General features: G+C 28.7%; 56 protein-coding genes and 2 riboswitches (1 of these 58 running past the window's edge). Of the genes, 14 read left to right on the top strand and 42 right to left on the bottom strand.

What is annotated here, in order from left to right:
* The 9 genes from GOQ29_RS13765 to GOQ29_RS13730 form a co-directional block, all read right to left on the bottom strand.
* On the bottom strand, window positions 1–1,028 hold the start of the coding sequence (locus GOQ29_RS13765) for a cyclic peptide export ABC transporter (RefSeq protein WP_203373246.1). Its footprint begins 2,077 nt before the window's first position; only the first 1,028 of its 3,105 coding nucleotides appear in the window; the start codon lies at window positions 1,026–1,028; the stop codon falls past the left edge of the window.
* 76 nt (window positions 1,029–1,104) lie between these two features.
* A complete protein-coding gene (locus GOQ29_RS14745; protein WP_252187639.1) occupies window positions 1,105–2,061 on the bottom strand; it encodes a condensation domain-containing protein in 957 nt (318 codons plus the stop codon).
* Entirely contained in the window at window positions 2,040–5,600 is a 3,561-nt protein-coding gene (locus GOQ29_RS13760) for an amino acid adenylation domain-containing protein (RefSeq protein WP_252187638.1), read from the bottom strand. Before GOQ29_RS13760 ends, GOQ29_RS14745 begins: the two co-directional genes overlap by 22 nt.
* Entirely contained in the window at window positions 5,590–6,318 is a 729-nt protein-coding gene (locus GOQ29_RS13755) for a thioesterase II family protein (protein ID WP_203373245.1), read from the bottom strand. The genes GOQ29_RS13760 and GOQ29_RS13755 overlap by 11 nt, the downstream gene beginning before the upstream one ends.
* A gap of 14 nt (window positions 6,319–6,332) precedes the next feature.
* On the bottom strand, window positions 6,333–7,034 hold the full coding sequence (locus tag GOQ29_RS13750) for a 4'-phosphopantetheinyl transferase family protein (protein WP_203373244.1): 702 nt from the start codon (window positions 7,032–7,034) through the stop codon (window positions 6,333–6,335).
* A gap of 925 nt (window positions 7,035–7,959) precedes the next feature.
* Window positions 7,960–8,610 (bottom strand): alpha/beta fold hydrolase, encoded by a 651-nt coding sequence (locus tag GOQ29_RS13745; RefSeq protein ID WP_203373243.1) that lies wholly within the window; start codon window positions 8,608–8,610, stop codon window positions 7,960–7,962.
* Window positions 8,610–8,840, bottom strand: a complete 231-nt coding sequence (locus GOQ29_RS13740; RefSeq protein WP_203373242.1) for an alpha/beta fold hydrolase — start codon at window positions 8,838–8,840, stop codon at window positions 8,610–8,612. The genes GOQ29_RS13745 and GOQ29_RS13740 overlap by 1 nt, the downstream gene beginning before the upstream one ends.
* 282 nt (window positions 8,841–9,122) lie before the next feature.
* On the bottom strand, window positions 9,123–9,410 hold the full coding sequence (locus tag GOQ29_RS13735; protein ID WP_203373241.1) for an NUDIX domain-containing protein: 288 nt from the start codon (window positions 9,408–9,410) through the stop codon (window positions 9,123–9,125).
* Between the two features lie 476 nt (window positions 9,411–9,886).
* Window positions 9,887–10,429: a nitroreductase family protein gene (locus GOQ29_RS13730; protein ID WP_203373240.1), complete on the bottom strand. Its 543-nt coding sequence runs from the start codon at window positions 10,427–10,429 to the stop codon at window positions 9,887–9,889.
* 128 nt (window positions 10,430–10,557) lie between these two features.
* On the opposite strand from GOQ29_RS13730, the gene GOQ29_RS13725 reads away from it, so the two are divergent.
* Together GOQ29_RS13725 and GOQ29_RS13715 are read left to right on the top strand one after the other, a co-directional pair.
* Window positions 10,558–10,893: a winged helix-turn-helix transcriptional regulator gene (locus GOQ29_RS13725; protein ID WP_203373239.1), complete on the top strand. Its 336-nt coding sequence runs from the start codon at window positions 10,558–10,560 to the stop codon at window positions 10,891–10,893.
* A gap of 470 nt (window positions 10,894–11,363) precedes the next feature.
* Window positions 11,364–11,531, top strand: coding sequence for a hypothetical protein (locus tag GOQ29_RS13715; RefSeq protein WP_203373238.1), 168 nt, complete (start codon window positions 11,364–11,366; stop codon window positions 11,529–11,531).
* Between the two features lie 142 nt (window positions 11,532–11,673).
* Here GOQ29_RS13715 and GOQ29_RS13710 read toward each other — a convergent pair whose 3' ends face one another.
* From GOQ29_RS13710 to GOQ29_RS13685, 6 genes are all read right to left on the bottom strand, one after another.
* Window positions 11,674–11,880 carry a helix-turn-helix domain-containing protein gene (locus tag GOQ29_RS13710; protein ID WP_203373237.1) on the bottom strand — a complete coding sequence of 69 codons (207 nt, stop codon included), beginning with the start codon at window positions 11,878–11,880 and terminating at the stop codon, window positions 11,674–11,676.
* 74 nt (window positions 11,881–11,954) lie between these two features.
* Window positions 11,955–12,275, bottom strand: a complete 321-nt coding sequence (locus GOQ29_RS13705) for a hypothetical protein (RefSeq protein ID WP_203373236.1) — start codon at window positions 12,273–12,275, stop codon at window positions 11,955–11,957.
* An 802-nt stretch (window positions 12,276–13,077) separates the two neighbouring features.
* On the bottom strand, window positions 13,078–13,845 hold the full coding sequence (locus GOQ29_RS13700) for a class I SAM-dependent methyltransferase (RefSeq protein ID WP_203373235.1): 768 nt from the start codon (window positions 13,843–13,845) through the stop codon (window positions 13,078–13,080).
* 179 nt (window positions 13,846–14,024) lie between these two features.
* Entirely contained in the window at window positions 14,025–14,363 is a 339-nt protein-coding gene (locus GOQ29_RS13695; protein WP_203373234.1) for a DUF402 domain-containing protein, read from the bottom strand.
* 79 nt (window positions 14,364–14,442) lie between these two features.
* Entirely contained in the window at window positions 14,443–15,189 is a 747-nt protein-coding gene (locus GOQ29_RS13690; protein WP_203373233.1) for a nitroreductase family protein, read from the bottom strand.
* A gap of 625 nt (window positions 15,190–15,814) precedes the next feature.
* A complete protein-coding gene (locus GOQ29_RS13685; protein WP_203373232.1) occupies window positions 15,815–16,018 on the bottom strand; it encodes a transposase zinc-binding domain-containing protein in 204 nt (67 codons plus the stop codon).
* Window positions 16,019–16,151: 133 nt separating this feature from the next.
* Between GOQ29_RS13685 and GOQ29_RS13680 the strand changes: the two genes are divergently transcribed.
* Window positions 16,152–16,283 carry an IS3 family transposase gene (locus GOQ29_RS13680; protein ID WP_203373231.1) on the top strand — a complete coding sequence of 44 codons (132 nt, stop codon included), beginning with the start codon at window positions 16,152–16,154 and terminating at the stop codon, window positions 16,281–16,283.
* A gap of 116 nt (window positions 16,284–16,399) precedes the next feature.
* Here GOQ29_RS13680 and GOQ29_RS13675 read toward each other — a convergent pair whose 3' ends face one another.
* The 7 genes from GOQ29_RS13675 to asnB form a co-directional block, all read right to left on the bottom strand.
* Complete coding sequence (locus GOQ29_RS13675) at window positions 16,400–16,726, bottom strand: inorganic pyrophosphatase (protein ID WP_203373230.1); 327 nt, start codon at window positions 16,724–16,726, stop codon at window positions 16,400–16,402.
* A gap of 584 nt (window positions 16,727–17,310) precedes the next feature.
* Window positions 17,311–17,589: a histidine phosphatase family protein gene (locus tag GOQ29_RS13670; RefSeq protein WP_203373229.1), complete on the bottom strand. Its 279-nt coding sequence runs from the start codon at window positions 17,587–17,589 to the stop codon at window positions 17,311–17,313.
* Window positions 17,590–17,934: 345 nt separating this feature from the next.
* Window positions 17,935–18,891, bottom strand: coding sequence for an Rpn family recombination-promoting nuclease/putative transposase (locus GOQ29_RS13665; protein ID WP_203373228.1), 957 nt, complete (start codon window positions 18,889–18,891; stop codon window positions 17,935–17,937).
* Window positions 18,892–19,109: 218 nt separating this feature from the next.
* The gene (locus GOQ29_RS13660) at window positions 19,110–20,525 is read right to left on the bottom strand and encodes a YfcC family protein (RefSeq protein WP_203373227.1); all 1,416 of its coding nucleotides are present in this window, start codon (window positions 20,523–20,525) and stop codon (window positions 19,110–19,112) included.
* A gap of 12 nt (window positions 20,526–20,537) precedes the next feature.
* Window positions 20,538–21,746 carry a M20 family metallopeptidase gene (locus GOQ29_RS13655; RefSeq protein ID WP_203373226.1) on the bottom strand — a complete coding sequence of 403 codons (1,209 nt, stop codon included), beginning with the start codon at window positions 21,744–21,746 and terminating at the stop codon, window positions 20,538–20,540.
* A 143-nt stretch (window positions 21,747–21,889) separates the two neighbouring features.
* Window positions 21,890–22,645, bottom strand: coding sequence for an IclR family transcriptional regulator (locus GOQ29_RS13650; RefSeq protein WP_203373225.1), 756 nt, complete (start codon window positions 22,643–22,645; stop codon window positions 21,890–21,892).
* 156 nt (window positions 22,646–22,801) lie between these two features.
* Window positions 22,802–24,643: an asparagine synthase (glutamine-hydrolyzing) gene (gene asnB, locus GOQ29_RS13645; protein ID WP_203373224.1), complete on the bottom strand. Its 1,842-nt coding sequence runs from the start codon at window positions 24,641–24,643 to the stop codon at window positions 22,802–22,804.
* Between the two features lie 147 nt (window positions 24,644–24,790).
* Here asnB and GOQ29_RS13640 point away from each other — a divergent pair, with 147 nt between their 5' ends.
* The 3 genes from GOQ29_RS13640 to GOQ29_RS13630 all read left to right on the top strand — a co-directional run bounded on the left by GOQ29_RS13640 (window position 24,791) and on the right by GOQ29_RS13630 (window position 28,715).
* Window positions 24,791–28,036 carry a DEAD/DEAH box helicase gene (locus GOQ29_RS13640; RefSeq protein WP_203373223.1) on the top strand — a complete coding sequence of 1,082 codons (3,246 nt, stop codon included), beginning with the start codon at window positions 24,791–24,793 and terminating at the stop codon, window positions 28,034–28,036.
* 44 nt (window positions 28,037–28,080) lie between these two features.
* Window positions 28,081–28,470 (top strand): YkvA family protein, encoded by a 390-nt coding sequence (locus GOQ29_RS13635; RefSeq protein ID WP_203373222.1) that lies wholly within the window; start codon window positions 28,081–28,083, stop codon window positions 28,468–28,470.
* Between the two features lie 68 nt (window positions 28,471–28,538).
* Entirely contained in the window at window positions 28,539–28,715 is a 177-nt protein-coding gene (locus tag GOQ29_RS13630) for a hypothetical protein (RefSeq protein ID WP_203373221.1), read from the top strand.
* 47 nt (window positions 28,716–28,762) lie between these two features.
* Here GOQ29_RS13630 and GOQ29_RS13625 read toward each other — a convergent pair whose 3' ends face one another.
* The 12 genes from GOQ29_RS13625 to GOQ29_RS13570 form a co-directional block, all read right to left on the bottom strand.
* A complete protein-coding gene (locus tag GOQ29_RS13625) occupies window positions 28,763–30,166 on the bottom strand; it encodes an NCS2 family permease (protein WP_203373220.1) in 1,404 nt (467 codons plus the stop codon).
* Window positions 30,167–30,274: 108 nt separating this feature from the next.
* Window positions 30,275–30,376, bottom strand: a riboswitch (purine riboswitch).
* Between the two features lie 250 nt (window positions 30,377–30,626).
* Window positions 30,627–30,932, bottom strand: coding sequence for a PTS sugar transporter subunit IIB (locus tag GOQ29_RS13620; RefSeq protein WP_203373219.1), 306 nt, complete (start codon window positions 30,930–30,932; stop codon window positions 30,627–30,629).
* Window positions 30,933–30,954: 22 nt separating this feature from the next.
* Entirely contained in the window at window positions 30,955–31,281 is a 327-nt protein-coding gene (locus tag GOQ29_RS13615; RefSeq protein ID WP_203373218.1) for a PTS sugar transporter subunit IIA, read from the bottom strand.
* Window positions 31,282–31,301: 20 nt separating this feature from the next.
* Window positions 31,302–32,402, bottom strand: a complete 1,101-nt coding sequence (locus GOQ29_RS13610) for a DUF871 domain-containing protein (RefSeq protein WP_203373217.1) — start codon at window positions 32,400–32,402, stop codon at window positions 31,302–31,304.
* Window positions 32,403–32,517: 115 nt separating this feature from the next.
* Complete coding sequence (locus GOQ29_RS13605; RefSeq protein ID WP_203373216.1) at window positions 32,518–33,801, bottom strand: PTS sugar transporter subunit IIC; 1,284 nt, start codon at window positions 33,799–33,801, stop codon at window positions 32,518–32,520.
* Window positions 33,802–33,878: 77 nt separating this feature from the next.
* Window positions 33,879–35,831 (bottom strand): BglG family transcription antiterminator, encoded by a 1,953-nt coding sequence (locus GOQ29_RS13600; protein WP_203373215.1) that lies wholly within the window; start codon window positions 35,829–35,831, stop codon window positions 33,879–33,881.
* 339 nt (window positions 35,832–36,170) lie between these two features.
* Complete coding sequence (locus GOQ29_RS13595) at window positions 36,171–37,637, bottom strand: FGGY-family carbohydrate kinase (RefSeq protein WP_203373214.1); 1,467 nt, start codon at window positions 37,635–37,637, stop codon at window positions 36,171–36,173.
* A complete protein-coding gene (locus GOQ29_RS13590) occupies window positions 37,634–39,013 on the bottom strand; it encodes a PTS galactitol transporter subunit IIC (protein ID WP_203373213.1) in 1,380 nt (459 codons plus the stop codon). Before GOQ29_RS13590 ends, GOQ29_RS13595 begins: the two co-directional genes overlap by 4 nt.
* A 1-nt stretch (window position 39,014) precedes the next feature.
* Window positions 39,015–39,305, bottom strand: a complete 291-nt coding sequence (locus GOQ29_RS13585) for a PTS sugar transporter subunit IIB (RefSeq protein WP_203373212.1) — start codon at window positions 39,303–39,305, stop codon at window positions 39,015–39,017.
* Between the two features lie 20 nt (window positions 39,306–39,325).
* Entirely contained in the window at window positions 39,326–39,787 is a 462-nt protein-coding gene (locus GOQ29_RS13580; protein WP_203373211.1) for a PTS sugar transporter subunit IIA, read from the bottom strand.
* Entirely contained in the window at window positions 39,787–40,632 is an 846-nt protein-coding gene (locus GOQ29_RS13575; RefSeq protein WP_203373210.1) for a class II aldolase, read from the bottom strand. Before GOQ29_RS13575 ends, GOQ29_RS13580 begins: the two co-directional genes overlap by 1 nt.
* Before the next feature lies 1 nt (window position 40,633).
* Window positions 40,634–41,374, bottom strand: a complete 741-nt coding sequence (locus GOQ29_RS13570) for a GntR family transcriptional regulator (RefSeq protein WP_203373209.1) — start codon at window positions 41,372–41,374, stop codon at window positions 40,634–40,636.
* Window positions 41,375–41,528: 154 nt separating this feature from the next.
* On the opposite strand from GOQ29_RS13570, the gene GOQ29_RS13565 reads away from it, so the two are divergent.
* From GOQ29_RS13565 to GOQ29_RS13550, 4 genes are all read left to right on the top strand, one after another.
* Window positions 41,529–41,753: a hypothetical protein gene (locus tag GOQ29_RS13565; protein WP_425475074.1), complete on the top strand. Its 225-nt coding sequence runs from the start codon at window positions 41,529–41,531 to the stop codon at window positions 41,751–41,753.
* A gap of 122 nt (window positions 41,754–41,875) precedes the next feature.
* On the top strand, window positions 41,876–42,622 hold the full coding sequence (locus tag GOQ29_RS13560) for a DeoR/GlpR family DNA-binding transcription regulator (protein WP_203373208.1): 747 nt from the start codon (window positions 41,876–41,878) through the stop codon (window positions 42,620–42,622).
* Window positions 42,623–42,648: 26 nt separating this feature from the next.
* The gene (locus tag GOQ29_RS13555; protein WP_203373207.1) at window positions 42,649–43,485 is read left to right on the top strand and encodes a Cof-type HAD-IIB family hydrolase; all 837 of its coding nucleotides are present in this window, start codon (window positions 42,649–42,651) and stop codon (window positions 43,483–43,485) included.
* A gap of 17 nt (window positions 43,486–43,502) precedes the next feature.
* Window positions 43,503–43,616: a DUF3173 family protein gene (locus GOQ29_RS13550; RefSeq protein ID WP_203373206.1), complete on the top strand. Its 114-nt coding sequence runs from the start codon at window positions 43,503–43,505 to the stop codon at window positions 43,614–43,616.
* Between the two features lie 81 nt (window positions 43,617–43,697).
* On the opposite strand, the gene guaA is transcribed toward GOQ29_RS13550, so the two are convergent.
* Together guaA and guaB are read right to left on the bottom strand one after the other, a co-directional pair.
* Complete coding sequence (gene guaA / locus GOQ29_RS13545) at window positions 43,698–45,230, bottom strand: glutamine-hydrolyzing GMP synthase (protein WP_203373205.1); 1,533 nt, start codon at window positions 45,228–45,230, stop codon at window positions 43,698–43,700.
* 15 nt (window positions 45,231–45,245) lie between these two features.
* Window positions 45,246–46,700, bottom strand: a complete 1,455-nt coding sequence (gene guaB, locus GOQ29_RS13540) for an IMP dehydrogenase (protein ID WP_203373204.1) — start codon at window positions 46,698–46,700, stop codon at window positions 45,246–45,248.
* A gap of 89 nt (window positions 46,701–46,789) precedes the next feature.
* Window positions 46,790–46,891, bottom strand: a riboswitch (purine riboswitch).
* 162 nt (window positions 46,892–47,053) lie between these two features.
* Here guaB and GOQ29_RS13535 point away from each other — a divergent pair.
* The 4 genes from GOQ29_RS13535 (at window position 47,054) to GOQ29_RS13520 (ending at window position 50,481) form a co-directional block, all read left to right on the top strand.
* Window positions 47,054–47,974 carry an LCP family protein gene (locus GOQ29_RS13535; protein WP_203373203.1) on the top strand — a complete coding sequence of 307 codons (921 nt, stop codon included), beginning with the start codon at window positions 47,054–47,056 and terminating at the stop codon, window positions 47,972–47,974.
* 310 nt (window positions 47,975–48,284) lie between these two features.
* Window positions 48,285–49,802: a Na+/H+ antiporter NhaC family protein gene (locus GOQ29_RS13530; RefSeq protein WP_203373202.1), complete on the top strand. Its 1,518-nt coding sequence runs from the start codon at window positions 48,285–48,287 to the stop codon at window positions 49,800–49,802.
* 197 nt (window positions 49,803–49,999) lie between these two features.
* The gene (locus GOQ29_RS13525) at window positions 50,000–50,215 is read left to right on the top strand and encodes a hypothetical protein (RefSeq protein ID WP_203373201.1); all 216 of its coding nucleotides are present in this window, start codon (window positions 50,000–50,002) and stop codon (window positions 50,213–50,215) included.
* A gap of 2 nt (window positions 50,216–50,217) precedes the next feature.
* On the top strand, window positions 50,218–50,481 hold the full coding sequence (locus GOQ29_RS13520) for a spore coat protein (protein WP_203373200.1): 264 nt from the start codon (window positions 50,218–50,220) through the stop codon (window positions 50,479–50,481).
* A 77-nt stretch (window positions 50,482–50,558) separates the two neighbouring features.
* Here GOQ29_RS13520 and groL read toward each other — a convergent pair whose 3' ends face one another.
* The 6 genes from groL to GOQ29_RS13490 all read right to left on the bottom strand — a co-directional run bounded on the left by groL (window position 50,559) and on the right by GOQ29_RS13490 (window position 57,289).
* Entirely contained in the window at window positions 50,559–52,202 is a 1,644-nt protein-coding gene (gene groL / locus GOQ29_RS13515) for a chaperonin GroEL (RefSeq protein ID WP_203373199.1), read from the bottom strand.
* 31 nt (window positions 52,203–52,233) lie between these two features.
* On the bottom strand, window positions 52,234–52,515 hold the full coding sequence (locus GOQ29_RS13510) for a co-chaperone GroES (protein WP_203373198.1): 282 nt from the start codon (window positions 52,513–52,515) through the stop codon (window positions 52,234–52,236).
* 247 nt (window positions 52,516–52,762) lie between these two features.
* On the bottom strand, window positions 52,763–53,860 hold the full coding sequence (locus GOQ29_RS13505; protein WP_203373197.1) for an AI-2E family transporter: 1,098 nt from the start codon (window positions 53,858–53,860) through the stop codon (window positions 52,763–52,765).
* A gap of 49 nt (window positions 53,861–53,909) precedes the next feature.
* A complete protein-coding gene (locus GOQ29_RS13500) occupies window positions 53,910–54,794 on the bottom strand; it encodes a DNA-3-methyladenine glycosylase family protein (protein ID WP_203373196.1) in 885 nt (294 codons plus the stop codon).
* A gap of 111 nt (window positions 54,795–54,905) precedes the next feature.
* Entirely contained in the window at window positions 54,906–56,246 is a 1,341-nt protein-coding gene (gene gdhA / locus GOQ29_RS13495; protein ID WP_203373195.1) for an NADP-specific glutamate dehydrogenase, read from the bottom strand.
* A 227-nt stretch (window positions 56,247–56,473) separates the two neighbouring features.
* Window positions 56,474–57,289: a hypothetical protein gene (locus GOQ29_RS13490; protein WP_203373194.1), complete on the bottom strand. Its 816-nt coding sequence runs from the start codon at window positions 57,287–57,289 to the stop codon at window positions 56,474–56,476.
* Window positions 57,290–57,671: the final 382 nt, after the last annotated feature.

Raw genomic sequence — 57,671 nt, 5'->3', positions numbered from 1 at the left:
ATAAATGAAGAGTAATTAGGATTATTTCCACCATGGGAAATCTCACCTCCGTCTTTTTGGTAAACAAACCAACCAGCAGCATATGAAGATCCATCTCCTAAAGGTGCAACCCTACGATTAGCTTTATGTGACTCTTCAATTATGTCTTTATCAAATTTTGAATCAATTGATGTTCCTATCTGAATCTTAAGCCATTTTGCCATATTCTCAGCATTAGATATAATATATCCTGCTGGCTTATTCCCTCTATACACTGGTGCTTCATAAATCTGAGGCTTTAAAAAGTTAGTCTTATATCCTTTAGCCATATTTTCATTAACAGCTTCATTTCTATGAAGATACGTATTATTTAGTTCCATTGGCTTTAGAACATTTTCTTCGATATATTCTTCATATGTCATTCCTGTTACTTTCTCAATTATTAATCCTAAAACATCATAGTTTATTGTTGCATACTGAAAATTCTCGCCTGGTTCACTATCTAATTCTATATTAATCAATGTTTTGACCGTTTCATCAAGTGCATTGTCTTTATTAGAAATAGGGATTTTATCTATAGTTTTAAATGGTATTCCACTTGTATGATATAGTAATTCTTCTATGCTTATTGAAACTTCCTTGCCCTGATACTTAACTTTAAACCAAGGAATATGTTTAGATACTTCATCTTCAAGTTTAATCAATCCATTCTTTTGTAAATTGAGAATTCCTAGAGCTGTAAATGCTTTACTATTGGATCCGATTTCAAATAATGTTTTAGAAGTAACATCCTTTCTTAATTCTATATCAGAATATCCAAAACCTTTTTGATAAATAGTTTTATTTCCTTGTACTATGACTACCGTCATCCCTGGAATTTTACCTTTGTTCATCTGTTTTTCAATGAAATTTTCTATTTTTAAATTATCATTATCTGATAAACAAATTATTTCTCCACTATTATTACCTAAAGCATACCCCTTTAGTGATAATAAAATAAAACTAATAAAAATACTTACATTAATCAGTAATTTACTTACTTTCCTCATAGTGTTATTGCTCCTCATATCAAGATAATCATACTTTTTGCTTTTCTGAGTAAATAAAGTTATAAAAATACATATATTAATTAAAAAGACTGTCAATATCTTCTTGTGAAATGTCAACGGTATTAAAATCTGATGGTGTAAATTCTTTAAAAGATTTGCTAATACAGTGATCTAAAATTAGCTGCAATGTTTCCATATACTTATTAATAAATGTTTGGATGGTCTCATTTTTAAACCTCGTATTACTATATGTGATACTTATATTTAACTTTCTATTTACTATCATTACCTCTATATCCATTAAGGATGACATAGAATTTCTTTTATCGTTATCTAAACCAAATTCAATATTGTATACATTTAGTTTTTCTTTATCTATGATATTGTCAAAATCTCCAAGATAATTGAACCTTATATATTTTCTATCAGATTTCTTAAATTCATGATTTAAGAATCTAAGAATACCATAATTAAATCCTTTATCAGGTATATCTCTTATTTGTTCTTTTAGTGATTTAATATTTTTATCAAGTTCTGTATGTTCTATCTTAAAATATGCAAGATATATAGTTGTAAACCATCCTACTGTCCTAGAAATATCAACATTTTCAGCAATAGCTTCTCTTCCATGTCCTTCTAACTCAATAATTACCTCATGATTGTTTGTTATATTATTAATTGTAAGAGCTAATGCTACTATTAATACTTCTTTAAATTCTAGACTATAGATATCATTTGTTTTCTTAATTAAATCACATGTAGTAGTTCCATCAAGTTCACTATTTAAAACAGATATATTTTTGGTGTTATCTTGCTTATTGTTAAAATCTGCTGGATAAACCCAATCTCTGTTTAGAATAGAGTTCCAATAATCTTTTTCTTTCTCAAAATTCTTTTTTTTATAATCCTGTAGCTGTTCTGACCAATATTTATAAGAATAAGTTTTCATTGGTAACTGTATTTTTTTATTTTTATCTAATTGATTTAATATATTTAGAAAATCTTCTAATATTATTCTCCATTTATTCTCCATGAAACTCCATCAACTATTAAATGATGAGCTGTAAATAATAAAGCTTGTCTATCTTTATCTAAATCAAATATAGTTATATCAAACAAACGACTATTCTCTAAATTAAATTTAACATCAGCTTTATTAATTAAAAATTTTATGTTTTTATTTTGGTTATAGTCATAACCTTCAGATAAATTAAAATGCTTAACATTCTTTTTCTTATTTAAGTGATTATTATTATAATATAGTTTGTTGTTTTCTCTGTCATAATTAAATCTTAATGTATCATGGTGCTCAATTAATTTATTCATAGCAATTTCAATTTTATTAATATCTAATATTTGATTGTATTCTAGTAATACATAATGATTATATAAATTTTCATTGGTAAAGTTTTTATTAAAAAACCATTTTATAATAGGTGTATTATGTATGTATCCTTCAATCAGATCCTGTCTTATAGAGATTGTATTCTTATTTTCTTCTAAAGTGTTTGCTATCTCTTCAATAGAATCATAAGTTAACATATCTTTTACTTTGACCTCTAATCCTATGTTTTTAAGTTTTGAAGCTATTTGTATTGCTTTTATAGAATCCCCACCAAGCTGATAATAGTTATCATTCATACTTATATTTTCTACACCTAAAATTTCTTCCATAGCTTTAACTAGTTCTCTTTCTAGATTATTATTATACTTTATAAATTCTTTTTCAATCGGTTGTGGTTTTGGTAGTAAAGAATAATCTATCTTCCCATTATCAGTTAAAGGCAGTTTGTCTATAAAAACAAAATTATTAGGTATCATATATTGAGGTAAAAATCTTAAAAACCACCTTTTAAGTTCTAAAACTGTGAGTTCACTTTTTCTTACTATATACGAATTTAATAAATTATTTCCTGATAAATCTTCTTTAAATGTTACAACTACTTCTTTAACAGCTTTGTTTTCCAATAAACACCTTTCTATTTCTCCTAGTTCAATACGATGTCCTCTTATCTTAACCTGATTATCTACTCTACCTACATATTCAATTTCACCAGTTTCTAGGTACCTTGCAGTATCACCAGTTTTATACATTTTTTCACCTTTAATGAAAAGATTATTAATAAACTTCTCACATGTCAATTCTCTCTTGTTCAAATAGCCTCTAGCTACTCCAGCCCCTGATACATAAAGTTCACCAATTGTACCAGTAGGAACTATATTAAAATTCTTATCTAATATATAAACTTGAACATTATCAATTGAATATCCTATTGGTACAGATAATTTTTTATCTTTTTCTTCTTCATATTTGTGTATGATACAACCAACAGCCGTTTCAGTAGGACCATATTCATTATATATTTCTATGTTTTTGTTGAAATTATTATAAATTTCTTGTGCTAAACTTACTTTTAGTTCTTCACCACCCACAATGAATCTTTTTATATTTGATTTACTATTATCCATGCCTTTTAGTAGAGTTAAATGAGCTGGTGTTAATTTTATAACTGTTGCTTTATTTTCTTTTAACACTTTATATAAAATAAAGTCAGTATCATCTCTATCATATATTAAAATTCTATTTCCTGAAATTAACGGTGCAAATATTGAAGTCACTGTTAAATCAAAAGATATTGAAGAATACAAAGCCATTGCTTCTTCATCAACATTTAAATACATCTTATTAGCCCAGTATATATAGTTAGTTAAACCTTTATGTTCAATCATAACTCCTTTAGGTTTCCCTGTAGAACCAGATGTATATATAATATAAGCTAAATCTTCTAACCTATTTATTTGAGAATAATTTTCTTTGCTATACAATTCTAAATTTATATTATTTGTATTAATTATTTTTCCATTAAATCTAATGTCATTTTTTACTTCAAAGTTAGTTAACAACAACATACTATTAGAATCTTCGAGCATATAATTAATCCTTTCTATAGGATAATTAGGATCAATGGGTAAATAAGATGCTCCAGATTTTAAAACTGCCAAAATATTTATAATCAACTGAATAGAATGACTGGACATAATTCCTACAGTATTTTCTTTTTTTACACCATTTTCTATTAAATAATTTGCTAATTGATTAGATTTTTCATTCAACTCTTTATATGTTAATTTTTCTTCTTTAAATTCTAAAGCTATTTTATCTGGAGTTTTAATAGCTTGTTCTTGAAATAGTTCATATACTGTTTTGCTTGGATAGGAATTATTAGTTGAGTTGATTGTATATAATTTATAATTAATTTCATCTTGATTAAGAAGACTTAAATCTTCAACACTTTGCTTGTCTTCAATTGTAATTTGTTTAATAATATTAATAATAGAACTACTTAAAACTTTAATTTCTTGTTCAGAATATTCATCTGTTTTGTAATCAATATTTACAGATATATTATCTTCTTTTATTTCTTTAACTGTTAACTGTAATGAATAGCTTTGACTACCACAATAATACTCTTCAATATCTACATCTATACCTTCAATGTCATTAATATATTCAGAATTGTAATAGTTTACAGACATCTTAAATAGACTATCATATCCTCTTCTACTCAAATCCAAATCTTTAATTAGTAAATCATATGGATATTTTTGATTTAATAAAGAAAATTTTAATTCTTTATTGATTGAATTTATTAAGTCATCTATATTAGACTCGGTATCTAAATAAAATCTAAAAGGTACTGTACTTGTAAACATACCTACTATTTTTTTCTGTTTTTTCCCTTTTCTATTGAATACTGGTATTCCTATTACTATATCTTTTTTATTAGCTGTTTTATTTATGTATATAAGTAAAATGGTAATAAAAAAAGTATTTAAAGAACATTTTCTTTCTTCTATAAACTTATTTATATTGTTTGATAGATTGGTACTGATATTAAATACTTGTCTCCTACCTTTTATACTACTTGATGTTTTATATAGAAATTCTTCAGGTATATCATCAAACTTTTCATTCCAAAAAATTTGATTTCTTATAAATCTCTCAGAATTAATATAGTTCTCTTCATCTTTTATAAAATCTACATATGAATGATATTTATCAATGTGAATTTGATTATCCTTTGATATGTTGTTATATATTTCACAAATTTGTTGTTGAATTAAGCTTATGGACCATCCATCTGATATTATGTGATGGATATTCAACAATACTCCATATTGTCTTTCATTTATTTTGTATATGGCAAAATAATATAATTTATCTTTATATAATTGAAATGTTTTTCTAAATAAGCTCTTAGCCCATTTTAATTGTTCTTCTCTAGGTGATTCATATTTACTAAAATCTATATACTCAATATTTTCTTTTTTATAATCTTTTATGTATTGAAATGGTTGTCCCTCTTTTTCCGTTAATCTTAATCTTAACCCATCATTTATCTTAATAATAAGGTTAAGAGTTTCTTTCAATTTATCAACATCAATGTTTCCTTTTATATTTAAACAACCACCTAGATTGTGAAGTGGAGAATTGAAATTAATCTTATCTATATACCATATTCTCTTTTGTGGATGCGTCAAGTTATAATACTTTATATCATTAAACTCCATATTCGATCTCCTTAGTATTGATGTTATTTCTCAATAATGTACTATTAATTATATTAGATATATTTTTAACATTTTTATTTATAAAAAAATGATTTCCTTCTAGATTATAAATTTTAAATCCACTGGACACATGATTTTTCCATAATAATACATCTTCTAAATTGATAGCTTCTTGATTGCCATATAAAATTGATACATCACATTCTATTTTATCTTCTCTTTCTTTATAATTATAATTTTCTAGAATCTTGAAATCATTCCTAATTACAGGAAGAAATACCTCCAATAATTCTTTATTATTAAATACTTCTTCTGGTGTTCCACCTAATTCCATTACTTTTTTTATAAAATCATAATCTGGTAAATCATATATATTTTCCTTCGTTCTTATAATACTTGGTGCTTTATAACCTGAGAAAAATATATGTTTAGGCTTTAGATATCCCATTTTTTTTATCTTATAATAAAGTTCATATGCTAAAAGACTTCCCATACTATGACCATATATGGCATAATCAGTATTATCTATCTTATCTTTTATATTATTAAAAATATCATCTACTGCTTCTTCTAAATTTTCATAAAATCCCTTATCAAATCTTTTACCTCTACCTTTCAGTTCTATAGGGTATAATTCTATAGATGAATCTAAATATTTTTTCCATTTATAATATATTGCCTCTGAACCTCCTGCATAGGGTAAACAAAATAATATCATAAGTATGACTCCCCTTAATCTAGATTATATTTCAAATATTTATTTATTAAATCACTTTGATCTATAATATCTATATTATCTAAAATTTCTTTGTTTAATGAGCATACAGCAATTTTATAATTCAAATCTAATTCCAACAGTTTTAAGAAATATCTATTATTCTCATAATCTTCAATTGACTCAATGTTTTTATACTTATCCATATTAATCGAAAATGATTTTAATGGTATTGATAGACCTTGTCCAATACATTTAATATAACTCTCTTTTAACGTCCATATCTCGTAAAACCTAGTTAACTGAGCGGATAAATCTTTTTCAATAATATATTTGGATTCATTCATAGTAAAATATCTTTTTGCAATGTCTCTATATTCAATATACTTAATTTTTTCAATATCTATTCCAATAGGATTCTTATCAATTGCACATACCACAAAATCTCCTGAATGAGAAATATTAAAGTGAAATTTAGGATAATTTTTGAGATAAGGTTTACCATATTGGTTTTTATCGAATATAATACACTCATTATTAATATTTAACTCATTTGCTATTATGATCCTTACTAAAATATCACCAATTAATGTTCTAATTTTATCTTTTTTATCAATAAATTTAACAATCCTCTTGTTTTTTTCTAAATCTATTGATGAGCATAAATAAAGTAATTTATCTTCATTTATATCTACAATTTTGACAGCATAAATTTTCATATATAACCTCTAAATGTATTTTTTGTAAAAAATATTCTTAAACTTTTATTTGATAATTTACAGTATATACTATATTTTCTAAAAATTTTGTCAAAGCTTGTCGTTATTTAAATTTTTTTAAAATTTTATATTTTACATTACTTTGTTTAATTGAGTATTATTCACTTCTGAAATCACCTTTCATTTTAAATAATATTAGAAAAAACTTCTAACTATTTAGTAAGAAGTTTTGACAAAAAATGCAATTTTTACTGAAACTCAATTATTCTTTTATATATTAAGTTCCCTTAGTGAATAACCTATAAGAATAATCAATATCATTTTTCAAATCCATTAATTCATTTTTTCACTTTAATTCTAGTTCTTTATCATATATACAATATACGTGTTTTCAGTAAATCCTTCTATATTCTCTACCGAACTATAACCTTTCATATCGAAGTCAATAGACTTTGTAATCATCATATATAGGTTATAGAGTTATATCATCTAATATTGAAATAATGATTTTTTAATCTAAAGATATAATTAAATTCATAAATTATTTCATTTTACAGTAGCTTATACAAGTATCATATTCCAGTATCACTTTTCCATCTTCATTATATTGATGAAATAGATTTTCTAATTCTTTTATCATGGGAATAAAACTTTTCCAATCACCACTTCTTTCCTCCAATTCTTTTAAGTTTATTCGTTGAATTTTAGCACCAATTTATCTAAGTTTTACTTCTGATTTTTCATATCCTCTATCAATCTATTCGATACCATAAACGATTGAAGACTCTTTAATAGATAACGCTGCTAATACTAATGAAACTGTACCTCTAATATCCTTACCTTGTAAATCCATTGATTCATTTAATTAATATTCTATTAATCATATAGCCATTACTGCAATAAAGTCAATTCAATCTAAAATTAATTATTTCATCCAATCTATTACTTCCTCTGCTATTAGGAAAGGATTATCCCAATGAAGTAAATGTGTTGCTTCTACTCTTTTTACTAAAGAATTAGTACGTTTTTGGAATTCTTCTACTAATATAGTCCTAATTTCATTCCAAGATGCAGGAATTGTTGCTTGTATTAGCAATATTGGCGTCTCTAATTTATCATATATAGCGTCCGTAGGGAAGTTATACATAGACTTAATAGCACCTCTTGCAGTATCCCCACAAGCACAAAATCTAATAGTTCCATCGGCTTCTTCTTTCATCAAATCCTTGGCAGCCTGTTCTAATAGTTTCGACCATCTTAAATAATTGTTCCTCTCAACTTCTAAAAAATCATTCCAGTTGGAGAATACATAACCATCAAAATCTACTTTATATGATTTTATTTCATCTTCCAAAGAGCAATCAGGTTTAAAATTCAATTGTTCTTTGTTAATTTTTGCAAAATAATCATATTGAATCTGCTTTTGATGATACCCTCCATCTAGTAATAGTATTTTCTTCACTTTTTCTGGATATTGCGCTGCATAATGAAGAGCAATACAACCTCCCCAAGAATGAGCCATCAAATAAAAGCTACCTTGTTCAATTAACTCTATCACTTTTGAAAGCCAATTCATTAAATTGGGAATTCCGTAGTCTTCATCCTTTTCAAATGCGGGTGTTTTTCCATGCCAGGTAAATCAATAGAAAAAATATGATATTTATTACCTAATAACTCTCCTAATTCTAAAAAACTGAAATTAGTACTACCTAGCCCATGTAAACAAATAATTGTAGGATTCTCTTTTCTTCCCCATTCACAAACCCGTACCTTTGTATTGTTATTATCTAAAAAATGCTGTTTCATTTTTCACACTCTTTCCTCTTTAACTATTAATTTTTTCTAATATATACTTCACTATCTGAATATTTTTCTCAGCATGTTGCTTCATCTTATTTTATTTTTCTCTACCAACACTAGTTGACAAAGAACCTTAATATTTTGTACAATTTATGATTCTAAAACTCTAACTGCTTTTTCTAAAGCAGCTTTAGCAGTATCATGTGTTAATAAATCAAATGCCTCTGTAATAGTTACCCACTTTCCATCAATGAATCCTTCTTCTGAATTATATTGAATTTCTTGCAGCTATGATATTACAAACAAATGCACTTTTATTTCTTTTATAGCTTTTTCTCCCTCAAAATAAAAACTAAATTCATCAATCAATCCCAAACATTCGCCTTGCTTCAACATAACCCCACTCTCTTCTTTTACCTCACGGCATGCTGCGTCAATCCAGCTCTCTCCTAATTCAACATGTCCTTTTGGAAAAACCCATTCATCATCACAATTTAAAATTAACACCAATATCTTTTGTAAATTTAATTTAGCTACTACAATTCCCATACTTGAAACTTTAACTGGTACATCCATTTTCATCCTCCCCTTAACTAGCAGGTAGTGTCCGGTATGACACCCCGTTTTTCATTACAAATCCTTTTTTTCATTAACAATTCATTTTTTAATAATTACTATAAATACGTATTTTAATTTCAATCACTATAATTACCTTTCTACTTTTCTTTCCAAGATCCTTCATTTTTTACCAATATTTTTCTAAAACAACTTAAATGTAATGATAACCACTTCCTGCACCAGCTAATACTAATAAATGTCCTTTATTATATAGGAAAATATATTCTATTTAAAGAATAGAAAAAACTTCTAACATAATAGTTAGAAGTTTTGATAAGAGTCCAATTTTTAGTGAAACTCTATTACTCTTATATATATATTAAATCCCTTAGCAAATAAGCTATATAAATAATCAAAATCATATTTTAGTTTTTGAAAAAGTTCCGTACCTATGGTATGCCCCAGAAGTAATGCTTCATACTACAAATTTTAGATTATTCATGCACTGTTTCTTCATTAGAAAAAGAACCGTAAAAAGTAGTCTTCGATAAATCGAGCTTCTTAGTATGAAATGGGTGTGGCTCTGCTTCATCACTCGGATAACCAAGCAATAATAGTGCGACAGGGATGATATGTTCCGGAATATCAAATGTTGTTCTTATACTATCAGGGTCAAAATGTCCTACCCATGTGGAGCCAATGCCTAAATTGGCAGCTTCTAGCATCATATGTGTCGCAACAATACTTGCATCAATACCGCCACTATCTTTTTTGTCAAATGTTCTTTTCCAACTCACATTCTCATCATAACAAACCAATAGTGCCAATGTCTCGTTAAAGCGATAAGGTGTACAAAGACTTAATTTGTCTAAATCTTTCTCATTGTTGAGAACGAGAATTCGCTGTGGCTGATTATTCACAGCCGTAGGTGCTATTCTTCCAGCTTCAAGTATTAAATTCAACTTCTCATTTTCCACTTTCTTATTACTAAACTTTCTAACAGAGTATCTCTTTTGTGCTAATTCTAAAAAATCCATATCACATTCCCCTTTAATTAGATTTGTGTTTGACTTTAATAAGTAAAGTGTATATTATTATGTTAAGTTCTTCAAGTATGAACATTTTTGTTATATACTAAACTTTTTGTAAGTATTGAGGTGATATTATGGATTTTAATAGTAAGTATGGAAAATGTCCAATATACTACACGATTTCAAAAATCCAAGGAAAATGGAAATGGGTTATTTTATATAAGCTCTACAAATCTAAAATGATACGATACAATAGATTATGGAATGATTTGAAACCTATAGCCCATAGAACATTGAGCAAGCAGCTAAAAGAGCTCGAAGCAGACGGATTGGTTCATCGAGAGCAATATAATGAAGTACCGCCCAGAGTTGAGTATTCTCTTACAGAAGATGGAAAAACTCTTGCTCCAATTCTTGAATTGATGTCTGACTGGGGAGCTAAACACATAGATAGCGATACAGAAAATTGACATCTTAGGTTCGCTATGTTAGATATGTGTATTCAAGGAGATCTCTATATGTTATTTATTCCATTTCACCAACATATATAATTTTATTTTTATCTAAATAGTATCCTAAAGTGAACTACCACCAAGACAAGCAACAGTGGCTTCTTTGTAAGAAGTTTGGTATTTAACTTTCGACCTTAACAGGCTACCCTTATTCTCAACGGGCGAGAACACTTGCCATTATCCCTCATAGTTTCAACTAACTTGGGAATATATTTTTCTTCTTTTCTTAATATATTTATTGGCATTCAAATATTAAATCAACCTGGAGATAATATATCTAATAATTTTCTATTCTTTTGGAAGTATATCCTTAATTCTTGAGGTATTGTAAAAAACGTATGTTTATGTTTATTCTTTATTAATTTATTAACCATATCATTTGATCTTTGATCTACATATACCTTACCACAAGAAGTACAAAATCTGCTTTGGATGTTAACTCAACAAAAATATTAATAAATAAAATAGAAGAATTAAGAAGTAATAAAATAATTATAATAATAAGTCATGATAAAAAATTGGATTGTATCTCTGATGAAATTATTCAGTTAAAAAATATTTCAGGATTGATGAAAGAGAATATGGTGTATATTTAAAATTTTTATTAGGGGTAGCGTAATGAATAATATAACTGAATTTATTAAGAATTCTTGAAGTTTAAAATTACTACAATATAGTACCATTAATTATAATTTAAAGTACGAAATTATAATTTCAAGACGTTACCCCATCAATTATTTAATCTTCTATATATTCAAGTATATCTCCAGGTTGGCAATTCAAAGCTTTGCATATTTCATTCAATGTTGAAAACCTAATAGCTTTAGCTTTTCCAGTTTTTAATATTGATAAGTTACTATTTGTAATTTTTATATTCTCTGCTAAATTTTTAAGAGAGACTTTTCGTTTTGCCATCATTACATCTAAATTAACTATAATTGACATATTAGCCCTCCTATCTTATATAGTCAATTCATTATCTTCCTTTATTTTTATTGCTTTATTAAATATATTTGCAATTAAAAAAATGTTAATGAAATAATTGCTAGAGTTACTAAATTTATTGTTATATTAAGTCCAAATATTTGAGCTATACCCTCATTAGGTCTAAATATTGAACTATAAGTAGCTTCAACAATTGCTTCTATAAAAAAAATGTATCCAAGACAATTAAATCGTTTTATATTAGTTTTAATAAAGGGACTTTCTTTAAGCGTGTCTGCTAACCCCAGTAAAACATACATTGCAATTGAATATCCTAAAAGTACAATTGCTATAAATATTTTTGTAAATAAAAATTTTAAAGTAATTTTACTACCAATTATTAAAGATGTAACCATTATTATTAATGACAGCTACAAAAATGATATTAATAATGATTTAATATTTTTATTTTTCATTTCCAATAACCTCCTTTAATTATATTTTATACTATTATAATACAATAATAAATGTTTATCAATAAATTATTATCGAATTTCATTAATAAATATTTTTAGCCATTTGTTTAAAATAGTACCTTAAAGGGAGATAGAGTAAAATCTATCCTTTTTTTTAATAGATTTATTAGAAATGTTGGAAAATGAGAGAGTAAAAAAACCTGATAAAACCTTACTGAAATTGCTAAGGTTATGACAGAACAAAAATAATCGAAAAAATTTAATTTTACATGATGATAAAAGATGTCAATCTACTTCCAAAGAATTCATAGAATTTTGTGAAAGTGAAAATATTACACAGAGTATAAGTAAAATAGGTTGTCCATATAGAAATATTTCTGTAGAAAGATATTTTAATTCCTTTAAGAATGAATTCTATTATTTATTTAAATTTAAGGATGATGATTAAATGATGGGATATATGAATATGCATATTCATATTCTAAGACAACCGTACTAGCCCTCATACTTATAATAAAGGGGTAACATCTTTTGAAGCAAGAAAAAAGCTTTTCAGTAAAAAATTATGACGACTTGAATCATTGTACCACTTACGGTAGAAGTACGTAATACAGTAGTATTAATAATTGAAATAGGCTTATCTGTATATACATACAAGCTCTGTTAGATTAAGTTGCTGACTTGTAACAATAATATGATTGTGAATTTATATATATTTTAAACAATAATCATATAAAAAACATTATTTTCTTGCCAAATATAAATCTATAGTGTCATACACAGTTAAAATATTACCATTTTCCAAAATAGCATTTTTAATTTCACTGTACAATAATTCTTTTGTAGATGTTTCCATAATTATATGATCTGAATATGTATTTAATAGTGAGATATAACCAGAAGAGTTAAATACTCGGGTTTGGTGATATAACTTCACTTCTAAGTCTCTAAAACCATATGATTGGATAGTCTTTGATATTTTATTATATCTTGCTGTATCATTTTCTATGAATTTAGTATCTGAAAATCCATATTTTTGGTATATACTTTGAATTTTTTGATGTAATAAATCATCTTCACGTTTTATAAATGGTTTATTCCAAAACAATGCTAATGTTCCATTATTCTTTAATAAATTTAATACCTTTGGATAACCTATATCTTCAGGAATCCAATGAAATGCTGTTGCAGAATAAAGAATATCAAAACTATTATCATTGAACTCAAAATTCTCAAATGAAGTATTGTATACACTAAAATTCTTATATTCTTTAAATTTTTCTTTCGAGTATTCTGCTAGATTTTTTCCAAGTTCAATAGCTGTTACATCACATCCCGTGACTAGAAAAGGCTTAGTTGCTTGACCAGTACCGATTCCAACTTCTACTGCTTTCTTATTTTGATTAAGTTCCGAATATTGAATAATATCATTGAATAATTCTTTACAATATGATGGTCTCCATTTATCATAGTTCTTAACGTCTTCATTAAATGTAAAACGCTTGTCCATACTATCCCTCCAAAATAACAATGTCTTAATGCTAATAAATCTACTTTTGAAGATACTAATAAACCAAAGAAAATTTAAAAGAAAAAAGAAATAAATTTGTAAAGTGGTATAATTATACTCATTTACATAGTGAAATTAATTTTATTACTCCTTACAAAAAACACTATGGATTAGGTTAATCAATAATGAAGAATCGAATTAAAGTTTATGCAATCTTCATTAATACCAACATTCTTTGTAATATCAAAATACCACTGTACTATTTTAAAATTATTATCATACATGGTTGTTATACAATAATTTTTATCTTCTGGATAATGTTGCAACCATATATAAGCATTGTCTACAATACATATTTCTTTTTCTCCCATTCTTTTAATTAATGGATTAGCTACTTTATTTAACTTTAATAAAGATACCCACCCTTTAAAGTCTCTCTCATTAAAGTAGGTTGTTTTAAATTCTTTTTCAATAATCCTTGACCACCCAGGCCTATCTGCAAATTTTCTTTCTACCATCATTTACTCCTTGTATAATATACTTAGGTTAATAAAAGCACCCTATAATCCTTTTTTAGCTGAAAAATTATGCTGAATATTATACATCATATCCAGATTCTTTAATATTTCTTTTTATATTTTTACTAGTTTTCTCTAGTTCTTCCTTCTTAAATTTATTTTTTGAATAAGCTTGAGCTATGTTAAAAATCCCCTTAGTTCTTAACTCTTCAAGTTTTTCCTTAGTGTTTCTAGTTTGAAATAAATTTTCCTTTTCGTTATACCACCCCTTTATTTCCTCATCAGTAGGTATTCTATATGAATTGTAATGTACTACAGCTTCTAGTGGTAATCTATCTAAAAATCTACCCTCATTCTTTGGGTATCCTAAACAAAGCATTCCTGATGGAAAGGTATATTCTGGATTATTTATTACTTTTCCTATATCCATAGAAGTTATATCACCATTATAGTATGTTCCAATCCCTAAGCTTTCTGCTGCTATAGAAATATTATGAAGACAAATTAGTGCATCCCAATTATTTATGAAGAATCCATGAGTAGTATTTACAGATGCTTTATTCTCCCCAAAAGCATTAAACCATCTTTTTGTTCTATAAGCATCAGCTAATGCTATTATTACAAGAGGTATATTATATATTCCAAGCGCTTCTAATTTATCTAAATCATCAAGTACAACTAAAGAATATCCTTGCAAATTTCCTCCATTAGCAGCCCTAATTCCAACTTTTAGTATTTCGTCTAAAATTTCTTTTTCAATTTTTTTCTTTTCAAAGCTTCTTATTGACCTATGATTTTTTAAAACTGTGATTACTTCATTATTCATTCACTACCAACTCCTTCCTTTTTTTATATTATATTAACAATAAATCCATAGTAATAGTCTTATATTTCTATTTTTTTCGTGATATAATATAATAGAAGTTAAGAAACAGAAAGCAAGAGCAGTCTTTCTGTTTCACATCTTTCTTGCAGAATGTTATTAAAATCAGTCATATATTCCCCTTTAGTTTTATTGCAGATATCTAGTTTATTGTAGACGATCCATATATAGTTTATAGTGGATAATCGATATAACGAAATTCTCTATTGCTATATGTGTTAATAGATTAGTATTCGAATATCAAATATGAATCTTTATATATTAAAATAATTTACAGTAGCTTATACAAGCATCATATTCAAGTATCACTTTTCCATCTTCATTATATTGACGAAATAGATTTTCTAATTCTTTTATCATGGGAATAAAACTTGAATTATTTTCAGTGGATATATAAGAATATGAAATTAAACAACTTTTTACAATATAGACTCTTATATTCAAAAAATGTCAATGAATTAATATATTTTCTACTTTTTAAGAATATTTTTATAGATTAACATTTTTGCTATTATCAGAATATTTTACTGTTAGTTAACTTTTTGACCCTTTATTTTTGGACAAAAGCTCACGTATCTTTCTTTATTCTTAAAGTTATATTTATGATTAGCTTTATCTTGGTATGTGTTACAATAATATATCCTTTTTCTAAAGATCCATAATTAATCATTTTTTCTACTGCTTTAATAACACTTTTTCTAATCTTATGTTCATATAGCTCTACAAATCTTTCCCAATGGTCTATAAATATTTTCTTTAATTTACTTGCCAAAAAATCACTTCCATTTATTAACTAGTATAAGTTTACAGTTAAACTAGAATCCTTTAATTCTAAGGACTACGCCCTAATTTATTATATCAAAAAAATTAACTTTCCTAGATAAAAATAATAAAAAGAATTATGTATGGCAGATGAAAAGTTAGAAAAATCAATTCCAGAATATATATATTATTACAATAACCGTCGATATCAAAAACGTCTCAAATGTATGAGTCCACTAGAGTATAGGTACTATTTATTTAATAATATTGCATAAAATAACACCAACCATAAAAATATGATTGGTGTTAGAAAGTTTTTTATTTTTTCACTGTCTACTTGACAGAGAGTAGTTCAAATCTTCTATGGCAGGCTTCATATCTTTAGTATCTATTAAAGCATTTCTATATAGCTATCATAATACTGTTCTTGAAAATAGGTTAGTTTTTCAATCTCTGCTTTACTAAAAGTCGTATTTTCTGCACAAACAACCCACTTTTCTTCTATATCATCATTCCTGTGTATAATTGCAATTAACTTTCCAATATATTCATGAATCACTTTATCTACCCCTATCACATATGCATCCTGTTCTTCTCCATCAGGTGCCGTTATTCCTTTAACATACCCATAATTTATAGGATATATCATATCTGGGTAGTCTGGGTGACTACTGCCCATAGGTCTATCAATAGTAACTTTAATCAATTCTTCTTTCATAATAACTATCATTCCTTTCGTTGTGCTCAAAGCACAAAGTTTCATGAAAATGTGTATTTTAATTCACTGTTCCCGTAATAGATTGTCAATCACAACTTCAAAAAGTGAAAATTTTCTCTAAAAACTTTTAAAAAATAATTCAAGATATACCTTTAATATTGAAAGATATACCCAAAGTTAAATGCCTAAATATTATTCTAATCCTAATGCTAACCTATCTTATCTCAATGGTCATTTCGGTTATTTACAAAAAACTATTATATCTACTAATGGTTTTGAGATCGTTAGAGATGTTACTTTTTTTAATTTTAATAACAATCTATCAACAAATTTAATTCCTAAAGAAACCAAAGATTTATATTATTCTAAATCATTAATTTCAGCTCTTGAAACACTTTTTGTGGACTCCTTTCTAACTACTTTAGGCTTCCCACAAGATTATTTATATCCATGGATGTCTCACTCCACATGAGTTTGAAACCCTTGTTGTTAAAATATTACACTTTTTCTGTTTGTGATATTAACCTAATTTTTCGAGTTATATTTTGTCTCCACAGGTTAGGATATTTATCCTTTGCTTCCTTTCATGTTAATCCTTCAAAAACTCCAACGTTCCTCTCACAAAATTCTTTCATTTCTATAATTGGTAACTTTAACTCATTATTTATTATTTCTGTTGTTTGTTTTGCTCTCTTTAACGTCGATGTAATTATGACATCAATATCATATTTTCTAAGTTCCTTTGCTAAATTTTTTGCTTGTTTAAAACCTGTACTATTTAATTCAATATTTAAACTTCCGGTATATCTTTTTTCAACATTAAATTGTGTTTCACCATGCCTAACAACTATTAAAATCCCCACATTCTGTCCTCCTTAAATATTATTTAGGTGAAATTCTTCAGCTTATGAAATACAATAAAAATTATATCAATAATTAATAAAGCATAAATTCTATATTATCTATTCCATATTCTGAGAATATAGTATGAATATTTTTTTTAAAAGACTATTATAACAATAGTTGCAGGATTATTATATTTTGTGGATCCACTTGATACTGACATAAATAATTTTTCTCTGATCAGTAAAATTCTTTAAATCCTTATACATTTCTTAATAGGATACATAAAGTTACTATTACTATTTTCTACTAAAAAAGAACTAATCATTTATTTTTAACTAGTTCTTTTTAAAAACATCTCTATTTTAATTAATAAAATCTTCTTTTAATTTCTCTACTTTAGATTTAGAAAGGCCTGTTGCTTTTACTATTAAATCTATTTCTAATCCTTCTTTCAACAGATTCTTTGCTATTTCCAGCTTCTCTTCTTGCATTCCTTTTTGTATTCCTTTTTGCATTCCTTTTTGCATTCCTTTTTCCTCTCTTCTTTCTAATATGCTCATAGTAACAGCCCCCTTTCCACTTAATTTTTTTATTTCTTCTTTTATATGCTCTTCTTTTATATTACTGTTTGTAAGTTCTATATATTTTAAATATATCTCTCCATAGTATATTAGCGTTTCCATTGACTCTTCTTCTTTTACTTCTTCTAATGCAAGAAGAAAGTTTCTTAAAACTACTTCTAAATCATCTTCAAAAGCATATTTAAAAGACTTTAACATCATTGCTGTTAATCTAGTTAATTTTTCAAAATCACTCTCTTCATATTCTCTTATGTTGAAAAAATCATATTTAAATACTGGTACTCTTTGCTTTAAGTATACTGGCAATTCATCAAAATCCGGGATCATATCTCTTAAATCTGTTTTTAGATTCCATTTCTCTTTACCGTGATAAATCATCAATGGTATTATAATTGGTAATTCTTCCTTATTTTCCTTCTGTATTATTGTCATCCAGGATTCAAGGATATATTTTTGAATTTGAAATATCACCATTTTATCTTTATAGGATTTATGTTCTAATAGAAAACTTATATAAGCATCTTTATTATTTATTTTTACTCTATATATTAAATCCGAAAAATTTTCCTGTAATTTTTCATTTATAAATGTATCCTTTTGAAGCTCTAAACTTTCCATATTTATTATGTCTAACACTTCTTTAGGTATATTATTTTCTATAAAATCTTTAGCTATTCTCTTTTGACTAAATACTTCTTTAAATGTGGCGTCATGTTTGTTTATTATTTCATTTTTCATTTTTTCACCAACTTTTTAGTCTTCTTAATACTATTATATCATTAAAAAAAATTCTTTTCATCCACTTTTTATAGCAGGATAAAATCAAATTTTGAAAAAATTCCGTATTTATGTTATGCTCCAGAAGCAATGCCTCATACTCTAACTTACAAACAATTCTATTACATAAAATGGATTTTGTTTTATAGTATATTAGATATTCATTAAATATCCTATTATTAAAATGGTCCAAACTGAATCATATGGGCAATAAATACTAATATACCACCAATTACAAATTCAATTAAGAATAGAGGTAAAAACCACTTCGCCCATTTACTCCATGGAATCTTAGCTAAGGCAAGACCAGCCATGAAATATCCTGATGTAGGAGTAAATATATTTGATATACCATCACCAAACTGATAAGCCAATACTGCTGTTTGTCTAGTAACTCCTACTAAGTCAGAAAGAGGTGCTAATATAGGTATGGAAACTGCTGCTTGACCACTTCCTGAAGGAATTATAAAGTTTAAGAATATTTGGAATACATACATTCCCAGTGCTGTAAAAGATGAGGGTAATGTAGATACTAAACTTGCTGCTGAATTGAGTATAGTATCTAATATTTGTCCTTCTGTTAAAACTACTAAAATAGCTCTAGCAAATCCAACTACTAATGCTCCCCCAGCTAAATTAGCCATACCATTTATTAATTCTTCAGCAAAACCATTAAATCCAAGCTTTCCAATTATAGCTACTACTATTGCCATTCCTAAAAATAATGCTGATATCTCCTGTATATACCATTCATATTCCACTACACCAAATATTAATAGACCTATCGTTATAGCTAAAGTTAGCAACACTATCTTATGACTAATAGTAAATTCTTTTAAATTTTTTAAGTCTAATGTATCTTCCCTCTTTTTATCAAACTCATACATTAAACTCTTTTCTGGATTCTTTTTAACTCTTCCTGCATACCAAAACACAAAGAATATAGCTGTTATAATCATCAAAACAAATACAATTAATCTAAATTTCATACCAGAAAATAAGGGTAATCCAGCTATCCCTTGAGCTACTCCAATAGTAAAGGGATTCATGAATGCACCAGCAAATCCTGCTCCTGCTCCAACTAATACCATTCCTGCTCCTGTTAGTGAGTCAAACCCTAATGCTATGGCCAAGGTTACCATTATTGGTATAAAAGGCAATGTCTCTTCGGCCATTCCAAATACTCCTCCACCTAGACCAAATATAAACATTACAATAGGTACTAGTGCTTTCTCCTTTCCTGCCATAGATTTAGTTACCTTTCCTAAGGCAGATTCCACAGCTCCTGTTGCCTCTAATACTGCAAAGGAACCTCCAACTATGAATATAAAGAAAATTATTTCTGCAGTTTCTGCCATACCTTGGGGTACTGATTTTAATAATCCAAATATACTTATAGGATTGCTTTCTGTATATTCAAAGGAATCAGGATCTAATACTTCTCTACCTTCCTCATTCTCTACCATTTGATATTCTCCTGATGGCACTATATAGGTGAGAAGTCCACATATTAAAACAATAGTTAATAAAATCACATATACATGAGGAACTTTAAATTTTTTCTTATTATCACTTACAGCTTCACCTTTATTCATAATACAACCTCCCTATTCATTTCTACAAAATTCTATTGCTATTAAAGCATAAATTAAAGTAGCAGGATAAACTTGACTTTTGTCTATAAATTCCTCTGATGAATGGGCTGATTCTAAATCTCCTGGAGCAAAAATAATTGTAGGGATATTACCATAACTAGATAACAATCCTCCATCACTCCACGCTGGGAAAAAAGTAAGTTTGGGTTCTTTATTATATATTTTTTTTGTCATTTTTTTAGATATATTCACTATTGGATGATTTATATCAGTTTCCATAGCTTCATGAACATATCCTTCTTTCATCACACTTTCATCCACTATCTTCATTTCACATTTAAACTTAGAATCTTCTTTAGACATATCATCTATAATATCTTGATAGTCTTTCAAAACATCTTCATATTTTTCTCCTGGTATCCATCTTCTATCTATTTTCATAACACAATTTCCAGCTACTGTACTAGGTTGAGTACCTCCATTTATAGTTCCATAATTCATTGAAGATGTTCCAATAATAGAATGAGTCTTTGAATATATCTTTACGTAGACATTTTCCTGAATCCTTTGAATAAAATTAGAAGCATTTAATATGGCATTTATTCCTTCATCTTGCTTCCCACCATGGACTGTTTTTCCTATAAAGTGAAATTCAATCCATTCTAATCCTCTATGAGCAACACATATCTCTAAATTTGAAGGCTCTCCTACTATAGCAGCATCTACATCTAATCCTCTTTCTAATAAATCAATAGTTCCTAGGCTTCCTTCTTCCTCATCAATGACTCCTGCAAATATCAAATCTCCATCTAATTCTACATTTGATCTTTTAATAGCTATTAAAGCTGCAATCATACAAGCTAAAGGTCCTTTCATGTCTACAGTTCCTCTTCCATAAAGTTTATCTTCACATTCTTTTAAAATACAAGGATCTTTCATCCCATAAGAAGGAACTGTATCTGTATGACCAGTTAAAAGTAAAGATTTTCCTCTATTTTTGCCTTCAATTTTTGCTATAACATTAAATCTACCATTTATTACATGATTTACTTCTGCCCATATACCCTCCTTTACAAAAATATTTTTTATACATTTAGCTACATTCGTTTCTTGATTTTTTATTCCAGGATAGCTAGGTAACTCTACCAATTTTCTTATTATGTCAATTACTTCATCTTGAGATATTGAAGATTTAAGCTGATTTAACAATTCTTTCTCCATAATGACCTCCTTTTTTGTCCATATATTGAACTATATGTTTGTTATATAAACTATAATTGTATAATAACATAACTTTCTGAATATTACAAGAATATTTCATGTATAAAAATGAACAAAAAAAAGATGCTTTTGTAAGCATCCTTTCAAGGCATATATTTTGCTATTTTATCTCTATAATCAAAAAGAACATCTTTAATTTCTTCAATTTTTTTTAAGTAATTTTCATTTTTTAAGAAAGATACCGCTACACATGTAGTAACTTCATTATGGCGATTAAATATTGGTATCCCAACACCTATTGCATATTCAAAGGTTTCTTCTATACTTGTAACATATCCTTGATTTCTTATATTTTCATACTCTAATAGTATCTCCTCTTTAGTTATTAATGTGTTTTTAGCTACTTTTTCAAATTCCTTTTTCTCTAAAAGTTTTTCAACTTTATCTTGATCATAATAAGCCATAAGACATTTACCATAGCAACCCCTATTCATAGGATAAAAAATTCCTGGACGATAATTCATCTTTAAAGGTTGATGAATCTCTATTTCATATAAAGATATTATTTTTTCATTATCTCTTATCCCTACTCCTACTGATTCTTTAGTCTTTTCAGCAATTTCATTTAATATTTCCTCTATTTTATTACCATAATTAAAATTACTTAAGTAAACTGAACCTAATTTATAAACTTTGGGACCAAGCCTATATTCCTTATTATTCTTATCCTTTATAACAAAATCCTTTTCCAATAAAGTATTTAATATTCTGTGTACTGTAGCTCTATTCATTTCTAATATATTTGCCAAATCCATAGCTTTATATTCGAAAGGCGGTTCACTAAGTTGATTAAGAACTAATAAAGCTTTTTCAATACTAGATAATTTATTATTGTCCATATAATCTCTCCTAAAATCAAATGAATTCTTAATTTATATAATATCATTTTTAGAAAATTTATCCAAGAAAATATAAAATAATAAATAATCCAGAAACTACTACAACTAAAAAACAAATATTTAATATAACAAAGCAGGGCAATGCCTTGCTTTTCTTTATACCAATCTAACCTTATATTCTCTCAACCATATATTTAACTGTATCAAATATGCCATTAATTGTGGCCCTGTCATTAACTGTCCAAACCATGGTTTTGTATATGACTTGCCTTTTGTATCTACTATTTCTTTTACTATATCATAATCTAATAATTCTAATACTGGAGAACTTTTATCCTTAAGTATTCTTTTCATTTCTTGTTGTACTAATTCTGTATATATAGGATGATGAGTCTTAGGATATGGACTTTTCTTTCTATTGATAATACTATCTGGTAATATTCCCCTTAAGGCTTTCCTTAGAATTCCTTTTTCTCTATTTCCATAGAACTTAAATTCTTTTGGTATATTATAAGCATATTCTACTAACCGATAATCGGCAAAAGGAACCCTCACTTCAAGACTATTAGCCATACTCATTCTATCTTTTCTATTTAATAATGTAATCATAAACCATTTAATATTAAGATAAAATATTCCTCTCATCCTTCCGTCAACTGAAGATTCCCCGTATAATTTAGGAACCCTTTTCAATGTATCTTTATATTTCTCTTTAACATATTCCTCAATAGGTAAATCTTTTAAATCCTTTGATAATATCTTCCTTCTATTTCCCACATTCTTTGACCACGGAAAAGTATCAGCATTTATATCCTCTTTATTCCTAAACCAAGGATATCCTCCAAATATCTCATCAGCACATTCTCCTGATAATGCTACTGTATGGGTATTTCTCACTTCTTTACAAAATAGAAATAAAGATGTATCTACATCTGCCATACCCGGTAAGTCTCTAGCTAATACTCCATCTTTCAAAGAAGTAATTAATTCTTCATTAGTTAATTCTATATTAGTATGATTACTATTAATATACTCTGCCATTACTTTTATCCAATTCGAATCAGCATCTGGTTGAAATTTACTAGATTTAAAAAATTTATCATTATCCTTATAATCTATAGAAAATGTATTTAAATTTCCTCTACCATCTCTTTTAAAAGCATTTGATGCTATAGCTGATATAGCACTAGAATCTAGTCCCCCTGAAAGAAAAGTACATAGAGGAACATCAGAAACTAATTGCCTTTCTACTGCATCTATTAATAAACTTCTTACATGATTTGTTGTATCCTCTAAATTTTCTTCATGAGATTTTGCTTCAAGTTCCCAGTATTGTTCAATTTTAAATCCCTTCTCATCATATAAAATATAATGAGCCGGTGGAATCTCCTTTATGTTTCTAAATACTCCAGTACCTAAACTTCTAGCTGGTCCCAAACCAAATATCTCCATCAGACCTACATCATCTACTATAGGCTCTATATAAGGATGTTTTAATAATGTTTTTATTTCTGAGCCAAATATTAATGAATCATTGATATGAGAATAAAATAAAGGTTTAACGCCTAAATGATCCCTAGCTAAAAATAATCTCTTATTATTCACATTCCATATACCAAAAGCAAATATCCCATTTATATACTTAAGACATTCTATTCCCCATTCTATATAAGAAGTTAATAAAACTTCTGTATCAGAATACGAGTTAAAGATATAACCTTTATTTTCTAATTTTTCCCTTAATTCTTTAGTATTATATAACTCTCCGTTATACACAATAATAAATTCTCTGCCACCAACTGTTTTTATCATAGGCTGATTTCCACCTTCTGGATCTATTATAGAAAGCCTTCTATGTCCTAATAAAGCATCCTTCGACACATATATTCCGCTGTCATCTGGTCCTCTATTTTTCAATGTGGAAATCATATCTTTAATAGTTTCTACATTTTCTCTTAAATCTATCTCATTATCTATCCACCCTGCTATACCACACACATTATCACATCCTAACATCTTTTGATTTTTGCCATTATAATATATAAATTATGTTTTAAATTAAATATTGTTCCCTTAAGATAATTTGGGAACAATAATATGTATGTTATAATTAATTAAAATAATCATTAGTTATCGAGGTGAAACATGTTTAATCTTTCCGAAAAAAACATACAAGAACTTAGTTCAAATTACAAAACCTTTCAAAAAGGAAAACAGTATTTCTTCAATGGAAGTATCAAAGACTTTCATTTTCTAAGGGGAAATTTAGAATTTAATGCCTTAATACAAGGTAATAAACCTTATCATGTAACAGTTTTATTTAATCTCCTAGGAACTTTTAAAGATGCTACATGTACTTGTCCTGCCTACAAAGAGTATTGGGGATATTGCAAACATATAACTGCTCTTCTTTTGAAAATAATGGAAGAAGATAAAAAAGGTCGTTTCAATAAACCAACTCGTTATAATAATGGTAATGATATAATTGAAATACTAGATTATTTTCACTATTATTCTACAAAAGAAAAAACTCCTATCAATATAGAATTTAACTATGAATATAATCCCAATGATTTTTTAGGCATAGAAAATGGGTCATCCCTAAATCTAAGAATAGGAGAAAATAAACTCTATGTAGTAAAAAGCATAAAAAAATTCTTTCAAAGTATAGAAAGACAAGAAAGTATTTACTTTGGAAAAGAATTCACTTTCTATCCTGATAAACATACATTTAAACAAAAAGACCAAGCAATTATAGATCTGTTAAAGGAAGTTTATGATAATGAAACCTATATAAATGAATACACCTATAATCAATATAGTTTATTTAAGGGTAAAAGTATCACACTTACTCCAAAGACCTTGAAGAGATTTTTTCGACTAATAAAAGATAGAAGTTTTAATGGAAAAATTTTTGATAAAACATATAAAAATATCTCTATATTAGAAGAAAATATCCCTATAGACTTTTTCCTAAAGGAACAGGATAATAATTTATCTTTGAAAATTAATCATCCTGATAATTTAGTTTCTCTACTTCCTAATGATAAATATTTCTTTGCTGGTGAAAATATATATATAATTTCTTTAAATCAAAAGAATAACTTCTTACCATTTTATAATTCTGTAATTAAGAATAAAAATAATATAATAAATATACCTAAAAAGTATAGAGAAAGATTTATATCAGAAGTTTACCCTTATGTAAAAAAGATTGGAAAAATAGACATAGACGATAAAGTTAAATCTTCTATATATAACCCCGATTTAATTCCAGAGATATATTTAGATAATGAAGAAAACAGTATCACGGCTAATATAAAATTAGTGTATGGAGATATTACTATTGACCCCTTTTCTAAAGATAATAAGTTTTCAAGAAAAGAAGATATGATACTCCTTAGAGATATTGAAAAGGAGAAGAAAATTCTTGACTTTTTTGAGACATCAGAGTTCAAAGTTAATAAAAACAAAATACACCTAGATGATGAAGAAAAAATTTATGAATTCTTATATCATAAACTCCCCAAATTACAAGAGATTTCTAAAGTCTATCATTCCAATAGTTTTAGAAAAATTAAATTGAAAGACTCCTCTTCTTTTTCAGGTGGTGTTAGATTAAATGATAGTAATGATATCTTAGAATTTACATTTGAAATTGATGGAATTGATAATAATGAACTTTCAGATGTATTCAATTCCTTAAAGAAAAAGAAAAAATATTATAGATTAAGAGATGGTTCCTTTCTTCCACTAGAAATAAATGGTTTAAATAAAATCAAAAATATAGCAGATTCTTTAGATTTAACTGAAAAAGACTTCAAAAATTCAATAATAGAATTACCTAAATATAAGGCTCTTTATCTAGATGAAGAATTAAAAGAATCCCATTTGAATTATATTCATCGTAATCTAGCATTTAAGGAATTAGTTCAAAATATAAAGGAACCAGAGGATATGGAATATATTATCCCTGAAAATTTAAATACTACTTTAAGAAATTATCAAAACTTTGGATTTAAATGGTTAAAAACATTGTCTAAATATGGTTTTGGAGGTATTTTAGCTGATGACATGGGACTTGGTAAGACTCTTCAAGTCTTAACATTCCTTTTATCTGAAAAACAAGAAAAAGGATCTCAACCTTCAATCATAATAGTCCCTACATCCTTAGTATATAATTGGAAGGATGAAATTAATAAATTTACTCCTGAGCTAAATAGCTTAGTAATATCAGGAGATAAAAAATATCGTAGAGAATTAATTGAAAATATGATACATTATGATATAGTCATTACATCCTACCCATTAATAAGAAGAGATATTGAACATTATAATGATATCAACTTTAGATATTGTATTTTAGATGAAGCTCAACATATTAAAAATTCTCAATCTCAAAATGCAAAATCAGTAAAAATGTTAAAAGGGAAAGGTTTCTTTGCTCTTACTGGAACTCCTATAGAAAATTCATTGGGTGAATTATGGTCTATATTTGATTTTATAATGCCAGGGTATTTATCTTCTCACTCAAAATTTATTAAAAAATATGAAAAACCTATAATTAAAGACCAAGATTCTAATAGATTAAATAATTTGAGAAAACATATTGGCCCTTTCATTCTGAGAAGATTGAAAAAAGACGTTTTAAAAGAACTTCCTGATAAAATAGAGCACAAATTAGTTGCAGAACTTACTAAAAATCAAAAGAAAATCTACCTTGCATATTTAAAGGAAATCAAAGGAGAAATAGAATCAGAAATTAAGAATAAAGGATTTAAAAATAGTCATATAAAAATATTATCAGGACTAACCCGCTTAAGACAGATTTGTTGCCATCCTAGCACATTTATTGACAATTATAATGGCTCCAGTGGAAAATTGGAACTATTGGAAGAAATCTTAAACGATTCTATAGATAGTAAACATAGAATCCTACTATTTTCACAATTTACTAGTATGTTATCATTAATTAAAGATTTACTAGACTCTAAAAATATAAGATATAAATATCTAGATGGATCTACTAAATCTGAAAAAAGAGGTGAATTAGTTAAAAGTTTTAATAATGGTGATGGTGATGTATTCTTAATCTCATTAAAAGCTGGTGGCACTGGACTAAACCTTACTGGAGCAGATACTGTGATTCACTTTGACCCTTGGTGGAATCCAGCTGTTGAAAATCAAGCGACTGATAGGGCTCATAGAATTGGCCAAAATAACTCTGTACATGTAATGAATTTAATAACTAAAGGCACTATCGAAGAAAAAATATTTAAATTACAAGAAAAGAAGAAGAAAATGTTTGATACTATTATAAAACCGGGAAAAAAATTAGTATCAAAAATGACCGAAGAAGAGTTAAAGGAAATATTAGATTTTATTGAATAAATTTCTTTATAATAATAAGAATAACTATAAATGGAGATGAGCACATGAAATCTAAAATAAAAAACACCATTAATTCAGATAAAAAGAAAGCATTAAAATATATAAAAAATAGAGAAAAAGGAAAAAAACTCATTAACGATGCTATTAAAAAGTCCAAGAAAGATAGTAGACGAATCAAAGGATTTAGCGATGATTTAAAGACTTTAATAGATATGTTTAAATCTTTTATATCTGGTGAATATAAATCTATCTCTAAAAAGACTATTATAACAATAGTTGCAGGATTATTATATTTTGTGAATCCACTTGATGTAGTTCCGGATTTTATTTTATATGCAGGCTATATTGATGATGCTTTAGTCTTTTCATTTATTATAAAAAGTATTAAAAATGAAATTGAAGAATTCAAAAATTGGCAAAATATAAATAATTAATATACACATATATTTCATTTTAAATATAGATAATATATATGGGAGTACTTCTGAAGGGATGATACTCTATGAAAAATACTTCGAAAGGTGAAAATGGATATAATGTTATCGTTGACACCTATAATAAAAATCAATATCCGATTATTGAAAATAAATTTAATGCTTTCGTATTCCCTTGGGATATGAAAAGAAATATAGATTATATTGATCCTACAAAATTTTACAATAATAGTACTCCCAAATAATTTTAAAGAGCTGTCTATTTCTAGATAGCTCTTTATATTATAAAAATTTAATGAGGTAAAATTGTAAATCTTAAAATGAACAGAATAGCTAATATATATATTGCTGGATGAACATCTTTACCTTTGCCCATTGTCAATTTAGTTATTGGATAAAATATAAGTCCCGCAGCAATACCATTTGCAATGCTATAACTAAAAGGCATAATAGCCATTGTTAAAAATGCTGGTAAAGCTTCAGAAAAATCTTCAAAGTCTATATGTTTAACTGATGTCATCATCAATACGCCTACTATTATCAATGCTGGTGCAGTAGCTTCTGCTGGTACTATTCCAACTATTGGTGCTAAGAATAAAGCTAAAATGAATAATACCCCTGTTGTTACAGCAGTAAGTCCTGTTCTTCCACCTTCACTAACTCCTGATGCACTTTCTACATAGGTAGTTGTAGTAGATGTTCCTAATACTGCTCCTATAGATGTAGCGATAGAATCTGCAAACAACGCTTTGTCCATGTTTTTCAATCTTCCATCTTCATCTATAAATCCTGCTTTTGCTCCGGTTCCTACTAAAGTTCCTATAGTATCAAACATATCCACTAAACTAAAAGATATAACCACTGTTATAACACTCATAATTGCACCTATAAGTCCAACTTCACCTAAATTCAATAATCCCACAAAATCTAATTTACCTAATGTAGGTGTTAAACTAGGTATAGACCATGTGAGATCTGTAGGTATTGTAGTTATACCCATTGGTATACTTATAATAGTTGTTAATATTATACCTATTAATATAGCTCCCTTTACTTGTCTAGTCATTAATATACCTATTATTACTAATCCAATCACTGTTACTATTGTTGCAGCATCTGTAAAACTACCAAATTGTATTAATGTATCAGGATTACCTACTATAATGTGACCCTGTTTCAATCCTACTAAAGATATAAATAATCCTATACCTCCACCAATTGCTCTTTTTAAAGAATCAGGTAATGCATCTACAATAGCTTCTCTAAGTCCTGTTATTGTTAAAATAATAAATAATATTCCAGAAATAAATACAGCTGCTAAAGCTTCCTGCCATGTATATCCTAACCCTAATACAACTCCATATGTGAAGAATGCATTAAGACCCATTCCTGGTGCCAAAGCAAAAGGTAAATTTGCATATAAACCCATAATAAGAGTACCTATAGCTCCCGCTATACATGTTGCTACAAAAATACCTCCTACAATAGGATCTTCAAAACCTATACCTGCTGCTGCATCTCCTATTGCTCCTGCTTCATTCATTCCTGCTAGCTTCAATATACTTGGATTTACGAATATAATATAAGCCATAGTAACAAATGTTGTAATACCTGCCATTATTTCAGTTTTAGCATCTGTTCCATTTTCATTTAATTTAAAGTATGAATCCAATTTTGATGCTTTTTTAGTATCCATTTAGATACCTCCTTAATATTTAATGAATAATAAAAATCCTCTCTAATAGATTTCTATAAGTGAAACCTACCAGTGGAGGATTAATTCCTTAAGTAGAATATTACCAAGTAATACTTGTGTCTCACTCATAGTCTAAGAATTAGTGGTTCTTAGGTAGAAACTCTCCGGCCGTATCCCGAATATTATATGAGTATAACTATTTAATTATAACATTATACTACCAAATGCTTATTTAGATGTCAATAGAAAATCCGGATGTTCTTATACTTTATTTCAAAAATGTTCTGGATATCTAGGAGGCATAATTTATTTTATATATCATACTATATCTAAGTGAAATATAAACATTCATGCAGGCATACGAGTAAATACTCAAAGCCTACATTCATTGTTTATATTTCACTGCATGACTATTTTTCACAAAAAGTAATATAAAGAAAATCTAGGAAAGAGAATTGCTCTACTTCTCTCCTAGTAATTCTCTTGCTTGGTCTAATGCTTTTTCTCCATCCATCATTCCATAAGCAGCCATATCTACTACACTAACAGGAATGCTTCCAACTTCCTTTTTTACTCTATCTTCATCAAATCTTACTTGAGGTCCTAATAATATAACATCTGCTTTATCTTTTATATCTTTTAGATTTGCTAAAGATATAGCAGCAATATCATACTCATATCCTTTACTTTCTGCAACTTCTTTCATCTTATTTACTAATAAACTTGTTGACATACCTGCCGAACACAATAAAAATATTTTTTTCATAATAGTATCCTCCCTAGTTATATTATTTTTTTATTGTTTTATATAAATCTATAATTTCCCCTGCTAAATCATTAAATGTTATACAATTCATTAAATGATCTTGCCCATGAACCATTAACAAGCTTAATTCTATTTTTTGTCCACCTGACTCTTTAGCCAATAATTTAGTCTGTGCAGCATGTGCTAATAATTCGGCTTCTTTTGCTGATTTTAATTTTTCTTCAGCTGATTCAAAATCAAATTTCTTAGCATCTCTAATAGCACATATTGCATCAGATTTTGCATTACCTGCATTAATTATGATGTTCATTATTACTTCAATTAAATCTTGATTTTTACTTTCTTCCATATAACCACTCCTATAAATAACTAATCATTTGTTAGTATAAAGTTAAATTTCTGATTTGGTTTTATATAATCTAGTATAAATATCTCTTCTTCTCTGATTCTACCAACCACATTAGACTTTCCACTATTTTCAAAATCTTTTAAAGCTATTTCTAGCTCTCCTTTGTAGTTTCCGTACTCATCACTTTCTATAATTATATCTCCACGTTTTATATTCTTACAAGCATTGTGTACTGGGAAACTTCTATCCTTGTATTTATCTCTACTACTCTTAGTAGATCTAATAACTGTATCGCATATGTCTCCTCGTCTAAAGTGGAGTTCATCTAACAATATTATCTTTTCAATTTCTGTAATATCATCTTCAAGAATTACTTCAAAAGATACCATATCTAGTCTTATATTTTTTATCTTTTTAAATTCTTCTTTAGTTGCAAAACTATTAGATATAATAACATCATCAATAATATCTAAAGCTATCATATGCTTTAATTGAACTTCTATGGGCATATATCTATGCATTTCTAAAGTTGGAATTTGATTGCTTATTGCCCAAGGTCCAAAGGCATTTTCATTTTCACTAGTAATAAAAGCAGCCGTATTTAATGCATGCTTTTTAAAATTATAGGTACATTTCTCAAAATAATCTAAAGGTAATCCACTATGTTTATGAGGATAAAAATTATGACAACCTATTAAATTATATCTATTTGGTCTATGATCCATAATTGTATCTATATATCTAGTATCATTACTCATATTAATTTCTACTTTTAGATTGTAGTCATTATATGTCATCATAGCTTCTTCATAGCCAGAGTATCCTGCATCTAGTCTAAATCCACTTGCTTTAATATCTTTAAAAAAAGATAGATCATTACTATCAACCCCTAAATTTTTTAATACAGAAGGATTAACATCTACTATTGTTTCAAATCCTTTTTCATTTGCATATCCCATAATATTAGAAAATCTTTTTATAATCTGTTCTTTTGATTTTTTGGATGATAGTAAGCAAGAAAATATTCTTTTAAATCCCACATCCTTTGCCATATCAATATAATGGAATAATTCAGCATCTGTAGACTTTTCTGGATAAATTGAAATTCCTAAATTTTTCATATATACCTCCCTAATTCTTATAAATATTTCATAGAGTCTAATAAAAAATCGAGGACTTCTGTCTTCTATAATCTAATGAAGTCCTCTCATAAATAAAACTCTAATATGGCTTAAATTAGTTGTTCTGTAGAGACTCTTTTTCTAGCTCTAATCTGTCAACTGCTCTAAAGAATGGATAATAAATCAATCCATCTATAACTATAAGTACTATTTGGTGTAAAGCTCCTCTCCAACCACAAATAATCAATCCTGATAAAATTGGTGGTGTTGTCCATTGAATATTAATACCATTTGCTAATGGAACGAGACCTACCGCCATTACAAAATAAGTTAATAATATATTTACCAATGGTACTACTATAAACGGTACAATCATAATTGGATTTAACACAATTGGCAGTCCAAATATTACTGGTTCGTTAATATTAAATATACCAGCACCTACTGATAACTTACCTAAAAACTTAAATCTTTGGGATCTTGCTACAAATAAAATTATTAAAACTAGTGCTAATGTAGCTCCTGCTCCACCAATATTAACATAATTGGTATAGAATTGATAATTTAAAATATTTGGTAGTTTTAACCCTGCTGCAAAAGCTTCAGCATTTTCTGCTGTTTGAGCAAACATTATAGGTTTTGTAATTCCATCTGTTACATTAGAACCATGTATACCAAACATCCATAATATTTGCTGAACAATTACTACTATAATTAAGAAAATTAAGTTTCCACCAATATTTGTCAAAGGTTTTTGAAGTATAGTGTATAAGAAATTTTGTACTGTTTCAAATGTAGTAAAAGAAAATCCAATTCTAATAGCTGTAAATATTAAAATAACAAATAATTCAGGTATCAAAGAACTAAATGAAGTGGCTACATTAGCAGGTACATTACCTGGCATTTTAATAATCCACCCTTTGTTTTTTATCACAGAAAATATTTTTATGGCAAACATAGTAGAGAATATACCTACAAATAATCCAGTTGCTGTAAAGTTCGCAACAGGTAAGCCTTGTCCACTATCTACAAGCTCTGTCATCGGTGTTAGAATAAGAAATGCTACAAGAGCTGTTACAATACTTGTTGCATCATCAATATCAAATGACCTTCCTAAACTTTTCGCCATACCAACCATTACAAAAATAGTCATCAAATTCATAGTAGCATCAAAAGGAATTAGTACATATTTCGACCAATCCTCACCTAGTTTACTAGCCATAAAGTTTTGATATCCCTCACTTGGAATATTTGGTATTAAGAGAAACATAGAACCTATTATTAATAATGGCATTACTGCAAAGAAACCATCTTTGATTGCAGTTAGATATCTGTTTTGGTCTAATTTTCTAGCTACTGGTACTAATTTAGCTTCTAAAAATTTCATAAATCCATTCAAATCAATTCCCCCTTGTATAATAATTTTTTTTAATAGAAAAAATATTCTATTCATACTAATGCACCATTTGGCATATTTCACCAACCAATTTTGACAATAAAATCATTAAAACTATTAGATTTGGATACGTTTTCAATAGTACTTTTAGACTCTATTATTTCTTTTAACAATTCATATAATAACTTTAGGTTTTCGTTTTCCTTAGCATTGAAAGCAAACAAGAAAATAACTTTCACTTTTTTGCCATTATAAACAGCTGGATTTTTAAATATACCAACAGCTACTACTGTCTTTTTAGACATAGATTCCATTGGGTGAGGTATAGCTATCATATCTTCTAAAATAGTCGAAAATAGGTTTTCCCTTCGGACAACAGAAGCATAGAAAATTTCTACATCATCTATATATCCTTCAGTTCTAAGCATTTCAGTAAGTTTCAATATAGCATTTAAAAAATCAACTTCTTCATCAAAATATTTAAATAATCCATCTTTAAAAAACTTTTCTTTTATTCCATCTGTATTCATTTCTTTAATTGTCATTAGAGGATTACCTATATAACGCTTTATTCTTATTAAATCATCCTCAGTAATCAATGGATTTACTTGAACTATAGGTATATTGCTTTTAGTTGTTAAAGGAATAGTAGAAATTATCAAATCTGCTTTTCCACAATCACCATTTAAAACATTGTCTAACTTATATACAGGAAAATACCCTAATATATTTACTTGTTCGCTATAATAAGATACTATTTTACTCTTTACAAATTGAGCAGTGCCTAAACCAGAGCCACAGATGATAGCTATATTTATTTTATTATGAATTTTATCTAAAGCTACTGCTACATGTAATGCTATATAAGAAACTTCTGATTCACTAATCACTATATTCAACTTTCTTTTGATTATCGACACTATTGTCATAGAAATTTCAAAAGCAAAAGGATAACTTGTTTTTATTTGACTTTTAAAAGGATTGTCTTCAAAATAATTAGCTTTTATTCTTTCAAGCATAGGATTTAAATGTAATATGAAATTTCTTCTAAAGTTGGTATCTTCCATAAAATCAATATTGAATTTATATTTTACCTCCTTTAAAAACTCATCAACTATATTCTCCCCTTCTTCTTTTAGTACACAATCCTTACTAGCAACATTTAACAATCTTTTAGTATTAAAGCTTTGTTGAAAATATTCAAGTTCTTTATCATCTAATAAAATATTGAAATAATTCTCTATTTCCTCCTTTATAGCATTAGCTATAGTTAAATCTAAATCTTCTTCTATATTTTCTTCTATAAAAAAGCCCCTTTGAATTCTTTTTATGCTGACTAAAATATCTTTTACTAATAGAATTACATCAGCATCTGTCAAAATATATCCATATTTGTTTAATACATTTATAATAGTTTCGTATAAAAATAATATTTCCTTATTTAAATCTAAATTTTCATCAGTAAAAACATAATGAAAACTATTACTTAGAATTAATTTATCATTTCTCATTTCTCTTTTAAGTACATTTGAGATTAAAAGTCTTTTGAACCTTTCGTCTCCTTTTAATTTCAGACCTTTTATAGGAGAAATCTCTAACTCTAAGTTTGAAAAATTCTTTAAAAATTTTATAATATTTTTTATATCTAAGTACACAGTCGTCTTTGAAACAAACAACATATCTGCAAAATCTTCCATGGTAATAAAATCCCTTGCAAAGGTTAACTTAAATAGTATAAAAGCCAATCGTTCTGACGGAGTACTGGGAATTTTAGTTATATTTTCTTCACTTTTAAAAATTTCTTTTATTAAAGATATTCCTAACCTTCTTTGTTGTTGTGGTATAAAGTATCCTTGTTGTTTAGAAGAACATATCCTAATCTCATGGTCTTTAAGCAATTCATTTAAAAATTTAATATCAGATCTAATAGTCCTAGAACTCACATCAAATATTTTAGCCAACTCATTTCCTGACAATCCTACATCAGAATTTAATAAATATACAAATATCTTTTTTTGCCTTCTATAAGTCATCTTTATCACCAAATCCTTATCTTTATTTTACATTTGTTATAAAGTTTATTCCATCAAATTAATTTCCTTCTTTATAGGAAAAGAATAATAATGAAGCTTTAATTAAAATAAATTCTAACCTCAGTATAATATCCTTCCTCAACTATACAAAATCGTGCATTGCTATTTTACGACCACACCACAAAAAACAAAAACCTGATAACAGCTATTTCTAACCATTATCAGGTTTTTGTTTACTATTTCCATTCCAAGTTTGCAGGTGACACCAAAATATTGGTGTATCAACGTTTTTAAGACCTTCTAAACTTTTTGGCGAGGATTTTGTCGGAACTTCTATTTTTATTTTTTCATTAATTCGATTTTTTTCTTATACAAAAAGTCATAGTCTTTAATAACCTTATCAAATTCTTGGACTCTTTCTTTCTGCGGATAATAAGAATTGTAAGATATCTTAAAAGAAAAAGTCGGATATGCAGTTTTTAGTGCACCAAAAGAAACAGCTTCCTCCATTTTGACTGCTTTTACTTCTTTGTTTAACGCATCTGCTTTCATTTGAAGCCAAAGAGGATTTTTTATTGCTGGCCCAATAACAATCATGCACTCTGTTTTCTCAATGGGAAAACAATTAGCCACATATTTCATTTCTAAACACAGTCCAAACACCAAGCCAAATAAAATATCTTTTGTCTCTGTATTTAAATCTATGCCATAAAACAACCCTGTGGATCTGCTGTTTTTATAAGGTGCACCTGACCCATTAAAATGAGGCAAAATGAGGACTTGTTTTGTCAAGTCTATAGCATTATTACTATAATACTTATACTGCTCATATAAATCGGCACATTCTTGTTGAAACTTTTCTTGCTGTTTATTAAATAGTGTCCGATACCATTTAAAAGCACTTCCACCTGTAGGCACAGAAGAAAACAACGAGCAATAATTGGGATCGGTAAAAATACCATTGGATAACGACTGTTCAAAATGTTCTTCACTGATGAAATCAGCATCGCCAATTAACAATAATCCTTCTGTTGTTCCCGTTGAATTTAATAACTCTTTAGCATCCAAGCCAATCCCCAACGCTCCTACCATATGGTCATGTCCTGCGATTCTCACTGAAATTTTTTCTTTTTTTAAACTCGTATTCCCCTCGCTCGTATAACCAACGACTTCACCAGAAGAAATCACTTCAGGAAACTTAATTTTTCCTTCTAAATGAAACATCGCTAATAATTCATCAGACCAAGCGCGCTTTTTTAAGTCAAAGCACATGGTACGACTAGCCATTGAATACTCTGTTTTACAGGTATTTGTTAGAAAATAGCTCAATAAATCTGGAATATTCAACCATGTATACACTTGCGTTTTATTGGTAACTATTTTATCCATCAACCACTTGATTTTACTTAAGCTATAATTGGAATGAGCAGGCAATCCCGTTATATCATAAATTCTTTTTCTCTGTTCCTCTGTTAATTCTTTTATATATTGAACAGATCGTTTATCATACCAAGCAATTAAAGGAGTAATAACATCTCCGTTGGTATTGATTAGTACTCCTGCCTCCCCAACACTGGAAATGTTGATTGAATCAACATTTCCAGAATTTTCATGAACAAATTTATTTAAGATAATTAACAATTGACTCCAAATTGATTCTAAATCAAATAATTCTCCAAAATCATCCCCAACCTTTTTTGTTTGAAAACTCTCTCGAGAAACTAGTCTTCCTGTAGCAATTTCGAATAAAGAAACTTTTGAATTTGTCGTTCCTATATCAATTGTTATCGCTAAAGGTTTACTCATTGCTTCGTTCTTGCTTCCAACAAACGTGTTTGTTTGAAGGTGATTTTATAAATCCAGAATAAAATTACTCCCACTACAGGAATCAAACCAAGAGCAATTATATTTCCGTTGAAAATTTGTAATAACCAATATCTTAGTGGGTTTCCACCATCCAAGAAGCTCGAAACTAGACCGCTAGAACCTTTAGGGAAGTTAAAATTGACATCTTTTGCCATCCCCGTAATGAACGGCGCAATTGCTGAAGCAATATACAAGTCACCAATCATAATAGGAATTGCAATTAATACAGCTCTAAAGACATTTCCTTTTGTTGATAAAACAACCATTGAAGCCATTACCGCTAAATTCGCTAAATCACCTAAAGGTAAAACTGTATTCCCTGGTAAAACAAATGCCAAAAGAACAGCAATTGGGGTTAATAATAAAGCAGTTGAAATAATCGCTGGGTTTCCAACAGCAACTGCAATATCTAAACCAATATATAGATCGTCTCTATCTGGATATCTTTTATTTAAGAATCTTTTAATTGCTTCAGAAATAGGTAGCAAACCTTCCATCAAAATACGAACCATTCGCGGAAGAATAAACATTACTGCGCCTACACTAATTCCCAAAGTCAAAATATCTTGGAGACCATAACCTGCAATGACTCCTAAAAGCAATCCTAGAATAGTTCCCACCATCATAGGTTCCCCAAAGATTCCAAATCTTTTCTGAATATTCGCTGGATTGATGTTAATTTTTCTAATTCCAGGAATCGTATCTATAATTTTGTTTCCGATTAGACCGATAGGAAAGAATGTCACGGCAGATACAGTCGGTAACGAAATACCTTCTAAGCCAAAATATTTTTCACCCATTGGCGCTGCCCAATCTGCCAATTTGAAAACAATTACGACAATAACTGCTGAAGCTGATATTGCCAACCAAAAACTACCTGTGCTATAATAGATTAAGGTGCCTGCAAGCGCAAAATGCCAGTAGTTCCACATATCAACGTCAACTGTTTTTGTCTGTTTGATTGCTAACATGATAATATTAATAAATATTGTCAATGGAATTACAAACGGAGCGATTGGTGAACCCCATGTAATTGCTGATAAAGGCGGCCAACCTAAGTCAACTACTGGAAGATTAATATTCGTTTGTTCAACCATCGCTTGCGCTGCAGGTCCTACATTATCGATCAAAATATCAAAAATAGCATAAATCCCAACAAATCCAATACCGACTGTTAAAGAAGAACGTAAAGCTTTCGCTGGCTTAATTTTAAAACAAAGCGCCAAAATAAAGAGCACCAAAGGCAACATAACAGTCGGCCCAAAACCAAGAATTGCCTGGACTGAATTATACAATATTTGTGTAATATCCTCCATATTATTCACCTTCTGTTAATTTATCGTAAATGCTGTTTAACACCTTTTCCTCACCAACACCTGTGATTAAAGCTAAGCCGTTAATAACTGGTATATCAAGCTCATAAGGAATTTTTGTAGTTGAAACAATTAAATCGGCATCATCCGAATTAGATCGAACAGAGGCTACGTTTGTCTGTGAGTAATTCACGTTAGTTACACCTTTTTCTTTTAAGAATTCCATTACTTTTTCTGTTACCGCTGTTGAAGTTGCAATCCCTGTTGCACATACAAATAATAAATTTTTAACCATTTTTTATTTCCTCCATTTCTTTAAAGTTGAATTTCATTTTTAGTAATTTCATAAATTTTTTCTTTACTACCTTCTTTAATTCTCGTCAAAACATCTTCTTTGTTTAAAATCCCCATTAATTTTTGTAAGATATTCAATTGCTTATTTGACTGCCCTAAAGCCAATAAAAAAACGATAGAAACATCAATCTTTTCGTCTGTCCCCCCCATAACTTCCATTTCTATAGGTTGTTTTAACGTTGCAATGGTTACCTTATTTTTTCTAACAAACTTAGAATCTGTGTGGGGAATAGCTACTCCATATGGTTCTGTTGGCAAACCAGTTGGAAAATTTTCTTCACGTTTAATGACTTGTTCAGCAAACTCTTCTACTACATCTCCATCTGCAACTAATGGTTTCGTAATTAGTAAAATTAATTCCTCAAAATTACTAACCTCAATATCTACAAAGATATTATTTAACTCCGTCAATAAATCATTCATTACTTTTGCACCACACTATTCATACTTAAAATCTTGTTATAAACTGTTTCAAAAACTGAATCCTCTGCTTTTTGTAGTACTTTAATCAAATTGGCTTCACTTGGGTTTTCTTCATAAGCTTTTCCAACACTCTTGATATAGCTTTGACGTAGATCACTAGCAATATTAATTTTAGCCACATTGTACTGCACCATTTGTTGGATATGGTTGTCTGGAATGCCTGATCCACCATGAATAACTAGAGGTACTGGCGACACTTCATTGATTTCTTTTAGTAAGTCAAAATCAATACGAGGTTCGTCCTCTAAACCATGAACATTTCCTACAGAAATCGCTAACATATCACAACCAGTTCGTTCAACAAATTCTTTGACTTGTGTAGGGTCCGTTTTCGAATCGGCTTCACTCACATGATCATCTTCTTTTCCAAGAATCGCACCCAATTCAGCTTCTACTAGAATTCCGTAAGCTTTAGCAAAATCAACCGCTTGTTTCGTAAAAGCTATATTTTCATCAAAATCAAAAGCGGAACCATCAATCATGACTGAAGTAAAACCGGCTCGAATCGCTTTTTTAACATTTTCAAACTTTTTTCCATGATCTAGGTGCAACGCTACTGGAGTATCCATATTTTCTGCATACCGAGAAACCATGTCTACAATATATTCATATCCCGCTAAGGAGATATTAGTTGGAGCAATTTGGATAAAAGTGGGAATCCCACTTTTTTCAACTGCTTGCAAAATTCCAACTGTTGTTTCTAGGTTCGTTGTATTAAAAGCTCCTGCAATGACTTCTCTTTCTTTGATAATTTCTAGCAATGTATACCCATTGACTAATGGCATTTTAGATTTCCTCCCTTTGAAGAATCGTCCCAAGATAGTACTTATTAGCTTTGAGCCATACATTTCCAAATTCGATTGGTGTATCATTTTCAAGATAAACTAATTGTTCCAAATGAAGTACAGGTGAATCTTCTGGTACTTCTAACACTTTTGCTCTTTTTTCACCAACTACTCTAGCAGCATACCTACTTTCTGAATAAGCAATTTTTCTCCCACTCGCTCTTTCAATAGCTTTAAATAGACTTTCATGATTAAAATCATTTTGTTCAATTCCTGGACAGAGCTTACTGTTCAAACGGTTTTCAATTAGCATCACTTTTTCACCTTCAACGTATCGAATTCGTTTTAAATAAAGATACTCATCACCTAAAGTAAGTCCTAACTTAGAAGCAATTTCTTTTGTTGCTTTTCTTAGTTCAGAAGTGATTACCTTCGTTTCGTATGCCAATTGTTGACTCTCCAGTGATTCCGCAAAAGAAAGTAATCCTTTTCCTAATGGATAAGAAATATTTCCTTCTGTCACATAAGTTCCTTTTCCTTGAATTTGTTGCAAAAGACCTTCTTCCACAATCAAACTGACAGCTTTTTTTACTGTGCCTCTGCTAACATCTAAGTCTAACATAATTTGATTTTCTGAAGGAATTTTCTCCCCCTTTCCCCATTCTTCTGCATAGATATTATTTCTCAAGTAATCTGCAACTTGAAGATAAATTGGTTTTGAAGCATCCCTGTTTATTATCATAATTCTCACCTCCAAACAATTGTACACAACTATAGACATCTATATACAACTATGTACAAGTTTATTATAACCGCTATCTACAAAAAAGTAAAGTGTTATTTTTAAGTTCAATACAATCTTATCCACTTTGTGATACATTGGATTTTCAACCATAGTGCGTTGTAAGAAATTAACTCTCGTTTTATGGCTTATATTGATTGGTAGTGTAGGATTTGGAATCTATAAAAACTTTACTGCCATTGATATCCATACTGTCCATGAAACAGAAATCATTGAAAGACAGATTGTAGATACTAATAAAGTAGAAAGTTTTGTGGAATCTTTTGCGAAAGACCTTTTTTCATGGCAACAATCCCAAGAAGCCTTGTTTTTCGACTAGCACAATAGATAAGGATAAAATACTATATCCCATTCTTGATTGCTTATAAAAACTTATAAATACTTACAAATGCTTGTTTAGAGTTATTAGTGATGTTACAATATAGCTAAAGGAGGAGTAAAATGTATCAAGAACAAAGGATGTCTAAAATATTAGCATTACTGGAGGAACACAAAGAACTTTCTACTAAAGAAATGATGAATTACTTTAAAGTATCTAGAGATACGATACGGAGAGATTTTTCTATTTTGAGTAATAGAAATTTGGTGAAAAGAACGCATGGAGGAATTATTTCGATTGAAAGTAATAACCAAATACCTTCTTTCAACGATCGTATTGGTGAGTTCACACAAGAAAAGAAAGTAATAGCACAGAAAGCTAAAGAGTTTATTTATTCTGGCAATCTTTATTTCTTTGATGTTTCCACAATTGTTTTAAATTTAGCTCAAATGGTGAACGAGAACGTAACTGTCTATTCCCATTCATTAGATAATGCCATTATGTTAAGTAATCATGAAAATATATCTTTTTATTTATTAGGTGGAAAGTTTTATCCAAAAAATCGATTTTATTATTCACTGAATGAGTCAGAAATACTTCGATATATCAATTTTGATATTGCTTTCTTTGGTGCTGCGGGTTTAAAAAATGGATATGTTAGCTTTGAAGACAGTGAAGATACTTATTTGAAACAATTAGTAATGAAAAATTCAAAGACTAAAATTTTATTAGCCGAACAGGAGAAATTTCAAAAAACATCTAATTATATTTTAGGAAATATTAATGAGTTTGATTATTTTATTACTGATGAAAAGCCTAATGAACAGATTCAACAACTACTATCCAATGAGTTAAAAGTTATCTTTTAAAAAAGATTAGAAAGGAAGAGCAAGTTATGAACAATCCAAATATTAAATTAGTAGTGAGTGATATAGACGGAACCATTTTGAACGATCAACATAAAGTTGACGAGGACCTAAAGGATAATATTCAATTATTAAATAAAGAAAAGATTCCTTTTGTATTAGCTTCTGCTCGATCACCCTTTGGTGTTTTCCCTCTGGCAGAAGAACTTGCTTTGGGAACCAATCCTATTGCTTGTTACAATGGTGCGCTTGTTTTAGAAGGAACACGAAACAATTATAAAACGATAATTGAACATATGTTAAATAAAGAAGAAGTAAAAGTGATTATATATGTAATTAAAAGTGAATTTCCTAAGGTATCTATTAGCTTGTATTCTGGAACACAATGGATAGTAGATAAGTTGGACAAATGGGTTGAAATCGAAGCAGATATTACCAAAGATTCTCCAAAGGTACAGAATTTGCAATTATTTTTATTGGAGAATCAAGCGCCAATTCATAAACTTTTATTAGTTGAAGAACCCAAAGTAATCCAAGAGCTTCATAAATATTTACAGAAACTACATTTAAAAGATAGTTCTTTCTATTTATCCAAAGATAATTATTTAGAAGTGACTTCCAAAAAAGTTTCAAAAGAAAGAGCATTGATTGAAATTGCAAATTATTACGATGTTCCTTTATCTAAAGCAATGGCGATTGGTGACAATTTTAACGATATTCCAATGTTAACTTTAGCTGGATTAGGGATAGTCATGAGTAATGCACCTCAAGAAGCAAAGAAAAGTGCGGATGTTGAAACACGAAGCAATAATGAGAATGGTGTTTCACAAGCAATTCAAAATTATATATTATCAAGCCTTAAATAATAATCAAGGTACCCTTTATGCTAAAAGCAAAAGAATTAATGATTACGAAAGGGCATTCCTACTATCAATCTAGAAAATTGGATAGAGTTCCCTGTGAAGCTATAGAAGAACTTGCGAAACAAAATAATTAAAAAAGTGCAATGAAAGTGCAATAAAAAAATAAAAAAGAGCCGAAACTCCTTGATATACAAAGGTTTCTAGCTCTCCTGTTACTATTCCCATTCAATGGTTGATGGAGGTTTACTAGTAATATCGTAAACTATTCTATTAACTCCATCTACAGTATTTACTATCTTGTTAGATACTTTCTCTAATACTTCATAAGGAATCTTAGACCAATCACTAGTCATTCCATCACTACTATTTACAGCTCTTAAAGCTATTGTATGAGCGTAAGTTCTTCCATCTCCCATTACACCTACACTCTTTATATTAGGTAATACGGCAAAATATTGCCATATTTCTTCATCTAATCCTGCATTTTTAATTTCATTTCTAAATATATAATCCGCTTCTCTCAAAATATAAAGTTTTTCTTCTGTTATATTCCCTAATACTCTTATAGCTAATCCTGGACCTGGAAATGGTTGTCTCATCAATACATCTTCTGGAATATTTAAGCTTCTTCCTAATTCTCTTACTTCATCCTTAAATAATTCTCTTAAAGGCTCTACTATTTCAAAATCTACATCCTCTGGTAATCCACCTACATTATGATGACTTTTAATAACAGAAGCTTTATCTGTTCCACTTTCTATTACATCGGGATATATAGTGCCTTGAACTAAATAGTCTACGGAATCAAGCTTCTTTTTTTCTTCTTCAAATACTCGTATAAATTCTTCTCCTATTATTTTTCGCTTTCTTTCAGGATCTGTTATTCCTTCAAGTTTGGATAAAAATCTCTTCTGTGCATTTACTCTTATAAGATTCATATCAAATCTTTCTTTAAATATTCTTTCTACTTGATCTCCTTCATCCTTTCTAAGGAGACCATGATCTACAAATATACATGTAAGATTTTTTCCTATTGCCCTATGGACTAATACTGCTGCCACAGAAGAATCAACACCACCAGATAAAGCACAGATAGCTTTTCCTTTTCCTATTTTTTCTCTTATTCTTTTAATTTCTTCTTCCGCAAAATCTCCCATATTCCAATCACGAGTCAATTTACAAATCTTATATAAAAACTTTTCTATTATATCTTTTCCTCTTTCTGTATGATTTACTTCTGGATGAAACTGTAAAGCATATATATTTTTACGTTTATTTTTCATTGCTGCTACAGGACAAGATTCAGTTTTTGCTATTACATCAAATCCTTCTGGTAATTCACTTATAAAATCTGTATGGCTCATCCAACAGTTCAATTCATCTCCTAAACCTTCAAATATACCATCATTATCAACTATATTTAGTCGGGATTTTCCATACTCTCTCTCTTGGGCTCTCATTACCTTACCATCAAAATAATTAGCTATTAATTGTCCTCCATAACATATCCCTAATATAGGTATATCTAAGTCAAATATTCTTTTATCACATTTTGGAGAATTATCTCCATATACACTTGAAGATCCTCCTGAAAGAATAATGCCATCAGAATTTTTAGATTTTATTCTATCAATAGATATATCAAAAGGTAATATTTCACAAAATATCCCTAACTCTCTTACTCTTCTAGCTATTAATTGGCTATATTGCCCACCAAAGTCCATTATTAGAATATAACTATTTTTCATTTTTAGCCATCCTCTCTATCCTTTACTATAATTAGGTGCTTCTTTTGTCAATTCCACATCATGGGGATGACTTTCCACTAATCCTGCTCCAGTTATTTTTATAAATTGACCTTTCTCTTTTAAATCTTTAATAGTTTTACATCCGCAATATCCCATACCAGATTTTAAACCACCTAATAATTGATATACAGTGTCTTTCAACGGCCCTTTATATGGAACTATTCCTTCTATTCCTTCAGGAACAAATTTTTTATTATCCTCTTGAAAATATCTGTCTTTACTTCCCTCAGCCATTGCTCCTAAGGAACCCATTCCTCTATAAACTTTAAATCTTCTTCCTTTATATAATTCAGTTTCTCCTGGACTTTCCTTACAACCTGCAAATAATGATCCCATCATAACTGTATCTGCTCCTGCTGCTAAAGCCTTTACCATATCTCCTGAGTACTTTATTCCTCCATCAGCTATTATTGGTATATCATATTTTTTAGCAGCTCTAGCACATTCAATTATCGCAGTTATTTGAGGTACTCCTACTCCTGCTACAACTCTTGTAGTACATATTGAACCAGGACCTATGCCAACCTTTACTGCATTTACTCCAGCCTTTATCAACTCTTCAGCAGCTTCATAGGTTGCCACATTGCCAGCAATTATTTGTAACTCAGGATAATTTTTCTTTATATTCTTTATTGCTTCTATAACACCCATTGAATGACCATGAGCTGTATCTACTACTATTACATCAACTTCCTTCTCTTTTAAGGCTCTAACCCTATCCATCATATCCTTAGTTACTCCTACTGCAGCACCTACCAGAAGTCTTCCTCCTTCATCCTTTGCTGAATTAGGATGTTCTATAGACTTTTCAATATCTTTTATAGTAATGAGTCCCATTAAATGATTTTCTTCATCTACTAGTGGTAATTTTTCAATCTTATTTTTCTTCATTATTTCCAAAGCTTCATCCATAGATATCTTTCCTGTAGCCGTTATTAAATTCTCTTTAGTCATTACATCCTCTATCTTCTTATCTAAATCTTTTTCAAATCTTATATCTCTATTAGTTATAATTCCTATTAATTTCTTTTCTTTATCGGTTATAGGAACCCCAGAAATATGATATCTTTCCATCAAAGCTACCGCATCTGATATTAAATTATCTTTAGATAAATGAAAAGGATCAGTTATTACGCCATGTTCTGATCTCTTTACCTTATCCACTTCCATTGCTTGCTCTTCTATAGTCATATTCTTATGAATAATTCCAATGCCACCCTCTCTAGCTATAGCTATTGACATCCTAGCCTCAGTAACTGTATCCATACCTGCAGTTAATAATGGTATATTTAAATTAATCTTATTAGTAAGTCTTGTTTTAACTTTAGTATTTTTTGGTAATACATTAGATTTAGCCGGCACTAATAATACGTCATCAAAAGTTAATCCTTCTCCAACAAATTTTTCCATATTATCCCTCCTATTGAATAAATAAAAAAAACCAAGCTCCATAAGTGGAACTTGGGATTAATATATACAAATATATTTAAACATATACATAACACCAATTTTCCACTCATAGTCAGACAATTTATGGTTGTCTGGTAGAGACTCTCTAGCCTTATTCTAGAGTATATATGAGTTTCTTATTATATTAAGTTCTATACATATTAACAAAAGTTTTCTTTCCTGTCAAGAAAGTATAAGAAGAAAAAAAATTCAGTAAATTACAATAGTATTATTTTTTATACTATTCTATTGTAGTACTTATTGATTCAGTATATAATTGATTAGTAGGAATTTTTAAGGAAAGGACTGATAAGATGTCTAAGAAGAAACTTATACTATTAGGTATACTCGCTATTTTCATGGGTTTCTTAATAGGTGGAGGATTCTTTGTTGTATCAACTATGAATAAATTAGATAGAGAATCTATTTCCACAAGTAATGAAGATTTAGGAATCGATGAAGATTTAGAAAAAGAATTGAATGAAAAAAATAGTGATGTTAAAAATATTGCTTTATTCGGTATAGATCAAGAAGAAGAATCCAAGGAAAGAGGAAGATCTGATGCTATAATGATCTTGACAGTAGATGACAAACATAATAAACTGAAACTTTCCTCTATAATGAGAGATTCCTATGTAAATATCGATGGTAAGGGTCAAGACAAGATTAACCATGCATATGCCTATGGTGGACCAGAACTAGCAATAAAAACAATTAATCAAAACTTCAATTTGAATATTAAGGATTATGCTACAGTAAACTTCTCAACTTTACCTAAAATAATAGATGTTGTAGGAGGAATAGAAATTGATATCAAAGATTACGAAGTTTCAAGAGCAGGAGTGTCCAACGCAGGTCTCCAGACTTTGAATGGTGAACAAGCCCTTAAATATAGTAGAATAAGATATGCAGGAAATGGAGACTTTGAAAGAACCGAAAGGCAAAGAACTGTTCTTATGTCCTTGTTTGATAAAGTAAAAAGTAGAAGTCTTTCTTCTAATATTACTTTAGCTAATGAAATATTACCTATGGTTAAAACTAATCTTAGTAATTCCAAAATAATAGGAATAGGCACTGATGTTTTAACTAATGGATCCATTGTACTTGAAACAGAAAGATTCCCTAAAGATGGGTATCATGATGATCAAAAAATTGATGGTGTATATTATCTAGCTTTTGATGAAGAAGCGACTATCCAACAAATGCATGATTATATATTTGAAGATAAAAAATAGAGCCTAAAAATTCAGGCTCTATTTTTTATTTAATTCCCACTATAATTACTATTCTGAATATTATCAGAAAGCTTGTGCAATATTCTAAATTTTGTTATAATACTTTCAGTGAAATCGTTTATTTCGACAATATTTTCATCGGAATTATTTACGATATCATTTATATTTTTAATTTCCTATATGTTAAGAAGGCGCATATAAACATGCTTGTATGCGTTTTCAAATTTTTATGTGTATTTTCATGTAATTTTTTATGATTTTTTGTTTTTATTGTTGCTTTTTTATCAAAAAAAAGGGGGAGTTTTTTTTTATGAATTTTCTTAAGAATTTTTTTATTGGACTTTTAAAGTTTTCACCAGTTTTTCTAATGGCAGGTCTGATGATAGCAGGATTTGACGCTTTATTAGCAGCACCTATTTCAACAATTTATGCTGCTATTGTTGCTTTTATTACAGAAAAGTTTTCTTTTAATGATTTACTAGATAGTGCTGTTGAAAATGTAAAAGAAATGCAATTAGTATTCTTTATTCTTATGGCAGCTTATGCTATGGCAGAAACTTTTATGGCAACGGGAGTTGGCGCTGCTATCATCAATGCAGCTTTAAATCTTGGACTTAACGGAAAGACTGTAGCCGTGACTGGATTAGTTGTAACTGGTATATTATCAGTAGCTACAGGTACGTCTTGGGGGACTTTCGCTGCATGTGCTCCGATATTTCTATGGCTAAATCATATTGTAGGCGGTAATCTTATGCTTACTACTGCAGCCGTAGCAGGAGGAGCTTGCTTTGGTGATAATATTGGTCTTATTTCAGATACTACTGTTGTAAGTTCTGGTATACACAAAGTTGAAGTCATACATAGAATTAGACATCAAGGAGTCTGGTCTATATTATGTTTAGTTCTAGCAGCCATTGTTATATTTACAATTAGTGTTGGAATGGGATTACCTGATTCAGTTGGTAATGCAGGTGAAGCTATTAATCAAATACCTGAAGAAGTATGGACAAATCTAAATGCTGAAAGACCTTCAGCTGTTACATTATTAAATCAGGTTCAAGAAGGTGTTCCATTTTACATGGTTATTCCATTAATATTAGTTATAGCTGTTGCTATTAAGGGACTTCCTACACTAGCATGTCTTGGTATCGGTATAATTTCATCACTAATTTTAGGATTATTTGCTGGTACTGTAACATCTATAGGTAATGATGGATTCTTAAAATTAATATATACAGGATTCTCTGATGCAGGAAGTTGGGTTATAGTAATGATGATGTGGGTTGGTGCCTTTGGTGGTATCATGTCAAAAATGGATGCTTTTGCACCTCTTTCTAATTTCATATCTAAAATAGTTAGGAAAGTTAGACATCTTATGTTCGCAAATGGATTACTTGCCATAATAGGTAATGCTGCATTATCTGATGAAATGGCTCAAATCGTTACTATTGGACCTATCGCAAAAACTCTTACAGATGAAAATGTAGAAGCTAGTGAAGAAGATATGTACAAATTAAGACTTAGAAATGCAACATTTAATGACGCATTGGGGGTATTTGGGTCTCAATTAATTCCATGGCATGTTTACATGAACTTCTATCTAGGAATTGCTTCAGCAGTATATCCATTAGCATCTTTTACAGCTATTGATATAATCAAATATAATTTTATGGCAATGATTGCTGTTGCTTCAATATTAATTCTTACATTAACTGGTCTTGATAGATTTGTTCCTTTATTTGGATTACCATCGGAACCAGACGTAAAAATTAAGAAATCATCTAAAAAGAAAGTAGATTTAGATTCCGAAGTTGCAAGTGGAAAATAATTAATATTTAAAACATATAGGAAGTATATTCCCCTATCTTTTAATAGATAGGGGTTTTTAATATCCTTCATAAAAATTTTTTCTCAAATTCAATTATTCATATTTTCTATAATTTACATGCAATATTAATTATCGAATTTCAAATAATAATATAAAAGATTATATATCAATTAATCCCTAAAATAGGAGGTTTATCTATGGATATGTCAAATCGTAAAGAGATGGATTCCGATATGCTTAATCATATCAATGAACAACTTGAAGAAGAGTTATTAATGCATAAAAAATACATTAATTATTCTAATCAATTATTTGATAATGAATTAAAAGATATATGTATTTACGGAAGCCAAAAACATAAGGAGAACTACAACAATATATTAAAATATTTAACAAATAATGAGGGATCTTAAAAATGTCATTCTCTAATGATCTTACTGAAAAAGAAATCTTACAAGATTTAATTTTATCAGAAAATCAACTTTCCTCATCCTATAATAACTCAATAATGGACATAGATTGTCCCTTATTGAGAAATATATTCATTAATTGTCAAACAAATATTCAATGGTCTCAATATCTAATAAAAGATGCTATTGATAGGAGAGGTTGGCATAAAGTTAAACTTGTCTCTCCCGGAGATAAAGAAAAGATTATGAATAAAGTTCAACTTAATTAATAAACCTACTACTAATATATGGGATAATTCTACAACAAAAAAATAGAACCCGGAGAAATCCGAGTTCTATTTTTTGTTTACATCATTGGCATTCCGCCGCCCATTCCTCCTGGCATTCCGCCACCCATTGGGCTGTCGTCTTCATCATCTTCATCATCAGCAACAACACTTTCAGTTGTTAACACCATTGCTGATACAGAAGCAGCATTCTGTAAAGCTGATCTTGTTACTTTAGTAGGATCTACTATACCAGCATCTATCATATTTACATATTCCTCATTTAATGCATCAAATCCTATTCCTACGCTGCTAGATTTTATCTTTTCAACTATAACAGATCCTTCTAATCCAGCATTTTCTGATATTTGTCTAACTGGTTCTTCTAACGCTCTAAGAACTATATTCACACCTGTCTTTTCGTCTCCTTTAGTTTCAGATAAGAGTTTTTCTACCGCAGGAATTGCATTGATTAAAGCAGTTCCTCCACCAGAAACCATTCCTTCTTCCACACCAGCTCTTGTAGCAGCCAATGCATCTTCTATTCTTAATTTCTTTTCCTTAAGCTCAGTTTCTGTAGCAGCTCCTACTTGAATTACAGCTACTCCACCAGCTAATTTGGCTAATCTTTCCTGAAGTTTTTCTGTATCAAATTCTGATGTAGATTGCTCAATCTGAGCTCTAATTTCATTTATTCTTGCCTCTATTTCTGATTCTTTTCCGTTACCATTAACTATTGTAGTATTTTCTTTATCAATTCTAACTGTATTTGCAGATCCTAACATGTCTAAAGTAGTCTCTTTTATATCATATCCTAATTCTTCAGAAATTACTTCTCCTCCTGTTAAGATAGCAATATCTCTTAACATTTCTTTTCTTCTATCACCAAAACCAGGAGCTTTAACAGCAACACAATTAAATGTTCCCCTTAATTTATTAAGTACTAATGTAGTTAATGCTTCTCCTTCGATATCCTCTGCAATTATTAATAACTGTTTTCCTTGTTGTACTATTTCTTCAAGCACCGGTAATATCTCTTGAATATTGCTTATTTTCTTATCTGTAATTAAGATATATGGATTTTCTAATGATGCCTCCATTTTTTCAGTATCATTCACCATATATGGAGATAAATATCCTCTATCAAACTGCATACCTTCAACAACATCTAGAGTAGTTCCCATTGATTTTGATTCCTCAACAGTTATAACTCCATCTTTTCCTACCTTTTCCATAGCTTCAGCTATTAAATTTCCTATTGTATCATCAGATGCTGAAATAGAAGCAACTTGAGCAATAGACTCCTTACCTTCTATTGTTTTAGATATGGATTTTATCTCATCTACTGCAGCATCTACAGATTTATGTATTCCTTTTTTAAGAATCATAGGATTTGCTCCTGCTGCAACATTTTTAAGACCCTCTCTTATCATTGCTTGAGCTAATAAAGTTGCTGTTGTAGTTCCATCTCCTGCTACATCATTAGTTTTTGTAGCAACTTCTTTAACTAGTTGAGCTCCCATATTTTCATAATTATCCTTTAATTCTATCTCTCTAGCTATTGTAACACCATCATTAGTTATTAATGGTGATCCAAATTTTTTATCTAAAACAACATTTCTACCTTTAGGACCTAATGTAACTTTAACTGTATCTGCTAACTTATTTATTCCTTTTTCCATTGAACGACGAGCTTCTTCGCCAAATCTAATCTGTTTAGCCATTAAACAATCACTCCTTTATATTTTTTAGGTATTATTCAACTATTGCTAATACATCATTTAATTTAATAATTGTGTATTCTTCTCCGTCTAATTTAACTTCTGTGCCAGAAAATTTAGAAGCAATAACTCTATCTCCAGCTTTGATAGAATCTTTCTTCTTATCATCTCCTGTTATTCCTTCTCCAATTGCTAATACCTCTGATATTTGAGGTTGTTCTTGAGCTGAATTCGGTAATACTATACCACTCTTAGTTTTTTCTTCTGCTTCAATTTTCTTAATAACTACCCTATCGCCTAATGGTTTTATTCTCATATTTACCCTCCTTAAATATTTATCTTTAATAAATAATCAATTTAATTATTAGCACTCTATATAGTCGAGTGCTAATATTTACAAATATAATGTTACAAAATAGCTAGAATATATGCAACCACATTTATTTAGTATTTTTGACGTTTATTAACCAATATATTCAATTAAATTAAATTATCTCACCTATTCATCATATTGCTTCAAATAACTTTGATTTCCTTTTCTTATACAATTTTCTTATACAAATTTATATATCTATATTACTATTTTTAAGACGTTTATCCATGAAACGTATCATTAATATTCTAATAACAGCTATAACCGGAACCCCTAAGAGCATACCTACAAATCCAAATAATGCTCCTCCAATAGTTATTGCTGCTATAATCCAAAAAGGTTTTACTCCTACATGATCTCCTAAAATTTTAGGCCCTAAATATAAGCCATCAAATTGTTGTATTACTAATATTGTTACAGCTACCCATAAGGCTTTTATTGGAGAAATAAAAAGTGTTATTATTATAGCTGGTATTGCACCAATAAAGGGACCAAAATAAGGTATCATGTTTGTTATTCCTATTATAACACTTAAAAGTAATGAGAATGGTGCCCTTACTATCAAGTAAAATATTAAGAAAGATATAATTCCTATAATTAAAGAATCAATAAACTTACCAACTAAATACCTGCTAAATATTCTATTCGTATCAATACCTAAATTAATAATTTTAGTCGCAGTATTATAATCAAATACTGAATATAATAATCTTTTAATCTGTTTTTGAAAATTTTCTTTATCTTTAATCATATATACAGATATAACTATACTTAATAATAATTGAATTAAAAAAGTTGTAACATTTATTGCCTGAAATAAAACTTCATTTAAAGCTGCATTAGCAAAAGTAGTAACTTTTGTTAAAAACTCCAATAATACACTCTCTATTTCTTCAGTAATACTACTACCACTAAATATTTCAAATCTAGTAACATTATACTCTAAGAATTTTTGTACGTTTCTTACATATTCTGGTGTATTAGATACAAAAGTAGTAATACTATCTACTATATTTGGAGTAACTATAGAGATCAAAAATATTACTGCACCTAGTACAATTAAATACGCAAAAAATATACTTCCAGTCCTATTTAATTTAAAAGTAGTTTGTATATATTTTACTAATGGACTTAGCAAATATGCTATGGCAAATGCTACTAGAAAAGGTCTTAATAATCCTAAAAATTGAGATATTGTATTTGGATTATCTATTATCTTAAATATTAATATAGATAAAATTATCACTGGTAAAAATTTTAAATACGGTATTGCTCTCCTGTTGTTCATTATTAACCCCCTTTTTATGAGACGTCCCCTGACTTAATTATATACTATATTATTTCTTCTTACCAATACCAAGTTCTCTAGCATAATAAAATAAATATTGTTGAGCAAATCCAGCTAGTTCTCTAAATTTATCTTGAGCATATTTCTGAATATCTTTGAGATTAGTGTCTTCATCTAAATAGAAGTATTCCATCACTCTCTTTACCCATACATCTATAGGAAAAGCATCTGGCTTATTCATAGAAAATAATAAAATACAATCAGCCACTTTAGGTCCAACTCCAGGAAATAATAAAAGCTCTTTTCTTCCATCCTCAGTAGATATATTTTTTATAGCATAAATATCTATTTCTTTATTCTCTATTATATTAGCCGCTGATAATATATATTTCCCTCTGAAACCTGTATGACATTTTTTTATTTCATCTAGTGATAGACTATTGAGATCTTTAGCTTTAGGAAAGCTATAATATTTTTTCCCATTGTACTCATCTATAAATCTACCATATTTTTCACTCAAAGTTTCTAATGCTCTTTTAATCATTGGTATTCTATTATTAGCTGAAGTTATAAAAGAAATTAAAATCTCCCATTCATCTTGTCTAAGAATTCTAATACCCTCTCCAAACTCTATTGCCTTTTTTAGTATAGAATCCTTTGATAATTTAGCCTTTATTTCATCACAATCTCTATCCAAATCAAAATAATTATACCAAATACTTTCAAAGTCTTCCTTATTAGTATTCGACAAAATCACATCATTTCCTACTTTTTTTACATTTAGTATTTTATCATAAACGACTCCTGTATAACTTCCATCATTTTCTCTATTCCATCTGAAACATTGACCACACTCAAAAACATGCTTTGGCTCAAAATTGCTTATATCCTTCATAATAATTTTATCATCTTTTTCTATAAAATCATATCTCATAATATCCCTCCAAATTAATATATACTATAGATAGTTACCCTAATAAAAAATATTTAAACATCACTAATACAATTATAAAAGGACCCTTAAAGGGTCCTTAGATTTTATTTATTAATAATTTCCCTGAGCCATCATTGCTTCTGCTACTTTAAGGAATCCTGCTATATTAGCTCCTGATACTAAATCATATCCATATCCATATTCTTTTGCTGCTGTCATAGAATTATTATGAATATCTTTCATGATTTGATATAGTTTCTCATCTACTTCTTCTTCAGTCCAGGACATTCTCATGCTATTTTGAGACATCTCTAAAGCTGAAGTAGCAACTCCACCAGCATTAACTGCCTTAGAAGGTCCTATTATCAATTTATTATCTTGTAAATATTCTAATGCTTCATTAGTTGTAGGCATATTAGAAACTTCCATATAATATTTAAGTCCATTTTCTACAAGCTTCTTAGCATCTTCTAAATGAACTTCATTTTGAGTAGCACATGGCATTGCTATATCAACTTTAACTCCCCATGGCTTTTCTCCTGGGAAAAACTCTACTCCATATTTATCAGCATAATCTTGAACTCTATCTCTACCAGAGTTTCTCATTTCAAGTAAATAATCTATTTTTTCTCCAGTTACTCCATCTGGATCATAGATATATCCGTCTGGTCCAGAAAGAGTTACAACTCTACCTCCTAGTTCAGAAATCTTTTGAGCAGCACCCCAAGCAACATTACCGAATCCTGATAATGAAACTATTTTACCAGCAAAGCTTTCTCCTTCATGCTTTAATACCTCACTTGTAAAGTATACAGCTCCAAATCCTGTAGCTTCTGGTCTAATAAGACTTCCACCATAAGACAACCCTTTACCTGTAAGAACTCCATTTTCAAAAGATCCTCTTAATCTTCTATAATATCCAAATAAGTACCCTATTTCTCTTGCTCCAACTCCTATATCTCCAGCAGGAACATCTACGTTTGGTCCTATATGTCTATATAACTCAGTCATAAAACTTTGACAAAATCTCATAATTTCTCCATCTGACTTACCTCTTGGGTCAAAATCAGATCCACCTTTTCCTCCACCTATTGGTAATCCAGTCAATGAATTTTTAAATGTTTGCTCAAAACCTAAAAATTTAATTATTCCACTATAAACAGATGGGTGGAATCTTAAGCCACCTTTATAAGGTCCTATAGCTCCATTAAATTGAACTCTAATACCACGGTTCACTTGAACTTTACCTTCATCATCTGCCCATGATACCTTAAACATAATTTGTCTTTCAGGTTCACACATTCTTTCAAGAATATTTGCTTCTATGATATCAGGTCTTTGTTCTAATACTGGTTCTAATGAATTTAGAACTTCCTCTACAGCTTGAATAAATTCCGGCTCATTTGCATTTCTTTTTTTAACTTTTTCAATTACCTCTTTTACATAGGTCATAACTTAATCTCCCCTTTAATTAAAATAATTAAAACCTAAGGTGTAGTTATATATTGTGACCAAACCTGCTGCAAACTACCCCTGTAAATTATATGCTTTAAAACTAATCTAATTATATTTAGGAAAAGGATTTCATCTAGCCTATTACATAATTTTGCCCAATGAATTATCCTAACTTGTAACTACAATGTAATCATAACATATGAAAAATTCTTTGTAAATGACTTTTAAGTTTTTATAATTTTCTTTAAATTAACATTTACAGATAATACATTAATTGAAGTCATATACTCAATTTCAGATATTATAGATTCTTGTAATTTTTTCACTAAAACAGGAATTGTTACAATTTTGTCAATAATTATATCTATATTAATATGTATCCCATCCATATCACTTTGTATATAAATATTACTTATCTTATTTACATTTTCAATTTTATATCCCCCTACCCTAGTTAAATCTTTTAACACACTATTAGAAATAGTATATTTTCCTAAATAGCTAAAAGTAGGTCTTACTACAGTTTTCTCATAAACATCTTCCTGTTCATTCTCATTTTTCCTTTGAAATATTTTAAGTGTATCTATAAAATACCCCGAAAAATCCTTTTTCACTTCAAACGTAGGAGCAGGAATTATATGTTTTCCTTCTTTTTTTCTGATTTTTTTTGCTATTAATATCTCATCTTTATCAGATATATCATCAATATATATTTTTTTATCTATCTTTCCAATATTTAAAGTTTTAACTATCTTTTCTACCATTCTATCAGAGGTACCCAATATTAAAATCTTATCTGGATTATTATTTTCAATAGCCTCAATAATGTTTTTTCTATGTTCTTCATCCATAAATAAAGCTCTTTTCACAGCGCTTATTGTAGACTGTTCTCTTTTAGCAGACTTTCCTGTTATGACTTTTGTTCCTTTTATTAATAATCCATCATCTAATATATATTCTATATTTTTATCTTTAGCTAAATTTATAGCTTTATAGCTCTTTCCACTACCACTTTCTCCAATCAGTGCGAATACTTTCATATTTTTACCTCCATATATATTATATTGATATATTTTTATCATTAGTTTTATTATAAAATCTACAAAATTTTTTACATTTTACATTAATGTAGCATAAAGATAAATAGTTTTTATATATTAAATATTTTACAATAACTATTTAAACTTATTATGATTTCTTCAATTATATCATAAACTGACTGCTCCCACACCTAAAGGAGTGAGGTTCTAAACTACTAAAGGCTTCTCTATCAAAAGATGGCATGTAAAATTAAACTAGATACATTTTGGATGGTAAATAAGATTAAATAAAGATTATCCAATTTTTTTTAATTCGTTTAAAAAAAGAGACTAAATTTTTCATTAGTCTCTTTATAGAAATATCTATATATTAAATTTTCCC

The sequence above is a fragment of the Anaeromonas gelatinilytica genome (genome assembly GCF_016820635.1).
Taxonomy (GTDB): Bacteria; Bacillota; Clostridia; order Tissierellales; family SIT17; genus Anaeromonas; species Anaeromonas gelatinilytica.
The sequence above is the reverse complement of the archived record's forward strand: the minus strand, read 5'-3'. Positions and strand labels throughout refer to the sequence as shown.

Coding starts and splice junctions, on each gene's coding strand:
- GOQ29_RS14745 (WP_252187639.1), bottom strand. CDS start 2,061: ATGGAGAATAAATGGAGAATAATATTAGAAGATTTTCTAAATATATTA.
- GOQ29_RS13760 (WP_252187638.1), bottom strand. CDS start 5,600: ATGGAGTTTAATGATATAAAGTATTATAACTTGACGCATCCACAAAAG.
- GOQ29_RS13755 (WP_203373245.1), bottom strand. CDS start 6,318: ATGATATTATTTTGTTTACCCTATGCAGGAGGTTCAGAGGCAATATAT.
- GOQ29_RS13750 (WP_203373244.1), bottom strand. CDS start 7,034: ATGAAAATTTATGCTGTCAAAATTGTAGATATAAATGAAGATAAATTA.
- GOQ29_RS13745 (WP_203373243.1), bottom strand. CDS start 8,610: ATGAATTGGCTTTCAAAAGTGATAGAGTTAATTGAACAAGGTAGCTTT.
- GOQ29_RS13740 (WP_203373242.1), bottom strand. CDS start 8,840: ATGAAACAGCATTTTTTAGATAATAACAATACAAAGGTACGGGTTTGT.
- GOQ29_RS13735 (WP_203373241.1), bottom strand. CDS start 9,410: ATGGATGTACCAGTTAAAGTTTCAAGTATGGGAATTGTAGTAGCTAAA.
- GOQ29_RS13730 (WP_203373240.1), bottom strand. CDS start 10,429: ATGGATTTTTTAGAATTAGCACAAAAGAGATACTCTGTTAGAAAGTTT.
- GOQ29_RS13725 (WP_203373239.1), top strand. CDS start 10,558: ATGGATTTTAATAGTAAGTATGGAAAATGTCCAATATACTACACGATT.
- GOQ29_RS13710 (WP_203373237.1), bottom strand. CDS start 11,880: ATGTCAATTATAGTTAATTTAGATGTAATGATGGCAAAACGAAAAGTC.
- GOQ29_RS13705 (WP_203373236.1), bottom strand. CDS start 12,275: ATGGTTACATCTTTAATAATTGGTAGTAAAATTACTTTAAAATTTTTA.
- GOQ29_RS13700 (WP_203373235.1), bottom strand. CDS start 13,845: ATGGACAAGCGTTTTACATTTAATGAAGACGTTAAGAACTATGATAAA.
- GOQ29_RS13695 (WP_203373234.1), bottom strand. CDS start 14,363: ATGGTAGAAAGAAAATTTGCAGATAGGCCTGGGTGGTCAAGGATTATT.
- GOQ29_RS13690 (WP_203373233.1), bottom strand. CDS start 15,189: ATGAATAATGAAGTAATCACAGTTTTAAAAAATCATAGGTCAATAAGA.
- GOQ29_RS13680 (WP_203373231.1), top strand. CDS start 16,152: ATGGCAGATGAAAAGTTAGAAAAATCAATTCCAGAATATATATATTAT.
- GOQ29_RS13675 (WP_203373230.1), bottom strand. CDS start 16,726: ATGAAAGAAGAATTGATTAAAGTTACTATTGATAGACCTATGGGCAGT.
- GOQ29_RS13665 (WP_203373228.1), bottom strand. CDS start 18,891: ATGAAAAATGAAATAATAAACAAACATGACGCCACATTTAAAGAAGTA.
- GOQ29_RS13660 (WP_203373227.1), bottom strand. CDS start 20,525: ATGAATAAAGGTGAAGCTGTAAGTGATAATAAGAAAAAATTTAAAGTT.
- GOQ29_RS13655 (WP_203373226.1), bottom strand. CDS start 21,746: ATGGAGAAAGAATTGTTAAATCAGCTTAAATCTTCAATATCTCAAGAT.
- GOQ29_RS13650 (WP_203373225.1), bottom strand. CDS start 22,645: ATGGACAATAATAAATTATCTAGTATTGAAAAAGCTTTATTAGTTCTT.
- GOQ29_RS13640 (WP_203373223.1), top strand. CDS start 24,791: ATGTTTAATCTTTCCGAAAAAAACATACAAGAACTTAGTTCAAATTAC.
- GOQ29_RS13635 (WP_203373222.1), top strand. CDS start 28,081: ATGAAATCTAAAATAAAAAACACCATTAATTCAGATAAAAAGAAAGCA.
- GOQ29_RS13630 (WP_203373221.1), top strand. CDS start 28,539: ATGAAAAATACTTCGAAAGGTGAAAATGGATATAATGTTATCGTTGAC.
- GOQ29_RS13625 (WP_203373220.1), bottom strand. CDS start 30,166: ATGGATACTAAAAAAGCATCAAAATTGGATTCATACTTTAAATTAAAT.
- GOQ29_RS13620 (WP_203373219.1), bottom strand. CDS start 30,932: ATGAAAAAAATATTTTTATTGTGTTCGGCAGGTATGTCAACAAGTTTA.
- GOQ29_RS13615 (WP_203373218.1), bottom strand. CDS start 31,281: ATGGAAGAAAGTAAAAATCAAGATTTAATTGAAGTAATAATGAACATC.
- GOQ29_RS13610 (WP_203373217.1), bottom strand. CDS start 32,402: ATGAAAAATTTAGGAATTTCAATTTATCCAGAAAAGTCTACAGATGCT.
- GOQ29_RS13600 (WP_203373215.1), bottom strand. CDS start 35,831: ATGACTTATAGAAGGCAAAAAAAGATATTTGTATATTTATTAAATTCT.
- GOQ29_RS13595 (WP_203373214.1), bottom strand. CDS start 37,637: ATGAGTAAACCTTTAGCGATAACAATTGATATAGGAACGACAAATTCA.
- GOQ29_RS13590 (WP_203373213.1), bottom strand. CDS start 39,013: ATGGAGGATATTACACAAATATTGTATAATTCAGTCCAGGCAATTCTT.
- GOQ29_RS13585 (WP_203373212.1), bottom strand. CDS start 39,305: ATGGTTAAAAATTTATTATTTGTATGTGCAACAGGGATTGCAACTTCA.
- GOQ29_RS13580 (WP_203373211.1), bottom strand. CDS start 39,787: ATGAATGATTTATTGACGGAGTTAAATAATATCTTTGTAGATATTGAG.
- GOQ29_RS13575 (WP_203373210.1), bottom strand. CDS start 40,632: ATGCCATTAGTCAATGGGTATACATTGCTAGAAATTATCAAAGAAAGA.
- GOQ29_RS13570 (WP_203373209.1), bottom strand. CDS start 41,374: ATGATAATAAACAGGGATGCTTCAAAACCAATTTATCTTCAAGTTGCA.
- GOQ29_RS13560 (WP_203373208.1), top strand. CDS start 41,876: ATGTATCAAGAACAAAGGATGTCTAAAATATTAGCATTACTGGAGGAA.
- GOQ29_RS13555 (WP_203373207.1), top strand. CDS start 42,649: ATGAACAATCCAAATATTAAATTAGTAGTGAGTGATATAGACGGAACC.
- GOQ29_RS13550 (WP_203373206.1), top strand. CDS start 43,503: ATGCTAAAAGCAAAAGAATTAATGATTACGAAAGGGCATTCCTACTAT.
- guaA (WP_203373205.1), bottom strand. CDS start 45,230: ATGAAAAATAGTTATATTCTAATAATGGACTTTGGTGGGCAATATAGC.
- guaB (WP_203373204.1), bottom strand. CDS start 46,700: ATGGAAAAATTTGTTGGAGAAGGATTAACTTTTGATGACGTATTATTA.
- GOQ29_RS13535 (WP_203373203.1), top strand. CDS start 47,054: ATGTCTAAGAAGAAACTTATACTATTAGGTATACTCGCTATTTTCATG.
- GOQ29_RS13530 (WP_203373202.1), top strand. CDS start 48,285: ATGAATTTTCTTAAGAATTTTTTTATTGGACTTTTAAAGTTTTCACCA.
- GOQ29_RS13525 (WP_203373201.1), top strand. CDS start 50,000: ATGGATATGTCAAATCGTAAAGAGATGGATTCCGATATGCTTAATCAT.
- GOQ29_RS13520 (WP_203373200.1), top strand. CDS start 50,218: ATGTCATTCTCTAATGATCTTACTGAAAAAGAAATCTTACAAGATTTA.
- groL (WP_203373199.1), bottom strand. CDS start 52,202: ATGGCTAAACAGATTAGATTTGGCGAAGAAGCTCGTCGTTCAATGGAA.
- GOQ29_RS13510 (WP_203373198.1), bottom strand. CDS start 52,515: ATGAGAATAAAACCATTAGGCGATAGGGTAGTTATTAAGAAAATTGAA.
- GOQ29_RS13505 (WP_203373197.1), bottom strand. CDS start 53,860: ATGAACAACAGGAGAGCAATACCGTATTTAAAATTTTTACCAGTGATA.
- GOQ29_RS13500 (WP_203373196.1), bottom strand. CDS start 54,794: ATGAGATATGATTTTATAGAAAAAGATGATAAAATTATTATGAAGGAT.
- gdhA (WP_203373195.1), bottom strand. CDS start 56,246: ATGACCTATGTAAAAGAGGTAATTGAAAAAGTTAAAAAAAGAAATGCA.
- GOQ29_RS13490 (WP_203373194.1), bottom strand. CDS start 57,289: ATGAAAGTATTCGCACTGATTGGAGAAAGTGGTAGTGGAAAGAGCTAT.